Origin of the sequence: Methyloligella halotolerans, assembly GCF_001708935.1 — a bacterium.
Taxonomy (GTDB): domain Bacteria; phylum Pseudomonadota; class Alphaproteobacteria; order Rhizobiales; family Methyloligellaceae; genus Methyloligella; species Methyloligella halotolerans.
Genome location: NZ_MASI01000003.1, coordinates 265,080 through 316,532, shown reverse-complemented (window position 1 = coordinate 316,532; position 51,453 = coordinate 265,080). Strand labels below are relative to the sequence as shown.

General features: G+C 63.6%; 67 protein-coding genes, 1 tRNA gene, 3 pseudogenes and 1 riboswitch (2 of these 72 running past the window's edge). Of the genes and pseudogenes, 35 read left to right on the top strand and 36 right to left on the bottom strand.

Annotated elements, in window-relative coordinates; translation table 11 throughout:
• The 10 genes from A7A08_RS16800 to A7A08_RS07960 all read right to left on the bottom strand — a co-directional run.
• Positions 1 to 326, bottom strand: the 5' portion of a protein-coding gene (locus tag A7A08_RS16800; protein ID WP_069094974.1) for an MT-A70 family methyltransferase. 1,114 nt of this gene lie to the left of the window's left edge; only the first 326 of its 1,440 coding nucleotides appear in the window; the start codon lies at positions 324 to 326; its stop codon lies beyond the left edge, outside the window.
• Positions 326 to 1,042, bottom strand: a complete 717-nt coding sequence (locus A7A08_RS07990) for a beta clamp domain-containing protein (RefSeq protein WP_069094973.1) — start codon at positions 1,040 to 1,042, stop codon at positions 326 to 328. Before A7A08_RS07990 ends, A7A08_RS16800 begins: the two co-directional genes overlap by 1 nt.
• Positions 1,042 to 1,341: a DUF2312 domain-containing protein gene (locus A7A08_RS07985; RefSeq protein WP_069094972.1), complete on the bottom strand. Its 300-nt coding sequence runs from the start codon at positions 1,339 to 1,341 to the stop codon at positions 1,042 to 1,044. Before A7A08_RS07985 ends, A7A08_RS07990 begins: the two co-directional genes overlap by 1 nt.
• Positions 1,342 to 1,343: 2 nt before the next feature.
• The gene (locus tag A7A08_RS07980) at positions 1,344 to 1,577 is read right to left on the bottom strand and encodes a hypothetical protein (protein WP_069094971.1); all 234 of its coding nucleotides are present in this window, start codon (positions 1,575 to 1,577) and stop codon (positions 1,344 to 1,346) included.
• Complete coding sequence (locus tag A7A08_RS16250; protein WP_169822959.1) at positions 1,577 to 1,741, bottom strand: hypothetical protein; 165 nt, start codon at positions 1,739 to 1,741, stop codon at positions 1,577 to 1,579. Before A7A08_RS16250 ends, A7A08_RS07980 begins: the two co-directional genes overlap by 1 nt.
• A complete protein-coding gene (locus A7A08_RS15565; protein ID WP_208430593.1) occupies positions 1,738 to 2,262 on the bottom strand; it encodes a DUF3310 domain-containing protein in 525 nt (174 codons plus the stop codon). The genes A7A08_RS16250 and A7A08_RS15565 overlap by 4 nt, the downstream gene beginning before the upstream one ends.
• Positions 2,262 to 2,609 carry a hypothetical protein gene (locus A7A08_RS07970; RefSeq protein WP_069094970.1) on the bottom strand — a complete coding sequence of 116 codons (348 nt, stop codon included), beginning with the start codon at positions 2,607 to 2,609 and terminating at the stop codon, positions 2,262 to 2,264. The genes A7A08_RS15565 and A7A08_RS07970 overlap by 1 nt, the downstream gene beginning before the upstream one ends.
• Positions 2,606 to 2,782 carry a hypothetical protein gene (locus tag A7A08_RS16245; RefSeq protein ID WP_169822958.1) on the bottom strand — a complete coding sequence of 59 codons (177 nt, stop codon included), beginning with the start codon at positions 2,780 to 2,782 and terminating at the stop codon, positions 2,606 to 2,608. Before A7A08_RS16245 ends, A7A08_RS07970 begins: the two co-directional genes overlap by 4 nt.
• Positions 2,783 to 2,845: 63 nt before the next feature.
• The gene (locus A7A08_RS07965; protein ID WP_069094969.1) at positions 2,846 to 3,244 is read right to left on the bottom strand and encodes a hypothetical protein; all 399 of its coding nucleotides are present in this window, start codon (positions 3,242 to 3,244) and stop codon (positions 2,846 to 2,848) included.
• A 176-nt stretch (positions 3,245 to 3,420) separates the two neighbouring features.
• Positions 3,421 to 3,648 (bottom strand): helix-turn-helix domain-containing protein, encoded by a 228-nt coding sequence (locus A7A08_RS07960; protein ID WP_069094968.1) that lies wholly within the window; start codon positions 3,646 to 3,648, stop codon positions 3,421 to 3,423.
• A gap of 92 nt (positions 3,649 to 3,740) precedes the next feature.
• Here A7A08_RS07960 and A7A08_RS07955 point away from each other — a divergent pair, with 92 nt between their 5' ends.
• From A7A08_RS07955 to A7A08_RS07895, 13 genes are all read left to right on the top strand, one after another.
• Positions 3,741 to 4,319: an XRE family transcriptional regulator gene (locus tag A7A08_RS07955; protein ID WP_069094967.1), complete on the top strand. Its 579-nt coding sequence runs from the start codon at positions 3,741 to 3,743 to the stop codon at positions 4,317 to 4,319.
• Between the two features lie 74 nt (positions 4,320 to 4,393).
• On the top strand, positions 4,394 to 4,714 hold the full coding sequence (gene yecR, locus A7A08_RS16240; protein ID WP_069094966.1) for a YecR family lipoprotein: 321 nt from the start codon (positions 4,394 to 4,396) through the stop codon (positions 4,712 to 4,714).
• 38 nt (positions 4,715 to 4,752) lie between these two features.
• Positions 4,753 to 5,340 carry a hypothetical protein gene (locus A7A08_RS07945; protein WP_069094965.1) on the top strand — a complete coding sequence of 196 codons (588 nt, stop codon included), beginning with the start codon at positions 4,753 to 4,755 and terminating at the stop codon, positions 5,338 to 5,340.
• Positions 5,341 to 5,688: 348 nt separating this feature from the next.
• A complete protein-coding gene (locus A7A08_RS07940; protein ID WP_141693904.1) occupies positions 5,689 to 6,171 on the top strand; it encodes a hypothetical protein in 483 nt (160 codons plus the stop codon).
• A complete protein-coding gene (locus A7A08_RS07935) occupies positions 6,168 to 6,485 on the top strand; it encodes a hypothetical protein (protein WP_169822956.1) in 318 nt (105 codons plus the stop codon). Before A7A08_RS07940 ends, A7A08_RS07935 begins: the two co-directional genes overlap by 4 nt.
• Positions 6,482 to 6,703, top strand: a complete 222-nt coding sequence (locus tag A7A08_RS07930) for a hypothetical protein (protein ID WP_069094962.1) — start codon at positions 6,482 to 6,484, stop codon at positions 6,701 to 6,703. The genes A7A08_RS07935 and A7A08_RS07930 overlap by 4 nt, the downstream gene beginning before the upstream one ends.
• Entirely contained in the window at positions 6,700 to 6,957 is a 258-nt protein-coding gene (locus tag A7A08_RS07925; RefSeq protein ID WP_069094961.1) for a hypothetical protein, read from the top strand. Before A7A08_RS07930 ends, A7A08_RS07925 begins: the two co-directional genes overlap by 4 nt.
• Positions 6,957 to 7,847: a phage Gp37/Gp68 family protein gene (locus tag A7A08_RS07920; protein ID WP_069094960.1), complete on the top strand. Its 891-nt coding sequence runs from the start codon at positions 6,957 to 6,959 to the stop codon at positions 7,845 to 7,847. Before A7A08_RS07925 ends, A7A08_RS07920 begins: the two co-directional genes overlap by 1 nt.
• On the top strand, positions 7,847 to 8,182 hold the full coding sequence (locus A7A08_RS07915) for a hypothetical protein (protein ID WP_069094959.1): 336 nt from the start codon (positions 7,847 to 7,849) through the stop codon (positions 8,180 to 8,182). The genes A7A08_RS07920 and A7A08_RS07915 overlap by 1 nt, the downstream gene beginning before the upstream one ends.
• Entirely contained in the window at positions 8,175 to 8,426 is a 252-nt protein-coding gene (locus tag A7A08_RS07910; protein ID WP_069094958.1) for a helix-turn-helix transcriptional regulator, read from the top strand. The genes A7A08_RS07915 and A7A08_RS07910 overlap by 8 nt, the downstream gene beginning before the upstream one ends.
• On the top strand, positions 8,413 to 8,910 hold the full coding sequence (locus tag A7A08_RS07905) for a hypothetical protein (protein WP_069094957.1): 498 nt from the start codon (positions 8,413 to 8,415) through the stop codon (positions 8,908 to 8,910). The genes A7A08_RS07910 and A7A08_RS07905 overlap by 14 nt, the downstream gene beginning before the upstream one ends.
• Entirely contained in the window at positions 8,847 to 9,500 is a 654-nt protein-coding gene (locus tag A7A08_RS07900) for a tyrosine-type recombinase/integrase (RefSeq protein WP_083226572.1), read from the top strand. The genes A7A08_RS07905 and A7A08_RS07900 overlap by 64 nt, the downstream gene beginning before the upstream one ends.
• A 106-nt stretch (positions 9,501 to 9,606) precedes the next feature.
• Positions 9,607 to 10,011 carry a GIY-YIG nuclease family protein gene (locus tag A7A08_RS07895; protein ID WP_069094955.1) on the top strand — a complete coding sequence of 135 codons (405 nt, stop codon included), beginning with the start codon at positions 9,607 to 9,609 and terminating at the stop codon, positions 10,009 to 10,011.
• Between the two features lie 13 nt (positions 10,012 to 10,024).
• Here the strand turns inward: A7A08_RS07895 and A7A08_RS07890 are convergent.
• From A7A08_RS07890 to A7A08_RS07880, 3 genes are all read right to left on the bottom strand, one after another.
• Positions 10,025 to 10,100 (bottom strand) — tRNA-Glu (locus A7A08_RS07890).
• Positions 10,101 to 10,162: 62 nt separating this feature from the next.
• A complete protein-coding gene (locus tag A7A08_RS07885) occupies positions 10,163 to 11,995 on the bottom strand; it encodes a glycoside hydrolase family 15 protein (RefSeq protein WP_069094954.1) in 1,833 nt (610 codons plus the stop codon).
• 197 nt (positions 11,996 to 12,192) lie between these two features.
• On the bottom strand, positions 12,193 to 12,600 hold the full coding sequence (locus A7A08_RS07880; protein WP_069094953.1) for a DUF6476 family protein: 408 nt from the start codon (positions 12,598 to 12,600) through the stop codon (positions 12,193 to 12,195).
• A 57-nt stretch (positions 12,601 to 12,657) separates the two neighbouring features.
• Here A7A08_RS07880 and A7A08_RS07875 point away from each other — a divergent pair, with 57 nt between their 5' ends.
• The 3 genes and pseudogenes from A7A08_RS07875 (at position 12,658) to A7A08_RS07865 (ending at position 16,222) form a co-directional block, all read left to right on the top strand.
• Positions 12,658 to 13,692, top strand: a complete 1,035-nt coding sequence (locus A7A08_RS07875) for an RluA family pseudouridine synthase (RefSeq protein ID WP_069094952.1) — start codon at positions 12,658 to 12,660, stop codon at positions 13,690 to 13,692.
• Between the two features lie 778 nt (positions 13,693 to 14,470).
• Positions 14,471 to 15,361: pseudogene (gene rpoH, locus A7A08_RS07870) on the top strand (RNA polymerase sigma factor RpoH); the annotation flags it as partial.
• A gap of 51 nt (positions 15,362 to 15,412) precedes the next feature.
• Positions 15,413 to 16,222, top strand: coding sequence for an alpha/beta fold hydrolase (locus A7A08_RS07865; RefSeq protein WP_169822955.1), 810 nt, complete (start codon positions 15,413 to 15,415; stop codon positions 16,220 to 16,222).
• On the opposite strand, the gene A7A08_RS07860 is transcribed toward A7A08_RS07865, so the two are convergent.
• From A7A08_RS07860 to A7A08_RS07835, 6 genes are all read right to left on the bottom strand, one after another.
• Positions 16,164 to 18,014 carry a monovalent cation:proton antiporter-2 (CPA2) family protein gene (locus tag A7A08_RS07860; protein ID WP_069094950.1) on the bottom strand — a complete coding sequence of 617 codons (1,851 nt, stop codon included), beginning with the start codon at positions 18,012 to 18,014 and terminating at the stop codon, positions 16,164 to 16,166. The two genes, A7A08_RS07865 and A7A08_RS07860, sit on opposite strands and share 59 nt — an antisense overlap.
• A gap of 168 nt (positions 18,015 to 18,182) precedes the next feature.
• Positions 18,183 to 18,524: a hypothetical protein gene (locus A7A08_RS07855; RefSeq protein WP_141693902.1), complete on the bottom strand. Its 342-nt coding sequence runs from the start codon at positions 18,522 to 18,524 to the stop codon at positions 18,183 to 18,185.
• A 92-nt stretch (positions 18,525 to 18,616) separates the two neighbouring features.
• Positions 18,617 to 19,588, bottom strand: coding sequence for a magnesium transporter CorA family protein (locus A7A08_RS07850; RefSeq protein WP_069094948.1), 972 nt, complete (start codon positions 19,586 to 19,588; stop codon positions 18,617 to 18,619).
• Between the two features lie 39 nt (positions 19,589 to 19,627).
• On the bottom strand, positions 19,628 to 20,947 hold the full coding sequence (locus A7A08_RS07845) for an SAM-dependent methyltransferase (protein WP_245290846.1): 1,320 nt from the start codon (positions 20,945 to 20,947) through the stop codon (positions 19,628 to 19,630).
• Positions 20,948 to 21,038: 91 nt separating this feature from the next.
• On the bottom strand, positions 21,039 to 21,458 hold the full coding sequence (locus tag A7A08_RS07840; RefSeq protein ID WP_069094946.1) for an SPOR domain-containing protein: 420 nt from the start codon (positions 21,456 to 21,458) through the stop codon (positions 21,039 to 21,041).
• 196 nt (positions 21,459 to 21,654) lie between these two features.
• Positions 21,655 to 21,900 (bottom strand): DUF2188 domain-containing protein, encoded by a 246-nt coding sequence (locus A7A08_RS07835; protein ID WP_069094945.1) that lies wholly within the window; start codon positions 21,898 to 21,900, stop codon positions 21,655 to 21,657.
• 118 nt (positions 21,901 to 22,018) lie between these two features.
• On the opposite strand from A7A08_RS07835, the gene A7A08_RS07830 reads away from it, so the two are divergent.
• Complete coding sequence (locus A7A08_RS07830) at positions 22,019 to 22,519, top strand: hypothetical protein (protein WP_069094944.1); 501 nt, start codon at positions 22,019 to 22,021, stop codon at positions 22,517 to 22,519.
• Here the strand turns inward: A7A08_RS07830 and A7A08_RS07825 are convergent.
• Entirely contained in the window at positions 22,516 to 23,040 is a 525-nt protein-coding gene (locus tag A7A08_RS07825) for a mismatch-specific DNA-glycosylase (protein ID WP_069094943.1), read from the bottom strand. The genes A7A08_RS07830 and A7A08_RS07825 overlap by 4 nt on opposite strands.
• An 84-nt stretch (positions 23,041 to 23,124) precedes the next feature.
• Between A7A08_RS07825 and A7A08_RS07820 the strand changes: the two genes are divergently transcribed.
• On the top strand, positions 23,125 to 23,481 hold the full coding sequence (locus A7A08_RS07820; RefSeq protein ID WP_069094942.1) for a hypothetical protein: 357 nt from the start codon (positions 23,125 to 23,127) through the stop codon (positions 23,479 to 23,481).
• The gene (locus A7A08_RS16235; protein WP_169822954.1) at positions 23,471 to 23,608 is read left to right on the top strand and encodes a hypothetical protein; all 138 of its coding nucleotides are present in this window, start codon (positions 23,471 to 23,473) and stop codon (positions 23,606 to 23,608) included. The genes A7A08_RS07820 and A7A08_RS16235 overlap by 11 nt, the downstream gene beginning before the upstream one ends.
• Before the next feature lies 1 nt (position 23,609).
• On the opposite strand, the gene A7A08_RS07815 is transcribed toward A7A08_RS16235, so the two are convergent.
• From A7A08_RS07815 to A7A08_RS07795, 5 genes are all read right to left on the bottom strand, one after another.
• A complete protein-coding gene (locus A7A08_RS07815) occupies positions 23,610 to 24,686 on the bottom strand; it encodes a fatty acid desaturase family protein (RefSeq protein ID WP_069094941.1) in 1,077 nt (358 codons plus the stop codon).
• Positions 24,687 to 24,810: 124 nt separating this feature from the next.
• Complete coding sequence (locus A7A08_RS07810; protein ID WP_069094940.1) at positions 24,811 to 25,239, bottom strand: EamA family transporter; 429 nt, start codon at positions 25,237 to 25,239, stop codon at positions 24,811 to 24,813.
• A gap of 126 nt (positions 25,240 to 25,365) precedes the next feature.
• Positions 25,366 to 25,722: a hypothetical protein gene (locus A7A08_RS07805; RefSeq protein WP_141693901.1), complete on the bottom strand. Its 357-nt coding sequence runs from the start codon at positions 25,720 to 25,722 to the stop codon at positions 25,366 to 25,368.
• A gap of 253 nt (positions 25,723 to 25,975) precedes the next feature.
• Positions 25,976 to 26,320, bottom strand: a complete 345-nt coding sequence (locus A7A08_RS07800) for a hypothetical protein (protein ID WP_141693900.1) — start codon at positions 26,318 to 26,320, stop codon at positions 25,976 to 25,978.
• Positions 26,321 to 26,459: 139 nt separating this feature from the next.
• The gene (locus A7A08_RS07795) at positions 26,460 to 26,714 is read right to left on the bottom strand and encodes a YrhK family protein (protein ID WP_069094937.1); all 255 of its coding nucleotides are present in this window, start codon (positions 26,712 to 26,714) and stop codon (positions 26,460 to 26,462) included.
• Positions 26,715 to 26,876: 162 nt separating this feature from the next.
• On the opposite strand from A7A08_RS07795, the gene A7A08_RS17340 reads away from it, so the two are divergent.
• From A7A08_RS17340 to A7A08_RS16230, 10 genes are all read left to right on the top strand, one after another.
• Positions 26,877 to 27,632 (top strand): serine hydrolase domain-containing protein, encoded by a 756-nt coding sequence (locus tag A7A08_RS17340; protein WP_069094936.1) that lies wholly within the window; start codon positions 26,877 to 26,879, stop codon positions 27,630 to 27,632.
• Positions 27,521 to 28,570 carry a serine hydrolase gene (locus A7A08_RS17335; protein ID WP_342586641.1) on the top strand — a complete coding sequence of 350 codons (1,050 nt, stop codon included), beginning with the start codon at positions 27,521 to 27,523 and terminating at the stop codon, positions 28,568 to 28,570. Before A7A08_RS17340 ends, A7A08_RS17335 begins: the two co-directional genes overlap by 112 nt.
• Before the next feature lie 147 nt (positions 28,571 to 28,717).
• Complete coding sequence (locus A7A08_RS07780) at positions 28,718 to 29,620, top strand: D-alanyl-D-alanine carboxypeptidase family protein (RefSeq protein ID WP_083226568.1); 903 nt, start codon at positions 28,718 to 28,720, stop codon at positions 29,618 to 29,620.
• A gap of 67 nt (positions 29,621 to 29,687) precedes the next feature.
• Complete coding sequence (locus A7A08_RS07775) at positions 29,688 to 30,428, top strand: vWA domain-containing protein (protein ID WP_069094933.1); 741 nt, start codon at positions 29,688 to 29,690, stop codon at positions 30,426 to 30,428.
• Between the two features lie 42 nt (positions 30,429 to 30,470).
• Positions 30,471 to 30,935 carry a hypothetical protein gene (locus tag A7A08_RS07770; RefSeq protein ID WP_069094932.1) on the top strand — a complete coding sequence of 155 codons (465 nt, stop codon included), beginning with the start codon at positions 30,471 to 30,473 and terminating at the stop codon, positions 30,933 to 30,935.
• A gap of 9 nt (positions 30,936 to 30,944) precedes the next feature.
• Positions 30,945 to 31,187, top strand: coding sequence for a hypothetical protein (locus A7A08_RS07765; RefSeq protein ID WP_069094931.1), 243 nt, complete (start codon positions 30,945 to 30,947; stop codon positions 31,185 to 31,187).
• 52 nt (positions 31,188 to 31,239) lie between these two features.
• Positions 31,240 to 31,617 carry a hypothetical protein gene (locus tag A7A08_RS07760; RefSeq protein ID WP_069094930.1) on the top strand — a complete coding sequence of 126 codons (378 nt, stop codon included), beginning with the start codon at positions 31,240 to 31,242 and terminating at the stop codon, positions 31,615 to 31,617.
• An 11-nt stretch (positions 31,618 to 31,628) separates the two neighbouring features.
• Positions 31,629 to 31,877, top strand: a complete 249-nt coding sequence (locus tag A7A08_RS07755) for a hypothetical protein (protein ID WP_069094929.1) — start codon at positions 31,629 to 31,631, stop codon at positions 31,875 to 31,877.
• A 231-nt stretch (positions 31,878 to 32,108) separates the two neighbouring features.
• Positions 32,109 to 32,555 (top strand): hypothetical protein, encoded by a 447-nt coding sequence (locus tag A7A08_RS07750; protein ID WP_069094928.1) that lies wholly within the window; start codon positions 32,109 to 32,111, stop codon positions 32,553 to 32,555.
• A gap of 362 nt (positions 32,556 to 32,917) precedes the next feature.
• Positions 32,918 to 33,211 carry an EF-hand domain-containing protein gene (locus A7A08_RS16230; protein ID WP_069094927.1) on the top strand — a complete coding sequence of 98 codons (294 nt, stop codon included), beginning with the start codon at positions 32,918 to 32,920 and terminating at the stop codon, positions 33,209 to 33,211.
• A 374-nt stretch (positions 33,212 to 33,585) separates the two neighbouring features.
• On the opposite strand, the gene A7A08_RS07740 is transcribed toward A7A08_RS16230, so the two are convergent.
• Positions 33,586 to 33,969 (bottom strand): hypothetical protein, encoded by a 384-nt coding sequence (locus A7A08_RS07740; RefSeq protein ID WP_069094926.1) that lies wholly within the window; start codon positions 33,967 to 33,969, stop codon positions 33,586 to 33,588.
• Between the two features lie 161 nt (positions 33,970 to 34,130).
• Here A7A08_RS07740 and A7A08_RS07735 point away from each other — a divergent pair, with 161 nt between their 5' ends.
• Together A7A08_RS07735 and A7A08_RS07730 are read left to right on the top strand one after the other, a co-directional pair.
• Complete coding sequence (locus tag A7A08_RS07735; protein ID WP_069094925.1) at positions 34,131 to 34,559, top strand: DUF4345 domain-containing protein; 429 nt, start codon at positions 34,131 to 34,133, stop codon at positions 34,557 to 34,559.
• A 233-nt stretch (positions 34,560 to 34,792) separates the two neighbouring features.
• Positions 34,793 to 36,247, top strand: coding sequence for an ATP-binding protein (locus tag A7A08_RS07730; RefSeq protein WP_069094924.1), 1,455 nt, complete (start codon positions 34,793 to 34,795; stop codon positions 36,245 to 36,247).
• Between the two features lie 38 nt (positions 36,248 to 36,285).
• On the opposite strand, the gene A7A08_RS07725 is transcribed toward A7A08_RS07730, so the two are convergent.
• Together A7A08_RS07725 and thiC are read right to left on the bottom strand one after the other, a co-directional pair.
• The gene (locus A7A08_RS07725; RefSeq protein WP_069094923.1) at positions 36,286 to 36,639 is read right to left on the bottom strand and encodes a UBP-type zinc finger domain-containing protein; all 354 of its coding nucleotides are present in this window, start codon (positions 36,637 to 36,639) and stop codon (positions 36,286 to 36,288) included.
• 21 nt (positions 36,640 to 36,660) lie between these two features.
• Entirely contained in the window at positions 36,661 to 38,568 is a 1,908-nt protein-coding gene (gene thiC / locus A7A08_RS07720; RefSeq protein WP_069094922.1) for a phosphomethylpyrimidine synthase ThiC, read from the bottom strand.
• Positions 38,569 to 38,609: 41 nt separating this feature from the next.
• Positions 38,610 to 38,772: riboswitch (TPP riboswitch) on the bottom strand.
• Between the two features lie 240 nt (positions 38,773 to 39,012).
• On the opposite strand from thiC, the gene A7A08_RS07715 reads away from it, so the two are divergent.
• Entirely contained in the window at positions 39,013 to 40,119 is a 1,107-nt protein-coding gene (locus A7A08_RS07715) for an HlyD family secretion protein (RefSeq protein ID WP_069094921.1), read from the top strand.
• Complete coding sequence (locus A7A08_RS07710; protein WP_083226564.1) at positions 40,116 to 41,678, top strand: DHA2 family efflux MFS transporter permease subunit; 1,563 nt, start codon at positions 40,116 to 40,118, stop codon at positions 41,676 to 41,678. The genes A7A08_RS07715 and A7A08_RS07710 overlap by 4 nt, the downstream gene beginning before the upstream one ends.
• A 109-nt stretch (positions 41,679 to 41,787) precedes the next feature.
• On the opposite strand, the gene A7A08_RS07705 is transcribed toward A7A08_RS07710, so the two are convergent.
• Positions 41,788 to 42,156, bottom strand: a complete 369-nt coding sequence (locus tag A7A08_RS07705) for a hypothetical protein (protein WP_141693899.1) — start codon at positions 42,154 to 42,156, stop codon at positions 41,788 to 41,790.
• Positions 42,157 to 42,317: 161 nt separating this feature from the next.
• Here A7A08_RS07705 and A7A08_RS07700 point away from each other — a divergent pair, with 161 nt between their 5' ends.
• Positions 42,318 to 43,118, top strand: coding sequence for an SDR family NAD(P)-dependent oxidoreductase (locus A7A08_RS07700; protein WP_069094919.1), 801 nt, complete (start codon positions 42,318 to 42,320; stop codon positions 43,116 to 43,118).
• Here the strand turns inward: A7A08_RS07700 and A7A08_RS07695 are convergent.
• A complete protein-coding gene (locus A7A08_RS07695; RefSeq protein WP_069094918.1) occupies positions 43,115 to 44,494 on the bottom strand; it encodes a flavin-containing monooxygenase in 1,380 nt (459 codons plus the stop codon). The genes A7A08_RS07700 and A7A08_RS07695 overlap by 4 nt on opposite strands.
• A gap of 195 nt (positions 44,495 to 44,689) precedes the next feature.
• On the opposite strand from A7A08_RS07695, the gene A7A08_RS07690 reads away from it, so the two are divergent.
• On the top strand, positions 44,690 to 46,048 hold the full coding sequence (locus A7A08_RS07690) for an FAD-binding protein (RefSeq protein WP_069094917.1): 1,359 nt from the start codon (positions 44,690 to 44,692) through the stop codon (positions 46,046 to 46,048).
• 39 nt (positions 46,049 to 46,087) lie between these two features.
• On the opposite strand, the gene A7A08_RS07685 is transcribed toward A7A08_RS07690, so the two are convergent.
• The 6 genes and pseudogenes from A7A08_RS07685 to glmM form a co-directional block, all read right to left on the bottom strand.
• Positions 46,088 to 46,606 (bottom strand): DinB family protein, encoded by a 519-nt coding sequence (locus tag A7A08_RS07685; protein ID WP_069094916.1) that lies wholly within the window; start codon positions 46,604 to 46,606, stop codon positions 46,088 to 46,090.
• Positions 46,607 to 46,608: 2 nt separating this feature from the next.
• Complete coding sequence (locus A7A08_RS07680; protein WP_069094915.1) at positions 46,609 to 47,373, bottom strand: SDR family NAD(P)-dependent oxidoreductase; 765 nt, start codon at positions 47,371 to 47,373, stop codon at positions 46,609 to 46,611.
• A 7-nt stretch (positions 47,374 to 47,380) separates the two neighbouring features.
• Positions 47,381 to 48,672: pseudogene (locus A7A08_RS07675) on the bottom strand (adenylosuccinate synthase).
• A gap of 190 nt (positions 48,673 to 48,862) precedes the next feature.
• Positions 48,863 to 50,032 (bottom strand): phosphoserine transaminase, encoded by a 1,170-nt coding sequence (locus A7A08_RS07670; RefSeq protein WP_069094914.1) that lies wholly within the window; start codon positions 50,030 to 50,032, stop codon positions 48,863 to 48,865.
• 195 nt (positions 50,033 to 50,227) lie between these two features.
• Positions 50,228 to 51,058 (bottom strand): outer membrane protein, encoded by an 831-nt coding sequence (locus tag A7A08_RS07665; RefSeq protein WP_069094913.1) that lies wholly within the window; start codon positions 51,056 to 51,058, stop codon positions 50,228 to 50,230.
• A 230-nt stretch (positions 51,059 to 51,288) separates the two neighbouring features.
• Positions 51,289 to 51,453, bottom strand: a pseudogene (glmM, locus tag A7A08_RS07660) (phosphoglucosamine mutase) (it continues 1,181 nt past the right edge of the window).

Sequence of the window (51,453 nt, the reverse complement as noted above, 5' to 3'; positions counted from 1 at the left end):
CGCTGCGTTTCGTTCAGGTGCCGGCGGTTCAGGTTGCGTGAGATGACATAGCGCAGCGGGTCGCCGTCACGGCTGGCGAAGAAGTTGGTGACAAGCGGGGTCACCCCCGCCTCCCGCGCGCAGCTGTAGCGGTTGCGCCCGTCGAGGATCTGCCCCTCGTAGAGGATGATCTCGCAGCCCTCGCGAAAACCGTTCTCGCGCATGTCCGCGACCAAGGCGGCATGCTCGTCTGCGCTCATCATGGGGAACAGATCGGCCAGCCGGTGCGCCACCAGCGCGCCGAGCTCCACCGGCGCATCGTCTGCGGAAGGGTGGAAGGTGAGCATCAGGCTGCGCCCTCCCCGTCTTCGAACAGCCAATCGGGCCTTGCCGGGAATCCTTTCTCTCCCCGGGCGGGCATCAGCACGCCGAGAAATTCGGGCAGATGCCAGTTTCGAACGATAAACGCGCAGCTCTCCGGCAGCTTGCTTTCGGCTGGGTAGAACTGCCAAAGATTGGCGTGCCCGCAGGCCCCGTCGTTCGGCAATCCCGCCGCCACGCCGACCTTGCGGAAGTCGCCGACGTACCGCGCGTTGAACGCCGCCGGCTTCGAGGTCCGCCTCACATGGGGAATCACACGCCAGAACGCGGGGAAAGTCCCTTCGATCGGCCCGCCTGGGTATGGACCCTCCGGCACGTCGCCTGCGTTCGCGACGAGCGAGCAGCCGCTTTGCGTGAGCACCGCCCCGAGCGGCTTGTTCTCTCTGATTCGCCGCAGCGTCTCGGGCGGAAGGCGGAAGATCACCTCCGCATTGGTTTCGCCGTCAGGATCGTAGATGATGCCGAGCCGGTGCCCGTCCGTCGCCGCCAGATAGATGCCGCCTTGGGGCGCGCGCTGAATGAAGATGCCGTTGAGATAGTAGCGGGTCTCTTCCCAACAGACGAAGGGCGCCAGCATCAGCAGGTGCTTCGCCTTCACCGAGGCGAGAATGTTCTCGGTCTCGCAGTGGAAGCCGCCGCGATCGACCCGCTTGTAGGCGATCTTCTTTTTCCGCTTCGCCATCACGCCGCCTCCGCCGCCGTCTCGCGGGCCACGGCCGCTTCGCCCAAGGGCGTATCGGCCAGCATGCCCAGCGCGTGGAGATAGGTTTCGAGGACGGCCTGCTCTTCCCGCCGCTTCTCCTCGTCCTGCTTGCGGATGGCGATCACCTTCTTGAGAGCCTTGGTGTCGAATCCGTTGGCCTTCGCTTCGGCGTAGACCTCCTTCAGGTCGGCGGCGAGCGCCGCCTTCTCTTCCTCCAGCCGCTCGATACGCGCCACGATGGTGTGCAGCTGGTCCTTGGCAGACGAATGCAGCGTCATGGTCAGTCACCTCCAAACAGCAGGATGAGCAGCAGGGCGTGCCCGGCGAGGCTGAGCCCCGCCGCCACCGCCCAGCCGAGATAGAAGGAGCGCAAACCGCCGGCGGCTGGCGCGAGAGAGGGCCGGCAGGCAGCCGCGCGCCGCGAAGCGAGATCGATGACGGCGCCACGCTCATTGTTGGTCGAAGGCGGCGGCGGACCCGGAGGGCGGTGATCTGGCGCGCGAAGCTGGACCATCAGAAGTGCCTCCAGGTCACGCCGATGGTGATGACGAAGGCGCCGGCCCAATAGAGCGCATCGCCCCACTCTTTCGCGAAGGCCCAGCGCGCGCAGTTCAGTGCGTAGAGGCAGAGCAGCAAGCAGTTGATGGCCTTGGGGTCGGCGGCGAGCTTGGCGATCATTGCGCGATCGCCTCCCGCCGCCGCTTGGCGATCTCGAAATCGAGATACTGGCGCGCCTTCTCCAGGTCTTCGAGATGGTCGCCCTTCAGCCCGGCCCGCCAGACATATTTGAGGACGTTGCCGAGATTGAAATTGAAGTGCTCGGCCACGGTGATGCACTCGACACCGGAAGGATGCGCGGTGTAGTGCGGCGGGTGCGCCACGGTCGAGACCGCACCTTCGCCCTCCCGCGACTCCGCCTCGCCGAACACAGCCACCAGCCGGTCGACCAGCTTCTCGGTATCCTCCACAAGCTCGTCGGGGATCTCGACGCTCTCGTCGTCCGGTTTCACCTGGCAGGCCAGGGGCGCGCCTTCGCAGCAGTCGCCCGGACCCTGGTAAGCCGAAACCGGCACCGGCATCGCCAGCCGGTCCATGTCGTCGCTCCGCGCCGCCGGATCTTCCGGCCAGTGCTCTCCTCCGAGCCGCAGCACCGGCTCCCCCTGCCCCACCCGCTTCGCGGGATCTCTTGATGCCAGCATCACCGATGCGCCTCCTTCGCTTGCCAGGGCTTGGCGTCCATCTCGTCGGCGTGGCGGGCCTCGCCATGCCGCTCCCACCGCACGAGCTCGTAGGCCGCCTCCACACAGCGGAAGGCGTGCTCGTCGTTCGGGCGGTGGGTGCAAAGCAGCTCGACGGCGCGACAGAGATGCGCCTCCGCGGGTGTGTGGTGGCCGTAGAGAACGTTCGCCGCCATGCCCGCCATCCCCTCGCGGGTGGCGGTGTCCAGTGGCGTCTCCACGATGGCCTTGCGCACCAGCGGGGCCAGATAGGCGAGCAGCCGGTCGATCGGCAGCAGCATCTTGGTGTCGGCAGGCGCTTCGCTCATCCGCGCCCCCCGGTGAAATAGGTGATCACCGCGAAGAGCAGGCCGCAGACCAGCACCGCCATACCGACGCTGATGAAGGCGGCGGCCGCGTCGGTCAGCGCGTCCGCCCGCGTGACGGGTGCGAAATCCAGCACCGTCAGCGCGGCGCCATGTTGTGAGAATGGGGCGCTCATGGGCGCCCCCGCGTTTTGGATGCCGGCTTGGAGGGCAGCCGGACCGCAGGGCGTGGCCCGCGGTTAGCCGGCGGCAGCGCCCACCAGGCGCAAAGGCCGATCGCGTTGGCCGTCAGGATCAGCTTGCGCGCAAGCCACAGCCGGCAGTCTGTCTGCCAAGCCTTGAAGCGTGCGCTCCAGTTGATCCAATCGCTCCGCGACATCTTCAGCTCTTGCCTGCCTGTCTTGTTCGATCTTCCAGGCGCGGTAGGCGTCGTAGAGCCGAAGGAAAGCCCGCTGGCCGCAGCGGCCCAGATGGACCCGCCAGCAGAAGTCGAACGGCAGGGCGAATGCGATGGCGGCGCTGGCGACCTGGGCCTCCAGCTTGTCCCCCGGGCGGGCTTCGATCGCCTCCCGGAGCATTCGCTGCCCTTCAAGCACGAAAAATGCTTGAAGCTTCGAGCACGGCTTTTCGCTGCTCATACGCCTACTCCACGCTTACGCTTCACGCGTCGCCGCCGGGGTCCGTCACCCGTACCCGGCAGCGGCAAATACTCAGGGGCCGCGCTGCAACTCCCACCCCGTTCAGGAGCGCGGCCCCTCCCCCGCGAACTCAGCGAAGGAGAAATCCTCCATGGCGAACACGAGGCCGGACCGGCTCATGCGGCATCCTCCGACGCCGGCTCATCCAGGAAGTCGTTTGCCGTCACTGCGCCTTGGGTCGCCTTCGCGATTTCCCGGAGGAGTTGCCAACCGGGCAATCTCTTCGGAGCGGTCCCATCCTCCCCCGGCAACAGCCGGGTGATGGTCGAAGGCGACCGGCCGATCCGCTTTGCGAAATCGGCCGGACGTTCACCGGTGGATTTGAGGTACTGGGCGAGTCGCATGACACGATGATTTGCCTATTTGGCAATCTCGGTCAAGACGCTTTTGCCAGATAGGCTCTGGATAACTTTGCCGAAATGGCAAAAGTGACGGGATGAAAGAGAGAATTCAGGCACTTATGACCGAACAGGATCTCACGCTCGAAGACCTGTCAGAGCGCGTGGACCTCTCCACGTCCTATCTTTCGCGACTGATCACGGGCGAGCGGAATATGGACGTGCGCCACCTCTATGCCATAGCCGCAGCACTCAACGTCTCGGCTGCGGATCTCCTAGCGGAGAATCAGAACGTGGCCGTGGCCGGCTTCGTCGGCGCGGGCGCGCAGGTGATCCCCTTCGACGATTATCCGTTGGGTCACGGCCTGACAGAGGTTCAGGCCCCGGCCGGGATCGGGAAGGTCGTCGCGGCCGTCGTGACGGGCGACTCCATGCTTCCCCGCTACGAGGAAAACGACATCGTGTTCTTCGGCGCGGCCGTCGGCCCGTCAGACGCCATCGGCAGCGAATGCGTCGTCACCCTGGCCGACGGCAGCAAGTATCTGAAGAAGCTCGAGCCCGGCAGCGCCCCCGGGCTCTTCAACCTTGTCTCCCACAACGCCAGCACCATGCGGGATCAGCGCGTGGAAAGCGCCGCGCTCGTGAAGTGGGTCAGCCGGCAGCGGCGAGCGGCTTAGCGCGCCCTAAAGACTCGCCTCCGGTTTCTACCATGGGTATAGTGCCTGCCGGGGAGACAATCGGAGGGGCAGGCATGCGAACCTGGTACGTTCTTATCGCGATCACCTTTGGCTTGGCGGGCTGCGCCACCCATCCCGAGCTCGCCGCCACGGGCGGCAGCCGCGCCGACGGCACCGTGGTTCTCAGCTACAGCTATCCCGCCCTGCTCGTGCCCAAGGTGGAGCCCGGCGAAGGGCTGGATCTCGCCCGCCAGCGCTGCCAGGCCTGGGGTTATCCCGACGCCTCCGCCTTCGGCGGGCAGAAGAAGACCTGCCAGGACGGCAACATGTATGGCTGCCAGGTCTTCAATGTGGACCTCACCTATCAATGCACCGGCGCGGCCCGTCCGGCTTAGGGATGGCTCGCCCGGTTACAGGGAAGCAGCGCGCAGCTATGCGCGCGTATCAGGGCCTACTGGAGGAAATCAAGACCCGCCTCGAAGCCATTGAGGCAGGGCTTAACGACGAGCTCAACCTGCCTCCAGCCCTCCGCCGCGAATTTCTGTACCTGCAGCTCAGATTCCTATGCGAGTGCATCGCGCTCGGCTGCCTGATCGTGCATGGCGACATCGGGACCGCGCCGGTGGACAAGCTCCGGAAAGCCTGGTCTCCGAAGAGGATCATGGATGATCTGGAGAGGCTACATTCCGACTTCTATCCGGTGCCTGTGACAATCGCCCGGATGGGGCCTAATCGCCTGCACATCACGCCGGGAGAGCCACCCTTTGCAAAGGCCGATCTGCTCAGCCTCCACGCCAAATGCGGCGATATCCTTCATCGCGGAACCGTGAAGAAAATGGCGCCGCTCGATCGAGCTGCAAGTGAGACCGACACCCAGAAAATACTCGCATGGGCCTCCAGCATGTCTCTATTGCTAAACGCCCACGGTATTTCGCTGTTTGGCGGGCAGCGGCTCCTCTGCCTCCTCCGCGCCGTCGATAAACAGGGTCACGCGCAGGTGTCGCTCGCCTCGGAGATCTGACACGGTAATCTCGTCGCCGAGCCTCAAGGCCGTATGTCCTGGAATAAGCTTAACCCGGCCCCGTCTGCTAAGCTCTCTTCCGCCCATTCCCAACTCCTGAAACCTGCCGTCGTGCGCCTGCCGCACGCGCATCTTTGCGCCCTGAGTCGTCAATATTTGCCGATTTGGCAAATATATGTTGACGCATGTTTGCCTATTTGGCAATAGTGGTCCCAGCAGTCAACCGTATCGCGTCGCGATTGCTGCCCTCCGTGTTCCGAGCGGAGGGGCGTTTCCTCCCTAGACTCGGCCGCGCGGCATTGTCTCCATCTTGGCCGCGCGGCCCCTTTGCCGAAGGGGATCCTGGCCTTGACCATTCATTTCCGCCCCACCCCGGAAGACCGGGCCCGCACGGCGGCGAAGGCGCAAGCTGCAGTTGCGCGCCCCGTGCCGCTGAATACGCGGGAGATGGCGCTGCTGGCGGCGCTGACCCGCGCGGCGCGGAGCTTCCGCCCCTGCCCCAACAACTTCACCCTGCAGCACGATCTGCACATGCAGAATGCGTGGCTGATCTATACCTTCCGCTCGCTCCAGGAGCGCGGGCTCATTGTGCTGGAGCGGAAGGGCACCCGCCGCCGGGTCATCATCAACGCCACGGGCGAGCGGACGGACTGGTCGGCCCATATGCGCTCCGAGCCCCGCGCCCCGGCGATGCGCAAATGCCTCGGCGGCTGCGGCAAACTCTTCCAATCGTCCCATCCGGGCCACCGCATCTGCGATACCTGCAAGCGCAGCGACGACTACAAGCAGGCCTCCGCCAACTCCTATTCCTGCGGGGTCAGCCTCTCATGAGCGCTCTCCCCGCAGCGAAGCAGTTCTCGGAGCCAAAGAGGGTGACGGGGTCGCCAGTCAAAGGTGCGGCCTACGCCTATGGCGACCCCGTCTGGCTGGCCCTTCCCAACCCGCGCCCCGGCCCGCTCACGGCCACCGCGGCGGAGATCCACGTCCCCGCCCTCTTCGTGAAGGCGATCGGCAAGGAAGGGGAGGAGCGCGAAGCCATCGTCATCGGCTTGCATAGCAACCGCGAGCTGCGCAAACCCCTGGCCAAGCTGACCCCCCGCAAGACCGGCGAAATCGCCCCGGGCCGCAGGAGGTGCGGACTGTGAAGATCACCCTCGAAAGCCAAGAGCAGTTCGCGCTCGTTGACGGCATTGAATGTCGGATCTGGCACGGCGCGACACAGGGTGGGGCCGAAGTCATAGCCCTCATCCCGCTGATCCTGACGCCGAAAGAGTCAGATCAGAGCGAATTCGAGGCGGAACTGCGCGAGGTCCCTGACACCGTAAAGCAGACGGCCCCTATCGACCCGAAGCGGGTGATATGACCGAGCCCACCATCTTCACCCGCGGCCGCATCACCTGGGAAGGCGGCGGCGCGCCCGAAGAAAGCATCTCCCTCGGCCTGGGCGATGGCTGCCTGCTCTATTGCGGCCCCGTCGCAGGCAAGCGCGGCCCCCAGCTGGTCGCCTATGCCGCCGGCGAGCAGGCCGAGCTCGGCCCCATCGAGAACATGGAAGCCATGCGCAAGCTCATCGAGCGCCTGGCCGAGATCATCGCACCGAACAGAGAGGCCGCTTGATGGCTGAGGCATCTGATATCGAGTGGTGCGACAGCACCTTCAACCCATGGGTTGGCTGCACCAGGATCTCAGAGGCTTGCGACTATTGCTACGCGGCGGACTGGGCAAAGCGCACCGGCCAAGAGGACCTATGGCAGGGCAACCGCAGACGCACCAAGACCTGGAATGAGCCTCGCAAATGGGACCGGCAGGCCGATACCTTCGAGGAAGAACACGGCCGCCCGCGCCGCGTGTTCTGCGCCAGCCTCGCCGACATCTTCGACAATCAGATCCCGACGCTCTGGCGCGACGACTTCTGGGGCTTGATCCGTGAATGCGATCGGCTTGTCTTCCTGCTGCTCACCAAGCGGCCAATGAATATCGAGAAGATGCTGCCCGCGTTCTGGGATGAGATCAAAAGCAGGGTCTGGCTCGGCACGACGTGCGAACATCAGGAGGCGGCTGACCGCAACGTCCCGCACCTGCTGAAGCATGACGCGGCGGTCCGCTTCGTGAGCTACGAGCCCGCGCTCGGTCCGGTGAAATTCACACCGTGGCTTCACGACGATGGATGCCGGGACACCCCATCCGCAGGGTCTTGCTATTGCGGCTTTGAAGAGTTTCGCATCGACTGGATCGTCGCCGGCGGCGAGAGCGGGCCAAACGCCCGCCCCGCGCACCCGGACTGGTTCCGCAGCGTGCGCGATCAATGCGCCGCCGCCGGAATCCCCTTCCTCTTCAAGCAATGGGGGGAGTGGATGCCGGTCGCAACAATCGGCCCCGGCCCCCGGCTGAAGATCAAAGACCACCGTTACCTTGATGGCGGTACTGTCGTTAGGTGGGTTGGCAAGAAATACGCCGGCCGCCTTCTCGATGGCGTGTTGCACGATGCGTACCCGGAGCCGCGCTGATGCCCGCCACCCGCTTCCACATCTATGAATGCCGGGACGAGAGCTGCCCCCGCAGCCGGCGCTTCGTCTGCGAGCTGTCCATGACCGTGCCCGTGGCGGTCGGCAAGGGGCGCAAACCCGGCTGGCGCTGGGCGCAGCCCACCTATCACTATGGCCCGACCGCACGCATCGCCGAGAAAAAGGCCGACGTCGCGTTCCATGACCTCCAGGAGAAGCAGGCAAAGTCGAAGGCGGGCGAAGCCGCCCGCGTCGCAGGCCGGAAGCGCCAGGCGCTCACCGCCGCTGTCGCGGCCGATATGGAAGCCGAGCGCCAGGACGAGGCGCGCGATGGCTGAGCCGGTTCGCCTTCCTCAACCCGCGCCCGGCCCCCGCCGGGGACTCCGCCGCCCGGAGGCGGCGCAGTATATCGGCGTCAGCCCGACCAAGTTCGATGAGCTGGTCAGCGACGGCCGCATGCCGAAACCGTTCAAGCTCGATGGCTGCACCATCTGGGATATCCGCGATCTTGACGCCGCCTTCGACGCCCTAAAAGATGACGCCGGCCGCAATGAGTGGGACGAGGACAATGTCGCGGCCTGACGAGGCGGCCGTGCTTCTCAAGCTCAAGTATCTGCGTTTGGAGCGGGATGGGCGGGTCTATGTCCGCCGCAATGGCCGATCGATCCGGCTGCGCGAAGCCCCCGGCTCCGAGGCCTTCCACATCGAATATGCCCGCGCGCTGGAGGCGACCCATGCGCCGAAGCCGGAGCCGCTGAAGGTGCAGCCCGAAAGCCTGGCATGGCTGGTCAACCGCTACACCGCCTCGCCGCACTTCCTGCATGCCCTTAAGCCGAGCACGCAAGCCGCCCGCCGGAGGATCCTCGCGAAGATCTCTGAGCAGCACGGGCACAAGCGCTTCCGAATGATGCAGGAGCGCCACGTGCGGCAGCTTCGCGACGAGCGCGCCGACAGCCCGGAGGTCGCCAACGCGCGGCTGAAGGCGCTGCGCGCGATGTTCCGCTGGGCGTCGCCGAAGAGAAGGCGACCCACAATCCGGCGGCCAATGTTCCGAAGCTCGCCGTAAAGAGCGACGGCTTCCACACATGGACCGAAGGCGAGGTCCGGCAATACGAGGCTCATTGGCCGCCCGGCACGAAGCAGCGCCTCGCCCTCGCGCTGCTGCTCTATGCCGGCGTCCGGCGCTCCGATGTCGTTCGGCTCGGCCGGCAGATGATCCATGACGGATGGCTGACCTTCAAGGCCGTGAAGAATGAAGAGGTCGTCACGATCCCGATCCTGCCGCCGCTCGCCGAGGAGCTGGCCCATGCGCCAAAGGGGCAGATGACGTTCCTCGTGACCGAATACGGCAAGCCGTTCAGCGCGGCTGGCTTCGGCAACCGGTTCCGCGACTGGTGCGACAAGGCCGGGTTGCCCCATTGCACGGCCCACGGTCTCCGCAAGGCGGCATCGAGCCGCTTGGCCGAACTCGGCGCCAGCGAGAAGCAGCTCAACGCATGGTTCGGCTGGGCCGACAATTCGAACGAGGCCCGCCGCTACACGAAAGCCGCCCAGCGAAAGCGCCTGGCCGAAGGGGTGGCCCGCCAGTTTTCTGTCCCAAGAGGTGACGATGAGACCAAAATATCTACGCTGCGACCGCGACGCAAAAGGGGCTGAGCGGTGGTACTATAGGCGCCCCGGATCGCCGCAGATCCGGCTTCCTGGTGGGCCAAAGCATCCGGACTTCGACCGAGCCTATGCCGCCGCGCGAAACGGAATCCGCTTGTTTTCGAAGGGGCAGGAAAAGCCGGTTCGGGTTGAGAAGCGACCCGCGCCGAAGGCACCAAGGCATACCCGACTGCGCGCCGGCTACGTCTATTTCCTGCGCATCGGCGACACGATCAAGATCGGCTATTCGGCGGACCCGTTCAATCGCATATCGAACCTGCGCACCGCGATCCCTGGGAAAGTGGATAGCTTCCTAGCCGTCCCGGGCACACGCCACGATGAGCGGCACTGTCACGATCAGTTGGCGAAGTACAGGATCGAACGGGAGTGGTTTCACGCCCATCCGGCAGTCACCCGAGCCATGGCAAGGGCGACCGTTTATGGTGTCGGGGACGCTTTTGATGTCCCACCATCCGACCCCCACTGTCCCAAGACCACTTTTGCGCAATGCAATCAATGACTTAGAAAAGACATGGCGCCCCGTAGGGGAATCGAACCCCTGTTTCCGGCGTGAGAGGCCGGCGTCCTAGGCCTCTAGACGAACGGGGCGTCGAAGGCCTGCGATGCAGGAAGCGACACCTATAGTGGCTTAGGCCACTCTCGATCAAGCGCTATTCGCGCCCATCCTTCGGCGGGCCGTCCTTGCCCGCCCGCTGCTGCGCGGGGCCGCCGCGTTCGCAGAGATTGTAGGCGGAGTTGATCAGCCCGAGATGGGAGAAGGCTTGCGGGAAGTTGCCCACGAGCCGCTTGGCCACCGTGTCGTACTCCTCCGCCAGCAGCCCGAGTTCGTTCCGGATGCCCAGCAACCGCTCGAACATCGCCTCGGCGTCCTTCCTGCGGCCGGCCAGCGTGTAGGCATCGGCCAGCCAGTAGCTGCAGGCAAGGAACGCGCCCTCGCGACCCCCGACGCCGTCATCGACATGGTCGGTCGAATAGCGCAGCAGGAAACCGTCCTTCAGAAGCGTCTTCTCGATGGCTTCGATCGTGCCGATCACCCTCGGATCGTCCGGCGGCAGGAAGCCGAGCTGCGGCATTAGAAGCAGCGCCGCATCCAGGGTCTTGCCGCCGTAATACTGCACGAAGCTGTTCAGCTCCTTGTCGAACCCCTTCTCGCAGATCTCCGCGTGGATCTTATCCCGGACCTTACGCCAACGATCGATCGGTCCCTTCAGGTTGAACCGTTCCGCGCTCTCGATGGCCCGGTCGAACGCCGCCCAGCACATCATGCGCGAATGGGTGAAGGCATGCGGATCGCCGCGAACCTCCCAGATGCCGCGCCCCAGGGACTGCCAGTTCTTCTCAAGATGCTCCAGGAGGACGGTCTCGACCTCCCAGGCTTCCGCCTCCGTCTGCAGTTCCGCACAGCGCGCCGCGTGGAGCATGTCCAGAAGTTCGCCGAACACGTCGAGCTGGGTCTGCTTCGCGGCGGCGTTGCCCACCCGGACCGGCGCGCTCTTCTCGTATCCGGAGAGCCAGTCGAGCTCGTATTCCGGCAGCGAACGCTCGCCCGCTATGCCGTACATGATCTGGAGCTGGCTCGGATCGCCAGCCACGGCGCGCATGAGCCACGTGCGCCACGCCTCGGCCTCTTCACGGTAGCCGCCATTGAGCAGCGCGTAGAGGGTGAGAGACGAATCCCTGAGCCAGCAAAACCGATAGTCCCAGTTCCGCGCCCCGCCCAAAGTTTCCGGCAGCGACGTGGTGGGCGCCGCGACCAGGCCACCCGTGGGCGTGAATGTGCAGAGCTTGAGAGTGATCATCGAGCGGATCACCGCATCCCGCCACGCCTCCGGGATCGGATCGAAATGTCCGCGCTTCACCCAGTTCTTCCAGAAGTTGACGGTCTGGAGCATGCATTCATGCCGGTCCGGCACGAATTGGGGCTTTTGATACGTCCGGTGGTAGGACAGCGTCATCGGAACGCTCTCGCCCTTCTTCACCTTGAAATGCCCGTAGGTACGCATGTTCCGCCCCTCGAGGGGCAGCGTCGTATGAAGTTCGACCGTATCGGGCCCGGCCACGGCGTGAAGACCGAAGTCGCGGTGGTGCACCCACGGCACCGACTCGCCGTAGCCGAAGCGGAGCGCCAGCTCCATGGTCATATCGACCTCGCCGGAGACGCCCTCGACCATGCGAACCAAATCGACCTTCTCCGGATCGTCCGATAGCGGCATGAAGTCGGTCACGGTCGCGCATCCCGTCGCGGTCTCGAAGCGTGTCTCGAGCACCGCAGTGTCGGGCACATAGCGGCGGGTGATCTTGCTCGTCTTGCCCTTCGGCGAGATCTTCCAGAAACCGTTCTCGTCGGTGCCGAGCAGGCTCGCGAACACCGCCGGAGAATCGAAGCGCGGCATGCAAAGCCAATCGATGGACCCCTCGCGGCTCACCAGGGCGGCGGAGATCATGTTTCCGATCAGGCCGTAATCTTCGATGCGCTCGCTCATCGTGAACCGTCCAGTATGCGTCCAAGCCAATCGTGATCGCCGGCGAATGGGCGCGTCATGGCGACGGCGCGATGCCGTTCAGGCGCGCCGATGCACCCCTCTATCACGGCTGCGTAGCACGGCGAGGCTTCCAAAAAGTGAACTTTTGGGCCGTTTTCCAGGAGCCGGGGGCGCCGGCGAGGGCTTCCGAAGCGGATCTACTCGGGCCGGAGAGCGATGCGCGAGACGATCCGGCCGGTCTTGAGGTCGACGATCAGAACCTCACTCCCCTTCGCGGTCCTGAGATGAAGGGCCAGCCGGTCTCCATCGACATCCATCCCGGCGACATCGGCACCCTCGGGTATCGCGACGTCGAAGGCCTCTCGCGGCATCGGCGACGGAGTCTCCTTGGATGGCCGCTCGGCCACCTGGGCCGGTGCATCCTCGACGCCCATCTGGGTTGCTTGGAAGGCAATCGTGGCGATGATCAGCAGAAAGCCCGCCACGAGCAGGACGCCCATGACGGTCACGGCAATCTTCAGCATGCGCACCTGGCGCGGCGTGAAGGGCGAACCCTCGATGGGCGTGTTATCTAGATCGGGAGGCGTGTCGCCGCGATTCGTCATCCGTCTTATTTCCTTCTGCCGGCCCGCGCCCTTTTCGAGACAAGCCGATCGCCTGATATGACCGAACCGCCAAAAATTCTGGAGGCCGAGGCCGAAGCCGCAGACGAGAACGACCGGCTCGACCGGTTTCTCGCATCCCGTCTCGCAGATCTCAGCCGGACCCGGGTCCAAGACCTTATCCGCCAAGGACACCTGATCCGGCAGGATCAGCTCAGCCGCGGCGGCGAGACGATAAGAGACCCGAAATACCGGGTCAAACAAGGCGAACGCTTCGCGCTCACCCTGCCCCCACCGGAGCCGTCGGGGCTGAGAGCGCAAGAGATCGAGCTCGATATCGTCTACGAGGACGACCAGCTCCTCGTCATCGACAAACCCGCCGGCCTCGTGGTCCATCCCGGTGCGGGCAACCAGGACGGCACCCTGGTGAATGCGCTGCTGGCCCATTGCGGATCTGAGCTCTCCGGCATCGGCGGCGTGGCCCGGCCCGGCATCGTCCATCGTCTCGACAAGGAGACCAGCGGGCTATTGGTCGTCGCCAAGACCGACATCGCTCATCAATCCCTCGCCGCTCAGTTCGCCGACCACGGCAAGACCGGCGACATGGAGCGCCGCTACCTTGCAGTCGTCTGGGGCGCGCCGCCCAAGCCCGCAGGAACCGTGGAGGCGCCCATCGGCCGCCACCCGACCCATCGCACCAAGATGGCGGTGGTGAAGCCCGACCGCCCAGACGCCCGCGAAGCTGTGACCCATTACCGCGTGCTGGAGCGCTTTGTCCTGGAAGACGACGAGAAGGCGCCCTTCGCGAGCCTGGTCGAATGCACCCTGGCGACGGGGCGCACCCATCAGGTCCGCCTCCACATGGCCCATCTCGGCGCGCCGCTGATCGGCGACCCTCTCTACGGAAAGGGCTTTAAATCCAAGATCCGCACCCTACCTAATCATCTCGCGGACGTCGCGGAGGGACTCCATCGCCAGGCCCTTCATGCCGCCCACCTCGCTTTCATTCATCCCACCACAGACGAATATCTCGCCTTCGACAGTGAGCTCCCCGCCGACCTGGACAAATTGATTACGGCTTTCAAGGAACCGTGAAGAGGTCCTAGTCTTTAACACTAGACCGAAACCTCTTATAGCTAGTGCCGCCGGGGGGCGTGCGTGGCGGGATTGCGGCAGGGTAGGCCGCAAGGAGTGTGCTCTCATGGCTGCAGACAACCCAGAGAAGAAGACGGCGGCCAGCGCAAGCAAGGCTGCGTCCGGCGCCAAGCCGACTTCCCAAACGAAGGCCAGTTCTCAAACGAAGACCATGCGCGCAGGTTCCAAGAAGACGGAGTCGGCGGCCGAAGGCACGCGCGTCAAATCGGCTGACAAGACGGCTGCGAAGAAGCAGACCGGCACCAAGTCGGCTGGCACCTCCAAGAAGCCGGCGGCCGCAAAGAAGGCGCCTGTGACAAAGACCGCCGCCAAATCCGCGCCGTCCAAATCCGGCGCTTCCAAATCGGCCAGTTCCACGACCGCGAAATCGTCCGCTCCCAAGTCTTCGACAGCGAAGGAGCCGGCCGGCACATCCACGACGGCGAAGAAGACCACCGCCCGGAAGTCGACCGCCAGGACTTCGGCGAAGAAAACCTCCTCGAACACGGCCGCTGCAAAGAAACGGACGACAAAGGCCGCCGCTGCCGAGTCCGAGGAGACCAAGACGAAGGCCAGCGCCGAGGCTGAGGATCAGGAGGCCGAGGAGGAGGAGACCTCGTCCGAGCTCGAAGAGGAATTCGACGAAGAATTCGACGACGACAACGACGATGCCTCCGACGACGACGACGAGGATGATGACGGTGCCGCGGAGAAGACCCCGGCCCCCCGACGCAGCGTCACCACGCGCGCGCTTCCGAGCGTCTCGGCTCACGGCGGCCTGACCCGATACCTGGAAGAGATCCGCCAGTTCCCCATGCTGGAGCCCCAGCAGGAATACATGCTGGCCAAGAGCTGGCAGGAGCATGGCGACCGCGACGCCGCCCACATGCTGGTGACCTCTCACCTGCGTCTGGTGGCCCGTATCGCCATGGGCTATCGCGGCTACGGCCTGCCCACGGGCGAGGTGATCTCCGAAGGGAATGTCGGGCTGATGCAGGCGGTGAAGCGCTTCGATCCCGACAAGGGGTTCCGTCTCGCAACCTATGCCATGTGGTGGATTCGGGCAGCGATTCAGGAATACATCCTGCGCTCCTGGAGCCTGGTGAAGATGGGCACGACCGCCGCGCAGAAGAAGCTGTTCTTCAATCTGCGCAAGATGAAGGGACAGCTCCGTGCCCTCGACGAAGGCGATCTTCGTCCCGATCAGGTGAAGAAGATCGCCACCAGCCTCGGCGTCACCGAGGACGACGTCGTCTCCATGAACCGGCGCCTCGGCGGCGACTCCTCCCTCAACGCGCCCATCCGCAACGATGCGGAAGGCGGCGGCGAATGGATGGATTGGCTGGTCGACGAGAACACCGACCAGGAGACCCTGCTCGCCGAGTCCGAGGAGAAGAGCAATCGTCACGAGCTGCTTGTCCAGGCTCTGGAAGGACTCAACGACCGCGAGCGTCGGGTCTTCGAGGCGCGTCGTCTGTCGGAGGACCCCCTCACCCTGGAGGAGCTGTCCGGCGAGTTCGGCGTCAGCCGCGAGCGTATCCGTCAGATCGAGGTGCGTGCCTTCGAGAAGGTGCAGAAGGCTGTTCAGAAGGCGGCCGCCGAGCAGTACGAACCGGCCTCGGTCGACTAGCCGGCCGCGCCCGTGGCGGAGTCGGAGTCCAAAGACGCGGTCGCGCCGCACTTGGAAAGCTTTCAGCTCGACGATCTGAAGATCGCCTATCTGGAGGAAGGCGCCGGGCCGACCGTGCTCATCGGCCATTGCTCCAGCGCATCCCACAAGGAATGGCTGCCGCTGATCCATCGGCTGCATGAAGACTGGCACTTTCTGGCGCCGGACTTCATCGGCTATGGCCGCTCGGACGCGTGGCCCGTCCATCGCCCCTTCTCCATCGACGGCGATGTTCGCGTGTTGACCGAGCTCGCCGAGAAGGCCGAGGGGCCCATCCACATCGTCGGCCATTCCTATGGCGGCGCCCTGGCCCTTGAGGCGGCCATGCGCCTTGGCGAGCGCGTCAAGAGCCTCTGCCTGATCGAGCCCGTCTCGTTTCATCTGCTGCGTCAGGAGCGGTGTCCGGAATGGAAGGAGATCGACCGCCTCGGCGTGCGCGTCCTGTCCGCCGTGGCCGATGGCGACGACCGCCGCGCCGCCGCGGCCTTCATGAGCTACTGGCTCGGCCGCTTGCGCTGGTTTCTTGCGCCCGATCGCTTCAAGCGTGCGATCGCGGCGACCATTCCGAAGGTGGCGCTGGAATTCACCGTCGCCATAGAGGCGGAGACCACCTTGCAGGACTACGCGAAGGTGCAGGCGCCCACCCTGCTGATCGCCGGGGGCAAGACACGGGCACCGGCCCGGCGCGTCGTGGAGATGCTGAACGAGGCCCTACCGAACACCGAGCTTTCGGTCATCCCCCGCGCCGGCCATATGAGCCCGTTCACGCATCCATCCGAGATCGCCCGGCTGGTTCTTTCCCATCTCTCTGATCATCAGTGAACTCGCCCTGGTCGGCGAGATCCTGGATGTCCTGGGCGAAAAGCTCCTCCAGCTCCTTCGCCGAGGACATGACGTTGGCGCGCATCTTCTCCACGTCGCTCCAGTATTGCCGGTCGTCATACAGCCGACGTTCGTCATGGGCCTTGAACGTGTCGGTCAGACGTTTCACCTCGCGCGGGCTCAGGCCGAGACCGCCCAGCACGCCGCGGGTAAGCTCGAGCGCCGATAGGAACGTCTCGCGCTGGATATCGGTGATGCCGAGCTCCATGAGTTGATGTACATGGGTCCGGTTTCGGGCACGCGCATAGATCGGCAGATCCGGGAAGTTCTGGCGCACCGTCTCCGCCACCCGGACCGAGGCCTCCACGTCGTCGATGGCGAGCACGAAAGCCCGCGCCTTGTCCGCCTGAGCCGCCCGCAGGATGTCGAGCCGCGCCGCATCGCCGTAATAGATGTTGCTGCCGAAGCGGCGCACGAAATCCACCTGGGTCACGCTGATATCGAGGGCCGTGAACGGGATATGCCTGGCGCGCAGCACGCGGGCGACGATCTGACCGAAACGTCCGAACCCGGCCACGATGACATGGCCGTCCGCCTCTGGCGGTGTTTCGTAGTCAGGGGCCTCTTCCTTGAAATATCCGCGGATCATGTCGTCGAGGCGCAGGAGAAGCGGCGTTGCCGCCATGGACAGCGTAACGGCGAGCGTCAGGAGATTGCCAAGCGGTGTATCGATGACCCTCTCCGCGACCCCGGCCTGAAACAGAACGAAGCCGAACTCGCCGCCCTGGCTCAACACCAGGCCGAGCCGCACGGCCGGTCCGTTCGAAAGTCCCCACCAGCGGCCGAGGAGATAGAGCACCGCGGCCTTGATCGCGATCAGTCCGCCGGCCAGCCCCAGGATCAGAATCGGCTGATCGAGCAGGATGCTGAAATTGACCGTCATGCCGATGGCCAGGAAGAAGAGCCCCATCAGCAGCCCCTCGAACGGGGCGATATCCGCCTCGATTTGATGGCGGTATTCGGAGTCGGCGAGCAGAGCGCCGGCGATGAACGCCCCCAGGGCGGCCGAGAGACCGGCCTCCTCCATGACGAGTGCCACGCCGACGACGGTCAGCAACGCCGTGGCGGTCATGGCCTCCGGCACATCCGTGATCGCGACCAGCCTGAATACCCGGGCGAGCACGAACCGGCCCACCACCACCACGCCGACGATGGTGCCGATGGCAAGGGCCGCGGCCTGCAAATCCATCTTGGAGCCTTCGCCCATGCCGACGGCGAAGACCGGGACGAGAGCGATCAGCGGGATCGCGGCGAGGTCCTGAAAAAGCAGCACCGTGAAGCCGAGGCGCCCGTGGCGGGACGTCATCTCCCCCTTCTCGTTCAGGATCTGAATGGCGAAGGCGGTGGACGACAGCGAGAGCGCAAGGCCGATGAATATCGCCTGGTTGATGTCGAGCTGGAACAGGACCGCGCCCACGCCGAGCAGGATGGCGGTCGCCAGAAGCTGCATGCCGCCAAGCCCGAAGATGGCCGAGCGCATGGACCAGAGCCGGATGGGGCGAAGCTCCAACCCGATCAGGAACAGCAGCATCACCACACCGAGCTCGGCGAAGCTCAGAATGTTCTCGACGTCGTAGAGCGAATAGATGAGGCCGAGCCCGAACGGGCCGATCAGCACGCCCGCGATCAAGTAGCCGAGCACCGAGCTGATCTGCAGCCACCGGCCGAGCGGCGCAGCAAACGCGGCCGCCGCCAGGAAGACCGCCAGCTTGAGCAGCTCCTCACCGTGCATCGTCTAGACTACCCTCGTTTGGCAAATTTACCCTCGACTCTCTGGCTATCACGTCCTGCCGGAAATCGGGACCGGGATTAATCGAAGCACCTCGTCTCGCGCAACAATGAAAAAGGGGCCCTCATCAGAGAGCCCCTTTCTGAAAACAGTGGAACTGTCCGCTCCGGACTAGTCGGCCCAGTTCTTCGGACGGATGATGTTCACGAACGGCGCACGCACGCGAACGTCGTTGCCCTGGGTGTCCACATCCACGAACGGCGCGCGAACCCGGCTGCCGCTGGCATTGGTATCCACATCGGCGCCCGGCGCACGAACATGCTCGCCCGAACCGTCGACGTAATAGGTGTCGTCGCGGCGGTTCCTGAACCACCCGACCTGCTGGACATTGGCCGTGTGGGCGCGCTCGGCGGGGAGCGAAACGCCCGCGCCCGGCGCAGCCGCGGCCGGCAATGCCCACGCGGCCGTAAGAGCGGCGGCGGAAGCCATGAGTGTGAGGCGACGAATCGTCATGCTGAAAACTCCTTCATGCTTGCGCTCGCTCTCGCGCCGAGAACGGAACGCATTCTCTTAAAATACAGAAATCAAAGGCGCTCGCGTCAGTGCTAAAGCCACCCCTTCCGCTTCCAGTAGATATAGGAGCCCAGGGCGCAAAGCACCATGAGACACAGGGCGAAGGGGTAACCGAAAAACCAATCGAGCTCCGGCATATGTTCGAAATTCATCCCATAAATTGACGCAATCGTGGTGGGCGGAAGAAAAATCACCGCAGCAACCGAAAAGATCTTGGTGATGTTGTTCTGCTCGATGGTGATCATCCCGAGCACGGCATCCAGTAGGAAGACGATCTTGTCGGTCAGGAAGTTCACGTGATCCGACAGGGAGCTGACATCGCGCGACGCGGTCCGGATCCGCGTCTTCAAGAGCTTGTCCACCTTCCGCTCATTGGCCGTATAGGCAAAGAAAGTCATCAAGCGACCCAGAGAATGCACGCTGTCCCCGGCCCGCCAGGCGAGATCGCCCTGCTGGCCGACGGACCGCAGCACCTCGTCCAGCCGGCGCTGCTTGGTGACTGCCCGCCCCCTTATCTCGAAGATGGTATGGGACAGGGCGTCCACATCGCCCTGGATCCGCTCGATGGCATCCGCCGTCCGGTCGATGATCGCTTCCAGCAGCAGAAGGAGCACGACGATCCCGCTGCTCGGCGGCGCGTTCTCGTAGCGCGCCCGGTCCACGCACATTTCGAAGGCGCGCGGATTGGCGTATCGCAGGGTTATCAGCCTGTCCTCGGCGAGCATGAAGGTCACCGTGGTCACAGCAGGCTGCGGCTGGAACACCTGATACATGATCGTCGCGGTCATCACGTCCGTGCCGTTCTGCTTGTAGAGCCGGCTCGACACTTCGATCTCCGCCTGCTCCGCCCGGGTCGGCACATCGACATTCAACGTCTCTTCGACCCAACGCGTCTCCTCGGCCGTCGGATCGTTGAGGTCGAGCCAGACGACCTTGTCGGTGAGCGCCGGCGAACCCTCCTGGGTCGCGAGCCCCTTCTCGGCCGTCTCGAAGATGGTGAGCATGGCAGGCTCCTCGGATGCCTGGGCAAGTCCCGCTTGCCGCTATCGATAAAGATCCGCGCGGGTCGGCGGAAGTTCCGGCACCGCCCGCGCCCGCTTGCTGGCCAGGGTCTGATAGATACGCAAGGAGCCACGCGAGAAAGACAGCGAGACGCCGGCGAGATAGGCCAGCCAGATGCGCGTCAGCTCCGGCCCCACCATCTCGATCGCCTCGTCCCGGCGAGCCGTGAGCCGCTCGCACCAGATCTTCGTCGTGCGGGCATAGTGGCGCCGCCAGGCCTCCACATCCTGCACCTCGAACCCGGTCTGCTCCATGGCCTGGACCGAATGGCCGATATCGTCCAACTCGCCGCCGGGGAAGATGTAGCGGGTGATCGCCTTGTGCTCCGGCCGCTTGCCGAACCGTCCGCCCCGCTTCTTCGCGCGCCGCGAGATGGCGTGGTTCAGGAACAGCCCGTCATCCGACAGAAGGCTCCGCATCTTGTTGAAATACCCGGGGATATTGGCCAGGCCGATATGCTCGTACATGCCGATCGAGGCGATCTTGTCGTACTCGCCCGTCAGATCCGCATAGTCCTTCAGCTCCACCGTCACCTTGTCGCCGAGCCCCTTCTCCGCGATGAGCTGCTTGGCATGGTCGAGCTGGCGTTCGGAAACCGTGATGCCGTGGGCGGTGACCCCGAACTTCTCCACCGCATAGGTGACAAGCCCGCCCCATCCGCAGCCGATATCGAGAAACCTGTCGCCGGGCTTCAGCCGCAGCTTCCGGCAGATCATCTCCATTTTGTCGGCCTGCGCCTGATCGACTCCGCCCTCCCAGCTCGTGAAATACGCGCAGGAGTACTGCATCCGCGGATCGAGAAAGAGCCGGTAGAAATCGTTCGAGACGTCGTAGTGGAACTGGATGAAATCCTTGTTCTCTTCCTTTTGTCGCCCGTGGCCTGAATCATCGCCCTCGTAGCCGCGCGTCGCCTCAGGCTTGTCGCCGGGCGCAAAAAGGAACGGCAACAGCATGCGTGCCACGCCAAGCTTGCCGAGATGCTTCAGCCGCGCCCGCGTGCTCTGGTCCTGGAGTTGCTCGCCGAAATCCACCAGCGTGCCGCCTTCGATCCCGATGCGCCCCTTGGCGTAGAGTCGGATCAGACGATCCAAAGTCGGCCGGCGCAGCAGCGATGCGATCACCCCCGGCCCCGCGATGGTCAACCGCAGGGGGCTCGTGACCGATCGCCCGAGCGGCACGGTCGAGCCGTCCCACAGCTCGACGGACGCATCGATCTCCAGCGCATCGCCGATCGTCTCGATCAGGCGGCGGATGGCCTTGAGCTGCTTGTCGGATTTTTTGGAGCCGGTCTCTTGCTGCACCACTTCGTCCCCCTGGCAAAGTTGGCCGTAACGAAGCATGGGCGGGGGAGTCGGGCAAGCGGCACTATGGCCTCACCGACAGAGACGCGAGCTAATTCTTCCGCACGATGCAGGGGACGCCGCCATCCTGCAGCTTGGCGCAGAGCTTGTCCGCATCGTCCCGGCTGTCGGCCGGCAGGCGGATCGAATAGAACAAATCGGTGCCCATGCTGAGATCGCAGGTGGCCACCGCCGTGGGCGTCATATCGCCCAGCAGCTTCTCATGGCTCTTCTGCAGATCCTTGAAATCGTCCATGGCCTTGTCGCGGTTGAAACCGCTGGCCACCTCCGCCCCCCAATCCGAAAGCCCGGAATCGGGGCCGTTGACGAAATCCTTCGCCTTCTCGGCACTCACACAGGGCGTGAGCTGACCCGCGGCGTAGTTGGGCTCGGCCTGCGCGCTCGAAACCGCGAAGCCGATGGCCAGCGCGAGCGCGGTCGCGACACCGAAATTGAACCTTGTGCATCTCATGGGATCACAATGCCATGGCTTCCGCACCGAGGCGAGGGAATCGCAAAATGCCCGTAAACAATCCGCTACGCGTCGCGTCATCCATGCCCAAGATTGTCGTATTCCGGTCGCGCCTTCCCGCTTAATATCCGAGCCGAAACATCGCACCGGAGCGCGCCCATGGCCTTCCACGTCAGCGGCTGGGCCTTCGACTTCGCTAACTGTCGTCCTCGACCTCCGTCTGAGGCCGGTCGTCGCCGCGCGACAGCTCCTCGTGCCACTTGCCTTTCGCATCTTCCCACTGGATCGCCGTGGTGGAGCCGCCGAGCTGCTGCTCCGCCGCCGCACGTTTCGCCGCGCCCAGCGCCGCATCGTGGGACGGGAACGTCTCCGAATAGACATCGCCGAGCTTGTAGGCCCAGCCGCCGTCGTGCTCGACCACGTGATAGGTGATTTTCGTCATGGGTTTCGATGCCTCCTCCCGAACAATCACACGCAAGGATAAGGCGGCGAAACGCTGACGCAAAGCGCGGGGTTCCGGCCGCCGGCCGGTGCGGCCGCATCCATCAAGGAGAATTGGGATGGTCCTCGGTGTTTCGCTTCAGACGTTTACGCTCATTCACGTCGTCATCAGCCTCATCGGAATTGCCGCCGGCCTACTGACCCTGTTCGCGATGATCACGTCGGAACAGCCGAGCCGGTGGACCGGTCTGTTCCTCTGGTCGACTCTCCTGACCAGCATCACCGGCTTCCTCTTCCCCGTGACCACCCTCACACCCGCGATCATCGTCGGGATCATCACGACGACCGTCGTGGCGATCGCGCTGGCGAGCTACTACCTCTTCCATCTTCGAGGGCATTGGCGCTGGATCTATGTCGCATCGGCCCTGTTCGCCCTCTACCTGAACTGCTTCGTCGGCGTAGTGCAGAGCTTCCAGAAGATCGGACCGCTGAACATGCTGGCCCCGAACGGCAATGAGCCGCCCTTCATGGCGGCCCAAGGCGCATTGCTGCTCGCGTTCTTGATGCTGGGATACCTGGCGCTCCGGCGCTTCCACCCGGAGCGGGCGCTGGGCGCCTAGCCCTTCACCCACGCCGCCAGCTCCCGCCAGGGCGCAAGGTCCCAGCTCTTGCGGGCCGCGCCCGAGGGTGATGGCAGGATGAAGAGCGCCGCGCCGCCGGGTCCTGTCTCGGCCTGGAGGCCGTAATCGATCTTGGCGGCCGGCAGCTTCAGCCAAAAGGCCCCGGCGCCCTTCGACGTGAAAGCGATAGCGCGCGGGGCGGCCTTCTCCATCTTCGCCTCGAACGCGGCGAGATCGTCGGCCGTGGGCTTCACGTTCCGCTCTTTCTCGCCGGCGACTTTCACGAGATCCGTGAACCCGAAGCCGAGATCGAGCGCTTCTCGATAATCCTCCGGCTGAAACAGCCGCGGCGTCAGGCCGATCTCATAGAGCGTCGGCCAAAACTGGTTGCCCCGTCCGGCGAAATAGGCCCCGGCCTTCGCCGAGCACCCGCCGGCTTGCGCGCCTGCGAAGACGATATCCAGCCCCGGCGCCAGCAAATCGGGAAGCTGCTCCTGTCTCGCATCCAGCGCCACACTCATCGCCACATCCCTCCAGAGATTGCCTTCTTCGCCCGCTTCTCATTGAATGAGTCGCGTCTCGTTGAAAACCGCAAGGCCCGTTCCATGCTTCGCATACCCATAGCCACCGCCCCTGCTCTGCTTCTCCTCGCCGTCGGCCTGAGCGTCCCGCCGGCCCTCGCAGATGAGGCGCCGAAGATCGAGGAGATCTTCACCACAATGGCGGAGCCTGAGAATGCGGATACCGCCAACCTCCTAGATCGATTGGACGGCAAGACCGTCTATATCGACACCGTGAATGCCGACATCGCCATCGACGAGCATTACCGCATCGCGGAAGAATGCTTCCCCACCAAGAGCGCCGAGGATCCGCTTCGGCGGCGAGATCAAAGGCGAGGTGATCCCGATCCCAATCGAGGGCAAACCGGATTGCAGCGTGAATTTTCAGATCATGGCCGATGACGGAAAGGCCTATCCGCTGAAGGGCCGTGGCACGGGCATAGTCAGGATCCAGGTGAAGGACACTTTCGAAGTCAGCAAGGAGGTGGCCGACGGCCGCACCGTCTTCCACCTAAAGCCTGTGCGATAGGCTAACGCCCGCCCTGGGTCACCGGCCGGCCGGCCCCCTGTGCGGCCCGGTCCACGCATTCGCTCAAGGACGCGAAGACCGATTTGGTGACCACAGCATTGTCACGGAAGCCGTCCCGCTCCATCAGCGCCGCGTGCAATGCCGGCAGATTGTAGAACGGCACGCTGGGATACCAGTGATGCTCGATGTGGTAGCCGACATTGCAGGGCAGGATGAAGATCCGTTCGATCAGCGTCGGAATGGTGCTCCGCGTGATCGCGTATTCCTCTTCGTCCGCTTCCACCCCGCTATGCTCGCAGATCAGCCGCACATACTGGACGACGATATGCCAGGTGCAGAACGGCACGATCCAGTAGAGCAGAAATGCGGTCCAGCCGCCGAACACGGTGAGCGCGATTGCGACCCCGCCATAGAAGGCGAGGCGCGCCGCGCGCATCCAGCCCGGCGACGGAACGAGCGTCGAGCCGATCAAGCCACGCACGATCCAGAACAGACCTGTGAGGAAAAGCCCCCGGCGCAGCAGCACCAGGAAGAGGCCGAACCGCGTCTTCGGGAACTGCCAGTCAGGCGCCAGCTCGCCCGCCGCATCATGGGTGTACCAGATATGCCGATTCCCATCGTCGGGCAGGTTTGTGTACTGGTGATGGGTCGCGTGGAATTTCCGGAACGCCTCCACCGAGGCGAAGGTCGGCCACATCATGAAGAGGTTGGCGAAGAGATCGTTCTGCCAGCGCGACTTCAAGGTGCGGTAATGGGAGGCGTCGTGGCCCAGGATCAGCAGGGCATGCTGCCGCGCGCCGATGAACATCACCGCGACCAGATAGAGCGCCCAGTTCCAGTAGAGGGTGCAGAGCACGATCGCCAGCGCCATTCCGGCCCACTGGGCCAGCGTCGCGCTCACCGCCTTCCAGGGCTCCAGCTGCGACAGGGCCTTCACGGCCTGCGGCGGCAGACGCTCCGGGACAACCCGCGCGGTATTGTGCGGATGCTCCACCGAGGCGTTCTTGGAGATGTCCTCAGCCGGGATCTCCTCCCGCAAGTAGGCGAGCGCGCGTTTGACCTTGGTGAGATCGGGCATTGGGGCCTCTTCCGTCTTATCGATTTTGTCCGCCGCGTGAGTTGCAGAGCCTGGACCCTACGCCTCGCCTGTGTCTAGACCTTGACGGATAAAGAGAATTTCCGGCTCCTGAGCCGGCGCGCCTTCAGATGGCGATCAGCACCACCCCGATCACCGCAGCCAGCAACCCAAGCCCACGGTACCAAGGCATGGGTTCGCCCAGCACGAGCACGCCCAGCAGCGCCCCTCCGACGATGAACATCCCGTAGATCGGGATGACGATATTGGACGGTCCGAGGGAGAGCGCATGGAAGAGCGAAAAGACGGCGACCGTCAGCGCGAGCCCGCCTGCGATGGCCCAGAGCAGCGGCGGTCGTTCCAGCTCGAAAACGAGGCTCTTCAGCTCGCCCCGTCCGGCGACTACCATGATGGCGGCGACCGACACGATCGTCGTCGAGACCGCCAAGACCATGTAGGTCGACGCGCTGCCGCTCCGCTCGGCCAGCTTCACGAACAGGGTCATGAAGGAATAGCCGAGCATGCCGAGCAGCGCCCATAAAACGTATGTCTGCATCGCGTCCCCCCGAGGCTCATCTCAAGCTCGGAGGAAGGATAACCCGATCCTGCCGGAGGCCCGTAAAAAAGGGCCGCCGGAAAGACCGGCGACCCTTGATCGCGTCAGATCTGAAATTCAGACCTGTTATGGGCAGTACCAAACCGGCCCGAACGCAAGGCAGCCGCGGCGGCTCCACCCATAGGGGCGATAGCTGTAGCGGTTCCAGCCCGGGGGCGGGCGCCGATAATAGTTATGGCGGTAGTAGCGATCCCGGTCGTAGCGATAATGGCGATCGCGATAGTACCGGTCGTGCTTGTAATGCTTGTACCGCTTGTAGTTGCGGTGCTTCCACTTCTTGTTCCCCACCTCGACCAGCATGCCGGCGGAATCGCCGTGGGCGACGGCCGGGGTTACGGTGAGGGAGGTCGCCTGGGGCGCGGCTTGCGCGCCTGTGAAGGCGAGAAGCGCCACGGTCATGGCGGCGAGTACATATTTCAACACGTGAAATCCTCTCGAGGGTTGGGTCCTCGGCATTCGGCGATGCTCGGCACGCGGAACACCTATCGCGCAATTATGGCGAGAGCCGCTCTCCCATTCGCTTAAGCCGGGATGGATCGCCCTGCCAAACTGGCGAACTGATGAAGAGGGCGTTTAGGCGCTTCCCATGGCGGGACGCGTCGGCAGCTGAAATGCTGAGAGAAAGGCTGCGGGAGCGAACTCCGGCAGCCCTTTCTCCCAACGCGAAACGTTCGATCTACGGGCAATACCAGACGGGACCGATGGCGAGACAGCCGCGGTCGCGCCAGCCATAGGGCTGATAACGATAGCTCCGCCAGCCGGGAGGCGGCCGGCGATAATGATGATCGTAATAGGCATGGCGACGCCGGTCGTGATCCCACCGGTCGTGGTGACGGTGGTGGCGGCTGTAGCGCCAATCGTCATCGTGGCGCCAGTGCTTGACCGGCGTCACCTCGGCGCTCACAGGCCCGCTCTGCACGGCGGGCGTCACGCGGATGGTCGTTGAATCGGCCGTTGCAGCGGTGGTCGCCATGGCGCCCGCGACAGTCAGGCCGATCGCAGCAAGTATAGGCTTAAGCACGTCAATCTCCTCCCTGAACGTGGGATTCCGGGAAGAGCGCTAACGGCCAATCGGACCGTGGACACTTCCCGTCCTCGACGGCCAATAAACCTGCCCGCGTTGAAGCTGGTTCCGGCAAAGAATGGGGTTTTTCAGAGGCTTATCCGCCCCGATCTTGCCCAAGTTTCGGCGCCGCGGGCACATCGTCGAGCGTATACACCAGAAACTGGCCGATCGCGCCGATCAGCATGAAGAACGCGCCGCCGATGAAAAGCCAGACGGCGAAGGTCTTCCAGCTTTCGAAACTGGGCAGGAACATGATGCTGCCGATGAAGAAGGCTGTGTTCCCCAGCAGGCCGAGCGACAGATGCACCCAGCTGTATTTGCAGACCAGAAGCCTGATCAGTTCGGTCATATCCTCCTCCCTCCTTGCCGAACGTAGCGTTCTATGGCGCACTCACCCGTGCACCGGGCCTTTACCTGAACCATGGGAAGCTGCGGGGCAAGCCAAGCGCCGTCGAAACGTCAAGCGCCGTCGAAACGCGATCGCATTCAGGCGCGCGCCCGGAGGAATCACATGTCCAGCTTCGCAGCCCGCACCCTCTCCTCGTCTCGCAGTCCGGCGCTGTCTCGCATCGGCTTCGCCGTTGTGATCCTGGGTCTCCTGGGCCTGGCCCTGCCCGCCGCCTGGGCACCGGATTCTGCCGCGGCCGAGTCTCGCGCAGATGTTCAGAACGCGGCCGCGAAACCGAGCCAGAAGGGCGATGGAGAGCTTCTCGAAACGCCCGTGGTTCCCATGCCGCCCCTGTTCACGCAAGCCGACATCGACCGCGCCAAAGAGGCTCTTCCGGGTTTCGTGACGGAGACCATGGAGCGCACCGGCGTTCCGGGCATCGCCGTCGGCGTGGTCTATAAGGACAAGGTGATCTTCGCCGAGGGCTATGGTGTTCGCGAGGTGGGTAAGGACGGCAAGATCGACGCCGACACGGTCTTTCAGCTCGCCTCCGTGTCGAAGCCCATCGCCTCGACCATCGTCGCCAAGCTGGTCGGCGACGGCATCGTGAGCTGGCAGGACACCGCGAAACGTCACAACCCGGCCTTCGCCCTGAACGATCCTTACGTCACAGCGAACGCCACGATCGCCGATCTGCTCTCCCACCGGAGCGGCCTGCAGACCGGCGCCGGCGACCTTCTGGAGGATCTCGCTTCGACCGCGCCTATATCCTTTCCCATCTCGACCAGCAGCCGCTGGATCCCTTCCGCGCCACCTATCACTACAGCAATTTCGGCTATACGGCGGGAGCCGTCGCGGCCGCTGCGGCGACCAAGATGATCTGGGAAGACCTCGCCGAGAAAATGCTGTTTGAGCCCGCGGGCATGACGACCGCCAGCTATCGGCACGCGGACTTCCTGAGCCACGAGGACCGCGCCCATATCCACCATCGCTTCGCCGGAAACCGCTGGGAAGCCGTCTACGATCGCGATCCGGACGCCGAGGCGCCCGCCGGCGGCGCTTCCGCCTCCCTCAATGACATGCTGCGCTTCACCAGGCTCCAGCTCGGTCAGGGCAAGCTCGACGGTAAGCAGATCGTCGATGCGGACGCCCTCGCCGCCACCCACGTGCCGCAGGTCATCCCTGGCCCACCATCGTCGCCCGCGGCCAGGGCGGGCTTCTACGGCTATGGCTGGAACGTCTCCTACGATGATCAGGGCCGGGCGCGGATCGGTCATTCCGGCGCCTTCGAACTCGGTACCGCAACGAACATCACCTTCATGCCCGGCGAGGATCTCGGCATCGTCGTCCTTACGAACGGCATGCCCATCGGCGTGGCCGAAGCGATTGGAGCCGCTTTCCTGGATGTCGCCGAGAATGGCCGCGTCACCGTCGACTGGACCGGCTTCATGGGCCGCATCTTCGATCAGATGCGCGCCGCCGAATCGCCGAAGGTCGACTATGCGAAGCGGCCCGAGATTCCGGCGCCGGCGCAGAAGCTGACCCGCTATGCCGGGCGCTACGCCAACGGCTATTACGGCCCTCTGACCGTTTCGGAGGCCGGCGAGAAGCTTTCCATGACCTTGGGCCCGGCGGACGCTCCCACGGTCTTCGCGCTCACCCATTTCGACGGCGATACCTTCACCTTCGATACTATCGGCGAGAATGCCAACGGCCTGGCAGGCGCGATCTTCACGTTCGGGAAGGACGGCAAGGCAGCCAGCGTGGTCTTGGACTTCTACGACCGCACCGGGCTCGGCACCTTCGTGCGGAACTGACGGTGAACATGGCCGTCCACAAGTAACCCGAGAGTCATGCGATTGCCGTATAGTCCCGTCAGGACCGAGTTCCTCAACACCATCGCTTAGAGCGCCCGTGCTTCCCTCTTCGATGACATTGCCGCGTTTGAGAGCCTTCGCCAGCCTATGCCTGGTCGCAAGCCTCCTCGCCTTCGCCGTCCCCGGCGTCGCCACCGCCGCAAGCCCGCCGCCCGGCGTCCAGCCAAGGCCGTCTACGCCATGAACGCCGACACCGGACAGGTCTATTACGAGAAGAAACCGAACGAGCGCTATCGCATGCTGTCCATCACCAAGCTCCTCACAGCCGAGGTGCTGATGGACGCCCTGAACGGCGATCTTTCGGATCGGATTTCCATCCAGCAGAGCGACCTTGCCCCCGGCTCCACCGCCGAGCTCAAGCCCGGCGACGTCTGGAGCGTTCAGGATCTCCTCTACGGCATGCTCCTGGTCTCCGGAAACGATGCCTCCAACGCCATCGCCCGTTACGGCGGCAGCGTGATCCTGGCCATGGAGGGCCGCGGCGGCAACGGCACGGAGCGCTTTCTCCAGGCCATGCGCGACAAGGCCAGGACCCTTGGCGCAAACCAGACCGAAGTCGCCGATCCCCACGGTATGTCCCGCTACAACGTTTCCACCGCCCGGGACCTCGCCCTGCTCGGTGCGAACGCGTTCCGCGATCCGCGGCTCCTGCCCTACTGGCAATGCACCCAGCGCACCGTCCAGATCGGCGGACCGAACCCGCGCGCCAAGCAGATGAAGGACATCATCGAGATCGTCGGCGAGCCCGGCATCGTCGGCGCCAAGACCGGCTCCTATTTCTCAAAGGGCCTCTACAATCTCATCGTCGGCTGGCGCGCCCCCAACGGCCAGACCATCGTCATCGTGGTGCTGGGCGCTCCGACCCATCCGGCCCGCTATGACGACGTGCGCCTGATGATCGATCGGCTGCCGAGCGATTATCCCGAGATGAACCGTCCGACATCCATATCGGACCCCGCGCCCCCTCCGTTCAGCGCCGAGTGCCGCTAGGCTGCCTCACCGCGAGTTGATCGAATCGTCTCTGCCAAACCGCGCGGGAAAGGGATAAAATGCTCCGATGCAGTCGCTTTTCCGCATTCTGGGCGCCACCCTGCTCGCAAGTTTTGTCCTATTCGGGGGCCTCGCGCTTCAGCCTGGCTCCGCGCCCGCGCAGGACGACGGCATGGAGATCTGCACTCAGGACGCGATGATCGTCTTCGACGCCTCCGGCTCCATGGCGGGCGCAACCACTCAGGATATCTTCTCCCCGATGACGCGCATCCAGGAGGTGCGCGCAGCACTCGCCGAGGTGCTCCCCAACGTCACCCAGTTCCGGAAGGTCGGCCTCATCACCTACGGGCCCGGCCCCCATCTCCAATGCAACGTCGACCTGAAGCTGCCGCCGATCGCTCACGCGGCGAAGCCCATCATGGCCGCAGTGAACGGTCTCGATGCGGCCGGCAAGACGCCGCTCTCGACAGCGGTGGAGAAGGCGGCGGAAACCCTGAACTACCGCTCCAAGCCGGGCGTCGTCGTGCTCCTGACCGACGGAGAGGAGACCTGCGGCGGCGCGCCCTGTGAGCTCGGCAAGAGGCTGCGGGCCACAGGCGCCGTCACCGTCCACGTCATCGCCTATCAAATGAAGGCCGTGCAGTGGATGGGCCCGCAGAGCGTCCTCGACGTGCAATGCCTGGCGAAGCAGACCGGCGGCCGCTACGTCACCGCCCAGACCCATGAAGATCTGGTCCGCGCCTTCGAACGCGCCCTGGGCTGCCCCCTGGTCGGAAGCGCGCAGACGTCACACCGCGCCGTTCATTAGCCGCTTATCCCCGGCGCGCCGTCAGAGCGTATCCTCTGACCCATGGACAGCGTCGCGCTCACATTCCGGCTCTACCGGCTCAGTTGGCAGATCAAAGCTCAAGCGGTTGAGGCCAGCTTCCGGCGCTTCGTCCGTGCCTGCAAATACAACCCCAACCAGCCGCGCGTCCTCGCCGGCAACGCGGACGGCGGTCAATGGACCGATGGCGATGGAGGTGGGGCGGCCGCAGAGCGAACAACCGAGGAGGCAACGCCTTCAAACGCTGAAAGAGTTACAGACGACTTTGCTGGCGGTGAGGATCGCATTGCGGGCGGCTTCGATGATGAAGATATGGGAACGACCGTCGAAAGCTTCGTTGCCATGCGATGCAAGGCCTTCATCCATGAAGTGTTGCCTGGCCAATTCTACGATAAGACAATCGGTGAAGTTGGGGCGTTGGCAAAGGCTGGAGACCCGATGGCAAGACGTTGCATGAAACTTTTGAGCCGGGGCAAATATCGCAAGTAGAGGACCCCAATGACCCTAAACGGCATCCAGGATCTCATCCCCTTCCTGAACTATCTGAAAGACCGCAAGCTCTATTTCCAGTTGGAGCATTCGAGCCATGAGACTTTCACCGTGTCGATCCATCTGATCGGACATCGGGTGGAGGTCGACTTCTATGACGACCATGTCGACTACAGCATCTTCTCAGGTGACGAGAGCGTCCTCGACGATCAAAAGACGCTCTTTGCCATGCTGGAAGAGCAGAGCGCGTAGCACTCAACTCTTCTCGACTTGCCGATTCCAGACCAACAACCGATAGTGAGTCATGGGCGCTGCCAACGATAATGACGAACAGCTGGAGTATTACCGCCTGCCGGGGGAGGTCAGCCTCTCCGAAGCGGCGCTGGAATACGCCCGCGAATTCGCCGAAGCCCTGAGCGCCACCGGCCCTAGAAGCAATTGGCTCGTCTCCATCGACTGGGGAACGACCCGCTCGACGCAATACCCCGATGGCACTGTAGAGGATCATGGCCCGGGGCTGAATCTCGGTGGCGACCGGCGCGAGAGGTATCCCGCCGCTGCGCTGCATGACGGGAGCGGCTTCCAGTTCGCTATCGCCATCCCGAACGAGGTCTTGGACGCGAGCGAGAAACGCCTGATCGACTACGATCCACCCGTCTTCGGAAATCTGATCGTGCGCTGAAAGACCGTCGCATGTCCCTTGCGCTCAACGACATCGGAGACCTCCTGCACTTCCTCAACTACCTGAAGGACAAACGCTTCTGGTACACCCTGGAGCACCAGCGCGACGATGGCATTTTGGTCCTGATCCCGCTGATCGGCATTCGGCTTGAAGTCGAGTTTCTGGTGGACCGGGTCGAGTACAGCGTTTTCACCGGCGACGAGAGCGTGCTCGACGATTACCCCGCACTCTTCGAACTGCTGGAAGAGCACAGCGCCTAGCCCACCGTCATCCCGGCGGAAGCCCAGATCCAGCAGCCCTGGATTGCCGGGGCATGCCCGGCAATGACGAAGGAAGACTTGCGGCACAGTATCCCCGCCCGCTTTTCGCCCCTTCCGTGCCATACCCTTCTTCGTTGAGGCCTTGCGAATGATTCGCGGGTCCCGAGCGGCAACATCCATGGGGCTGATGCGTTGAACAGCGCGAAAGTCCAACAGAGGGGGGAACGCGCCATGCGCATCGCCAGCATTTTCCGGAATATCTTCGTCGCCACCTTCGTGCTCGCCACGGCGCTCGGCGTCGGTCTGCCGTCGGCAAAAGCCGACACCGGCACCGTCCAGCTCACCATCCTGAAGGGCGGCTGGATCATCGGCGGCTCCGGCGGCCGGGGAACGCTCACCTTCAAGGGCAAGACCTATCGCCTCGGCGTCGGCGGTCTCGATTACGGCCTGATCTTCGGCGGCTCCAGAACCGTTCTCAACGGCACCGTGGAGAACATCCAGAGCCCGTCCGACGTGGCCGGTGTCTACGCCGCGGCCGGTGCCGGCCTGGCGGTCGGCGCGGGCGTTCGCGCCATCGTGCTGACGAATCCGAAGGGCGCCGTGCTGAAGCTGGAAGGCCGCCAGGTCGGCCTCATGGCCAATGCCGATCTCAGCGGCCTCGCCATCACGCTGAAATAAGCGACCGGGCTCGACAAAACGCGGAGGCGTGACATGGTTCGCGCCTCCGCCCGGCTCCTCCGCTTGCACGGCGCTTCTCCGGCGCTTGCCGGAATGGAGCCGATCCCCTAAGCGAGACCACCGCTTGGCGGCCGCCTCCCATGATCAAGGGGAGAGCCCGCCCCCTCCCGACACCGGCTTGGCGCATCTCCCAAAGGTTTTTGGGACATATTGTCGCGCGGGATCGGGCAGGTCTGCCATTGGCAAAATTTCCCCGAAAAGCGCCCAATTGTCAGGTTGCCGCACGCCGGCAGCAAACGCGTCGGCTGCAAAGACACCGGCGCGTCCAAGACAATGGAACAACGTGTTCGGGAGGAACGAAAATGACCAAGACATGGGTCGCCGTCGCCGCAATTCTCATGCTTTCGAGCTCCGCCATGGCCGCCGAGTGGGGCGAAAGCTTCACCGAGCTCGACGCCGACGGCAGCGGCTCCATCAGCCGCGCCGAGTTCAACAAGCTGTCCGACGTGATCGGCGACGCGACCTTCGCGCCGACCTTCAACGCCCTGGACGAGAACAACAGCAACTCGATCAGCAAGGCCGAGTGGGAAAACGGCGCTTCCATGAAAGAGGAGTACGGCACCCGCTTCCGGGAATGCGACAAATCCTGGTGCTAAGCCGGCCATAGGACCAAGCGCAACCGGCGTCGGGCGAGACGCTGGAGGCATAGCGAAAGCAAGAGGCGAACGACAAGACGCGAACGGCAAGACTCGAACGGCAAGACTCGAAAAGCGAGTGTCTGGATCCGCTGACCCGACTGAGGTGAGCGAGTCCGGGCGACGGGCGTCCGGTTCCGTGGGAGCGGCCGGGCCCCTCGCCCACCAGCCTGCCACGCGGCCTGCCTCCACGCCGTTGCCCGCTTCGCCGAACGGACTGAAGACGACCCCGAGACCCGGCAGCCACCCCTGCCCGGTTTCGGGGCGTTTTCGTTCTTGGCGCACGAGCCCGGCTCTCCCCTGGCTCTCTCCCGGCCCTGCCCCAGGCACCTGCCTCAGCGAAGACGCTTCGCGATCTGCAACGCGAGCCACGACCCCATGATCGTGAGGAGCATCACGCCGGCATAGGCGATCGACCGCGCCGGGTGATGGGCGGTGGCCAGAGGCCCATTCAGGTGCAGCCGGGGAAGGATCGCCTCCAGGATCACCGTGCCGAAGGTCAGCCCGAGGAAGCCGCCGATCAGCGCGCAAAGCAGGCTCAGGATCCAGCCGATGGTCCCTCGCTCGTTCGTCCAGGCCTCGTGGGCGCCCACCGCCAGCATGGCGAGAAGAAACAGGAAGAATAGCGTCATGGGACCGCCGACGCTCGCGGCGGGTATGCCCCCGACAAGGTCGAGCGCTACGATTCCGACGACGCTGACAAGCGCGATGATCCACATCGCTCCGCTCCTCTCACGCCTCCTCGCCGGGCGGCGATCTGTCCCCCGAAGGCCGGGACATGTGGAAAGAGCAGCCGTTGCCGTTAGCAGCTGAAATCGTTTGGCCCGATACTGGGGCAAGTCAACAGGAAACAAGTCAACAGGAAAGAAGCGGGGGAGCCGTGTACAAATCCTACGACCTGAAGCGGGCCTTCCTGATCTTCATCGCCGCCTGCGTCTGCGTGATCGCGCTTCTCTACGGCGTGAATCCGGACTGGTTCGCCAGGACCTTCCTTGGGCAAGGCACCGCCGGGCCTGCAGGCGGCACCGCAGCCGGGGCAGAGAGCTTGAGCGTCAGCACCGCCCATATCCTCAGGGCGGTCATGGGGCTCTACCTGGCGCTCGTCGCCTTTTGGCTCGCCTGCGCCATCACGGACAAGCACAAGAACGCGGCCATCCTCACTGTCATGGTCTTCGCCGGCGGCCTCCTCGCTGGCCGCCTCCTCAGCTTCGCAATCGAAGGAATGCCCGACCCACTGCTGATCGTCTACGCAGGGCTGGAGGCCTCGGTGCTGCCGCTGGCGTGGTGGGTTTGGCGCCTGCCGGAGTGAGGGGGGCAGAGCGGAGGCTTCGACGAAGCGAGTGGCATCCGTCGGAGAAACCAACGCTGCACAGTTCACTGCGGACAGTCATTTAAGATGCGCAGGCCGCAGACAAATCGAGCACCAGACGGAAACGTTGATGAGAACACTCAGACGGTCTTGACCACCGCACCGACGAGTTGAATGATCCTTCGGCCTTCAATCTAAGGAGGCACGCGCAATGACCGCCAGTGGAATGTCTCATGCCAAATTTTGATGACGTCACGATCGAACAGTTGTTCGGAGCAGAAGACGCCGAAAATGAAACTCCCGAAAGATTCAAAGCCTACTTCTTCTACAATAAGGCGTACGAAAGTGTCATCGCACCGTTGCCCATCCGCATTCTGGTAGGTCACAAGGGCGTCGGAAAAAGTGCATTACTGCGTCACGCTTATCTTGCTGACCAGGAACAGGGAAGGTTAGCGGTCTGGATACAACCTAACGATCTGGTTCCCCGAATATCGGGAGTACAATCCAAAGAATTCAACGAACTTATTGAGGAGTGGAAATTAGGGCTCGTTGAAGCTGTAGCCGATACAATATTGAAGGACCACCTCGACTCCCACCTGACTACAGAAGACTCTGGCGTACTAAAAAAGGGCGCTCGTGTTATCGTGGACGTCATCCAGAGCCATTTAGGAAAAATTGCTAAAGAGCAGCTTAGCACGGCCAAGACGAATATTGTCGAGCGATTTATTCAGAACGGAAACGTACACGTATATGTTGATGATATCGATAGAGGATGGGCAGCCTCGAAAGATAACATCCAAAGTATTTCCGCACTACTCAATGCCATCAGAGATCTAGCTGGTTCTCAGAGCAGGATGTCGTTCAGAATCGGTCTTAGGACAGATGTATATTTTCTGGTTAGAACTTCAGACGAGTCCACTGACAAAATCGAACGACACGTAATATGGCTAGACTGGACGAATCACGAGATACTTGCCGTAATGGCGAAGAGAATCGTCACATATTTTGGCGAAAATACGTCTCAGAAAGACATCCTTGCTATGACGCAGAAGGATATATCTCAAGAAATACTATCAAGGGTTATCGTTCCTAGGTTTGAGGGAGAAGGCCACTGGAGCAGACGATCCATCCATAATGTCCTTCTTTCGCTCATTCGTAAGCGTCCCCGGGACCTTGTGAAGTTGATGCATGCCGCCGCGCGGAACGCCTACAAATCCGGAAACAAAATTATATCATCGTCTAATTTAGAACAGGCTTTTGTTGGTTATTCCAACGATAGACTTCAAGATATTGTCAACGAATTCAGAAGCGAACTCCCAAATATAGAAGCTTTACTTTTAAATATGCGTGCAACGAAGAAGCAGCGGCGAACGGCAGAAAGTTTTCTATTTACGACAGATCAGCTGACAACAAAACTAAAGGAAGTAATTGGACATACGACATTGATATTCTCGGGAGGACGGCGAGTTTCAGCCCAATCGCTGATACAATTTATGTATAAAATAGACTTTATAACTGCCAGGCGCGAATCGCCAGATGGTAGAATTGATCGACAGTATTTTGACCAGAGTAGATTCCTTGCTAATGAATTCGTAGATTTTGGTTATGACTGGGAAATCCACCCGGCGTACAGATGGGCACTGAGTCCCCAAAATATTCAGGAGGTAATAGACTCTTTGGGAAAGTAGAAGATAATTCCCTCACATAGCCCCCCACACACACCCCCCTACCCCTTCAGCAAACTCTCCCAATCCGGAGGCACACGGCCGGCCGGGCCGGGGACGGGCTGGTCTTCGGGATGGGATTGCGGGTCCGCCAGCGCCGGGCCTCGGAAGACCTTCTCCGTGCGGTAGTCGTAGAACCACCGCTCGCCGGGCTCGAAGCTCGTGATCACCGGGTGGCCGGTCTCGTGATGATGCTTCGTGGCGTGCTGGTTCGGCGAACTGTCGCAGCAGCCGATATGGCCGCACTGGGCGCAGCGCCTCAGATGAAACCACCAGGCCCCTTCCGCCATGCACTCCTTGCAGCCGGTGCCGCTCGGCTCCGTTGTTGGATCGATACCGTCTCGCTGCTCCACCATGGTCACCTCACCTGTCCGGGGTCACTCCTCCACCGGCACGTAGACCTTCTCGCCCATCTCGCGGAATTTCTCGCTCATCTCGTCCATACCCTCGCGCCGCGCCTGCTCGACCGTCTCGGGGCTTTCCGCCGCCTGATCGCCCTTCAGCTTCGCCGCGTAATCGCGCACCTGCTGGGTGATCTCCATGGAGCAGAATTTCGGCCCGCACATGGAGCAGAAATGGGCGACCTTGTGGGCCTCCTTCGGCAGCGTCTCGTCGTGGAACTGCCGCGCCGTTTCCGGGTCGAGCGAGAGGTTGAACTGGTCCTCCCAGCGGAAGTCGAACCGCGCCTTTGAGATGGCGTCGTCGCGAGCCTGGGCCAGCGGATGGCCCTTGGCGAGATCGGCGGCGTGGGCGGCGATCTTGTAGGCCATCACGCCGGTCTTCACGTCTTCCCGGTTGGGCAGGCCCAGATGCTCCTTCGGCGTCACGTAGCAGAGCATCGCCGTGCCGAACCAGCCGATCATCCCCGCCCCGATGGCGGACGTGATGTGGTCGTAGGCCGGCGCGATATCCGTGGTCAGCGGCCCAAGCGTATAGAACGGCGCCTCGCCGCATTCCTCGAGCTGCTTCTCCACATTGACCTTGATCTTGTGCATGGGGACGTGACCCGGCCCCTCGATCATCACCTGGCAGCCCTTGTCCCAGGCGACCTTAGTGAGCTCGCCCAGGGTCTCCAGCTCGGCGAACTGCGCCCGGTCGTTGGCGTCCGCGATGGAGCCCGGCCGCAACCCGTCGCCGAGCGAGAACGAGACATCGTATTTCCGCATGATATCGCAGATGTCGCCGAACCGCTCGTAGAGGAAGCTCTCCTGATGCCGGGCGAGGCACCACTTCGCCATGATGGAGCCGCCGCGGGAGACGATCCCGGTGACCCGGTCCGCCGTCAGGTGGATGTAGCCCAGCCGCACGCCCGCATGGATGGTGAAGTAGTCCACCCCCTGCTCGCACTGCTCGATCAGCGTGTCCTTGTAGACCTCCCAGTCAAGCTTCACGGGGTCGCCGTCCACCTTCTCCAGCGCCTGGTAGATCGGCACCGTGCCGATGGGCACCGGCGAGTTGCGTAGGATCCATTCCCGCGTGTTGTGGATGTTCCGCCCCGTGGAGAGGTCCATCACCGTGTCGGCGCCCCAGCGGATCGCCCAGACCATCTTCTCCACCTCTTCCTCGACCGAAGACGTCACGGCGGAGTTGCCGATATTGGCGTTGATCTTGGTGAGGAAGTTGCGGCCGATGATCATCGGCTCGGACTCGGGGTGATTGATGTTGGCCGGGATGATCGCCCGGCCCCTCGCCACCTCGTCGCGCACGAATTCCGGCGTGATAAACTCGGGGATGGAAGCGCCGAAGCTCTCGCCGTCGGCGAGCCGCGCGCTTGCTTCCTCGGCGGCCTGCGTTCGCCCGGCATTCTCCCGGTGGGCGATATAGATCATCTCTTTCGTGACGATCCCTGCCCGGGCGAATTCGAGCTGGGTCACCGGCGCGTCGCCCGCGCCGCGGATCGGTTGCCGGAGGTTCGGGAAGTTGCGGGCGAGATGCTTGCCCGAGACGTTGCCGTTATCGACCGGCTTCATGCTCCGGCCGTCATAGGCCTCGACCGCGCCGCGGCTCTCGATCCAGGGGCGGCGCAAGGGCGGCAGCCCCTGCTCCACGTCGATCGTGGCGCTCTCGTCCGTATAGGGCCCGGACGTGTCGTAGAGCCGGAAGGCCGGCATGTCGGGATCGGCGAGGTTGATCTCCCGCAAAGGCACCCGAAGGTCCGCATCGCTTTCAGGCGCGGAATAGACCTTGCGGCTGCCGGTCAGCGGACCGGTGGTGACTTTCGGAGAAACGTCGGGACCTGCGCCTTGCGAGGTCTCGATATCGGTCGGTGAAAATGGCTTGTTCATCGGCAAGCTCCTGTGTGTGAGAGGAGTCTGCCGGGAAAGCGGCTTGAAACGGTTCCCGTCCCTTCGCCGGCGTGACCCGGATCAGGTTCAAAGGGTCACCGCTAGGCGCATCGCTCCGGTCCATCGAACGTCTAGAGATGGACCGTCCGGAGGATGCGATCGCGGCGTCTCAGTCCCTTGCCTGGGACACCCCTCGGAACACAAAGAGAGTAGGCCTCGCCGAGGTGACATTCAACCGGAGCGGAAGGATTGCGGACGCGTTATTTGCGCTCCGGCCGCCCCGCTCACGAAGAGGTAAGACTTCGCCGTTAACCATCCAGCCCTTGCAGCGCAGCATCAGTCAGTTTAAGCCACGCCATAATTCTGCCGATCCTTGGGATGATCGGCATGTCATGCGCAGATGAGCGCAATACTTTACCTGTTCATTTGAGGTTAGGACGAGAAGTGACCGAGACCGCTTCCAGCGAATCCGAAGAGCCGAAACGCCTGCTGTCCGTGAGGACCCGCTGGATAGCGCTTGGCGTCCTGCTCGTCCTCATGGTGGCCGGCATGTTCGGCTACTGGCAGTACCGCACCTACTATCCCAGCACCGAGAACGCCTATATCGGCTCCGACATCGTTCGGGTCGCCCCCGAGGTGAACGGCGTCGTCAAATCGGTCTACGTCGATACCGACGAGAAGGTGAAAGAGGGCGATCCGCTCTTCGATCTCGACCCCACTCTCTACGATGCCGCCGTGCGCGGGGCGAAGGCGCAGTTCGATGCAGCCGCCGCGGCCTCCGGCACCGCCGCCGACGAGCTGAAGAACGCGGCCGACGCCCTCGACAAGCAGCGCCGCGCCCTCGACGAGTCCCTCGCCAGCTACCAGAAGGCCAAGGACGACCTCAAGCAGGGCGCGACCACCTCCGACCAGCTGACCCAGGCGGAGAAGAGCTGGCGCGACGCCCTGAAGGCGTATGACGATGCCGCGAAGGCGTTCGCCAAGGCCCAGGATGCCGATCTCACCATCTCAACGCCGACGGTGAAGCTCCGGGCCGCGGCCGCCCAGCTCCAGAAGGCGATCTACGACCGCATGAAGACCCACGTGCTGGCGCCGGGCGGCGGCACGGTCTCCACGGTCAACGTCCGCCCCGGCACCACCGTCGGCCAGGGCCGTCCGCTCTTCGCCATCATCGAGGGCGATCACTGGTGGGTCGACGCCAACTTCAAGGAAACCGACATCGCCCGCCTTCATGCGGGCCAGGACGCCGATATCCACCTCGATATGTATCCGGGTGTGAGGTTCAACGGCGTCGTGGAAAGCATCAGCCCCGGCACCGGCGCGACCTTCTCCGTGCTGCCGCCGGAGAACGCGTCGGGCAACTGGGTGAAGGTGACCCAGCGTTTCCCGGTCCGCGTGCGCATTCCCAAGCCGGATCAGCACAAGGGCATGCCCTTGCGCGTCGGCGCCACTGCCACCGTTACCGTCGACACGACCGAGGGTGACAAGGGTGAGGGCGACGGTGCCGCCGCTGCTGCCGCCGAGAATGGGGACGCGCAGGCCGCTCAATGACGGAAGCCACCGCCGAAGTTCCAGTACCGCTCGTCCCCCAGCCGGAGGTTCATCCCAAGCCCTCTCTCGCGCTGGTGGTCGCCGTGGTGCTGGCCGCGGTGCTCGAAGTCCTCGACATCACCATCGTCAGCGTGGCGACCCCTCATATGCTGGGCGCCTTCGGTGCCACCCAGGATCAGATCACCTGGGTGCTGACCTCCTACCTGGTCGCCTCCGCCGTGGTCATGCCCCTGACCGGCTATCTCTCCAAGCGCTTCGGCAGGCGCCGTCTGCTCACCGGCTCCATCCTTGGCTTCGTCGTCGCCTCAGCCCTGTGTGGTACGGCTTGGAACCTGGAAAGCATGGTCGTGTTCCGGCTGCTCCAGGGCGTGTTCGGCGCGCCGCTGGTGCCCCTGAGCCAGGCCATCCTGCTCGACGCCTTCCCCAAGGAAAAGCACGGCCAGGCCCTCGCCATCTTTGGCCTCGGCATCATGGTGGCGCCCATCCTGGGGCCGACCTTCGGCGGCTGGCTAACCGAGACCTTCGTCTGGCGCGCAGTCTTCTACATCAACGTGCCGCTCGGCATGTTCGCCCTGCTCCTCGCCATGGGCCAGCTTCCCAAGTCGCGCACCCAGGACCTCAACACCGACTGGACTGGGCTCTTGTTATTGGTGGCCTGCGTAGGCTCCCTGCAATTCGTCCTCGATCAGGGGCAGTCCAAGGGCTGGTTCGATTCAAAGCTCATTGTCGTGCTGACCGCGGTCACGGTCTTTTCCGGGATCGCCTTCTTCATGCGCGGCTGGAACTACTCGAAGAACATCGTCGACCTGTCCCTGGTGAAGAACCGGAACTTCACGGCCGGGCTGATCGCCATCATGGCATATGGCGTCACCCTCTTCGGCTCCATCGCCATCCTGCCGCTCCTGACCCAGCGGCTGATGGGCTACCCGCCCATGAGCGCCGGCATGCTGTTCATGCCCCGAGCCGTGGCCAGCGCCATCGCCCTGGCCATCACCGGCCGCATCCTGCTGAACTTCATGGACGCCCGCATCCTCGTCGCCAGCGGCATCATCGTCTCCGCCATCGGCACCATGATGCTGGCCGGCCTGACCCTTCAGGCGGACGCCTGGGCCATCGCCTGGCCGGGCGTGATCGCCGGTATCGGCATGGGCATGTTCTTCGTGCCGCTCACCACCGTCGCCTTCAGCGATATCCCGCGCGACAAGCTGGATGAGGCCTCGGGCTTCTTCGCCCTCACCCGCGGCATCGGCTCGTCCATCGGCATCGCCGTGGTCAGCTGGCTGCTGGCGCGCCAGGGCCAGGTGCATTGGAGCCAGCTGACGGTTCACGTGAGCCCGTTCAACCCCGAGCTGCGAACCTATCTGAACCAGGCAGGCCTCGATCCCGACGTGCCTTCCTCCATGGCGCCCCTCGTGATCGAGATCGCCAAGCAGGCCCAGCTCCTCGCCTTTGTCGACCTGTTCTGGTTCATCGGCATCGTGACCTTCGCGATCCTGCCGGTGGTCTTCATCATGAAGCGCACCCAGACCGACGGGCCCATGGTCATGGCGGCCGGCTAAGCGCCTTCCCGGCCTCGCCGCACCCAGCCCCAAAAGAAAAAGCCCCCGGACGGATCCGAGGGCCTTTCATCCAAGAAGCGAAGCGTTTCGCCTAGCTCTCCATCGAGAACTAGAAGCAGGCCCGTGCGCCCGACGTGCAGACATAGGGCGAAACCACGCCGTGCCAGCAAACCGTATGGGTCTGGCTCGTCACGATATCGGGCTTCACGTAGAGGTCCGGCGTGACCTCATCCCGCCAATAAGGCTGCGGCTGCATTTTGCGCGGGCTCAGGCTGACCGAGCGCACACGATACTGGGACTTGATCCCCGCCACGGATTGCGCGACCGAGTCTTGAGCGCGCGAAATCGCAGTCTGTTGATCGAAGCCGTCAGCCGTTCCAGAAATACCGACGCAGCGCGCCTGCGCCGACGCGTGAAAGGTCATGCCGATAACGGCCACCAAAAGCGCCATCCCAAAGACGCGAGTAAACGAGCCCATCCAACCGGTCCCCTCTGTTAGCGTTAAGAAGAAGTCTCAGAATATATCGCTGCCGCTCCCTCCGCAGTATCGTAGACAGGCCGAGAGAGAATTCCTCTGCGACTGTAGCCGTCACGCCACACAGTTCGGAAATCGCGCCGAGACCGCACAAGAGGCTTGAGATGAGCGAAAAACTGGCCCTCATCACCGGCGCATCCAGCGGCATCGGCGCTGAAACCGCCAGACAGCTCGCCGCCAAAGGTCATCGCTGCCTCCTGCTCGCCCGCGACCGCCAGCGCCTCGAAACCGTCGCGGAAGAGATCCGCAAAACGGGTGGCCGCGCCGATGTCTACCCCGTTGACCTCGCCGACGACCGCGCCGTCCAGCGGGCGGCCGATGCGCTTCTCGAAGAGGCCGGCGTTCCCGACCTCGTCATCAACAATGCGGGCGCGGGCCGCTGGCGGCCCTTTCTGGAGACGAGCACCGAAGAGGCCGTGAAGATGATAGCCGTGCCTTATTTCGCGAGCGTCTATCTTACCCGCGCCCTGCTCCCGGCCATGGTGGATCGCGGCTCCGGGCGCCTGGCTTTCGTCGCCTCTCCCGGCGCCTATTTCGCCTGGCCCAACGCCAGCACCTACATCGCCGCCCGCCACGCCGTGAAGGGTTTCGCGGAAGCGCTGCGCACGGAGTTGAAGCCTCAAGGCATCGGCGTAAGTCTGATCGTCCTCGGCACCGTAGAAAGCGCCTACTGGGAGCACAATCCCGGCAGCCGCGAGAACCTGCCCGAGACCGACGAACGCCTGTTGCCGACCCTGAGCCTAGCGGAGGCTGCCGAGGCCATCGTCGAGGGGGTGGAGGCCGGCAAGCCTGTGATCGTAAAGCCGGCCCTCTACAAGGCGCTCTTCCTCCTCAATGCCATCGCACCCGGCCTCGTCGCGAGCCAAATCCGCAAGGCATCCAAGAAGGCGTGGAAGAGGGCCTAGGCCGCTTTATTGAGCTCCTGCTGAACCATCTCCGTATCGAGCTTGCGCCCGTCCAGCGCCTCGTCGGCCACCGGGCCGAAGCGCTTCAGAAGCCGCTTCATGTATGTCCGGAAGCGGTAATGCTGGATCTCGAATTTGTGCCACATGGTGCCCTTGTAGGGGATACCGTGGCCGATATCGGGATGCGCCTCCCTCTTCAGCTTGGCGAACCACCTGGCTTTCTCCGGCGCTCGAACCATCGAGACCAGATAGCTCCCGATCAGCTTCGCCTGGTAGTCGGCGAGCTGCCAGACGCCCCCCTCCGCCGGTTCGAATAGCCCGACCACGAAGAAGTCGTCCGCCGTCCGGTCGAAGCAATGCAGGAACAGCTTTGAACGTCCCGCCTCGTCGAGCACGTGGGATTCGTCCATGAAGGGGAAGGTGAGATCGTAGCCGGTCGCGAAGATCAGCATGTCGATCTCTTCGCTCGTATCGTCCGTGAAATGCACCGTCTTGCCGTCGAGGCGCGCGATGCCCGGCTTCGCCGCGATGCGTCCATGCACGATATGGTCGAGATAGGTGGTGCAGGCGGTCGGATGGGCCTCGAACAGATCGTGATCCGGCTCCGGCAGACCATAGCGATGGTGGCGGCCGACAAGCACACCCATCCCCATCCGGTAGAGCCAGCGCATCGCGCTGCGCGGCAAGGGCCAGCGGCTCGTCAGATCGACGAACTGATCCGTCGGCTTGCCGAGCACCATCTTCGGGAAGAAGTAGTAGCTGCGGCGCATGCTGTGGACGGCGCGTCCGTTCTCCGCCGCGGCATCCGAGAGGATATCGACCGCGGAGTTGCCCGCGCCCACCACAAGCACCCGCTTGCCCCGGAGCTGCTCCTTCGACTTCACATCGTGGGAGTGGATCGTCTCGCCGGAAAAGTCGCCGTCGTATTCGGGCAGGCGCGGAGACCAATGGTGCCCGTTCGCAACGATCAGCCCATCATAGTGCTTTCGCGGGGCCTGGCCCTTCACGGTGACGTTCCAGCCGTCCCGGACGCGCTCCGCACGCACCACCTCGGCGTTGAAGGTGATCTTGTCGTAGAGACCGAAATGCTTCGCGTAGGCGCGCAGATAGTCCTCGGCCTGGGCCGCGCTCAGATAGTACGGCAGATCTTCTGCGGCCTTGAAATCCCGGTACCGCGTCAGCTTCATCGACGAGTTGAGATGGGTGGAGTGGTAGACCCGGTGCGGGCTTTCCTGGTTCCAGATACCGCCCACATCGCCGAGCCGCTCGAAGCAGTCGAAGGCGATGCCGCGCTCGGCAAGGGCCTTCACCACGGGCAGACCGCAAGCCCCGGCGCCGATGATGCAATATCGCTTCTGCTGCGTAGTCTCGGACACTGCAAACCCCTCGCCCGAACTCCTGGACACCACAACCGTCCTTTAACATGAGCGCTGGACCGAAACAGCCCCAACCGGGCCGCCGCCGCGCGAAGCGGCAAAAAGCCCCGGCCACCTGCAGGGATTGCCTGTTCTACGGGGTGGCAGCCCGCGCCGTTTCAGTTAATGTCCCAACCGCTTTGTTTGGGGGATGGCATGGAAATTCGCCACAACGTCAAGATCAAGAGCTGGGACGGAACCTGGGACTATAGCCCCAAGGTGCTGGTGAAGCCGGAGAGCGCGCAGGATCTGGTTGAGATCCTGACCAACAAGGATCGTTTCCCCTCGCCCGTGCGGCCGAAAGGCTCGATGCATTCCACCGCCCGCATGAACGGCGACGAAGGCACCATGGTCGACATGCTGGGGATGAACCGAGTCCTCGAGATCGGCGATGGTACGGTGACCGTCGAGGCCGGCATCACCTTCCTGCCTTTGGCCCGCGAGCTCCGCAAGCACGGTCTCCAATTCCACGTCATGACCGAGATCGGCAACGTGACCCTGGGCGCCATGGCGACGGCAGCCACCAAGGATTCCTCCTTCCCCGACGAGTTCGGCCAGATCTCATCCTACGTCACCGCCATGCGCTACGTGACGCCGGCCGGCGAGATCCGCGAGATCAACGAGACGGACAACCCGGAGGAGATGTATCTCATGCGCTCCTCCTACGGGCTGCTGGGCATCGTCTTCGAGATCACCATCCGCACCCGCCCGACCGAAGCGCTGTGGCTTCGCCACCGCAATCTCAGCCTGAAGGAGTTCCGCGAGCGCTTCCCCCAATACAAGGCCGACGGCTGCGCGGTGATGTATTACATCTTCCCCTACGAGAAGCGCGTGGTCGTCGAGCTCAAGAAGGACAATCCCTCCGAGACGCCGAAGCAGCGCCACCGCTGGCAATACCGCAACCGGTTCTGGCGCAAATACGACCCGCTGATCACCCGTAAGATCGAGGAATGGGCGCCCAACAAGGCGATCCGCCACGGTCTGGACCGCATCCATTTCAGTCTGCTGCGCCTCGGTCTCTCCCGTCTCATCGGCGGTGACAAGACCTGGCCTCACGAGCAGATCATCAGCTATCCCCGCGACCCCGGCCTGAACAGATACATCTTCAGCATGTGGTCGTTCCCGGAAGAGGGCTTCTTCGACATCCTGGAGCGCTATTGCGACTTCCTGATCCAATACGAGGATCGTACGGGGTATCGGACCAATCTGCCGAGCGTCGGCTACTCCGTCGCCCAGGATCGCAACAACCTGTTCTCCTACACCTGGAACAGCGCAGGCCTGAGCATCGATCCCGCCTCTACCGGCGGCAAGGAGTGGGAGACCTTCCTGAAGGCCTACAATGCGTTCTGCAGCGAGAATGGTGGTACGCCGCTATTCAACCAGACGCCGTTCCTGACCCGCGACCAGGTTCAGAACGCATTTGGCGAGGAGCGTCTGACGAAGTTCAACGAGGCGCGCCAGATGGCCGATCCCGAAGAGCGCCTTCTCGACCGCTATTTCCGCGAGCTGCTGTAGCCCGTTATCAGTCGGTACCCTGAGAGCCGATGACTCCCCCTAAAGCGGACGGAACTCGCTGATCCCCGCCTCGCGCTGGAAAAGGATCATGTCGAGCGACGGCGCATCGCCCGTCAGCCGCGTGAGCATCGCGTGCACCTGACCGCGGTGGTGGGTGTGGTGATTGAAGAAATTGACGAGCAGCCCGCCGAGCGGCTGACGCACCTCCGCCGGGTTGGACATGGTCCGATAGACCAGATCGCCCGCGATATCGTTCTCGCCGAGCCCCGCCACATAGTCGGCGATCCGCTGGTCCGCCGCATTCCGCGCAGCGCGAAGATCGCCAAACGCCTCATGCTGAATGGCGTCCAGCCGGTCCGGATTCGGACCCTCGCCCGTGAAGCGACGCATCCAGATATAATCGGCCGTCAGGAGATGGTTCAGGGTGCCATGGATGGATCCGAAGAACGCGCCGAGATCGGCGCGATAGTCCTCATCCGGAAGCGCTTCGACGGCGTCATACACCCGGCCGTTCGCCCAGACATTATAGCCCGCCAGCATTTCGATCGTCGGCTTCATGCTCACCCCATCGCCTTGATGAACGCGCGGATCATCGCCCGTCCCACGCCGTTCGGCATGGCCCGCACCAGTTTCAGGAACAGCGCCACCTGCACCGGGAAGGCGATCTCATAGGGCCGCCCGGGGAGCCTCTTCAAGATGCGCTTGGCGCAGCGCTCCGGGCTCATCACGAAATGCTTTTTGCCCTCGTAGGAGGCATTGAGCTGCGTGTCCACGAAGCCCGGGCTGACCAGGGTGATGTCCACCCCCGTCTTGCGCAGCTCCAGGGCAAGGCTCTCGGCGAGGTTGATGATCGCCGCCTTGGAGGCTCCGTAGCCGCCATTGCCCGGCCAGCCCGTATAGCCAAAAAGCGACCCCATCAGCGCGATGTGACCGCTCCGCCGCGCCAGCATGGCCGGCAGCGCCGATGCCACCGTGTTCATGACGCCGGAGACATTGAGATCCATCGTCTTCGCGAAACCGGCGACGTCCACATCGTCGATGTCGAAAGGCTCGTACATACCCGCGCCCGCGATCAGGAGATCGATTGCGCCGAGTTCGCCGGCGATCTTGGCCGCGCAGTCCTTGAGGGCGTCGGCATCCAGCACATCGGCCGGATACGCCGTGATATTTTCATGCTCGGAGCCAATCCGGTCGAGCGCCTCGGACGGCCGCGCCGTTGCGGCGACCTTCACGCCGCCATCGGCCAGGCGCCGGGCGACATCGCCGCAGATCGCCCCCGACGCGCCGGTGATCCAAGCAACTTTCCAGGGATATTTGTCGGCCATTGCGCCCCTAATCCTCGAAGGGATCGTGCACCAGGATCGTGTCGTCCCGGTCCGGACTGGTCGAGACGAGCGCCACGGGCACCTCGATCAGCTCCTCTAAGCGCTTGACGTATTTGATGGATTGGGCCGGAAGATCAGCCCAGGACCGCGCGCCCGCGGTCGATTCCGACCAGCCGTCCATGGTCTCGTAGATGGGCTTGATCCGCGCCTGTGCCCCTTGGGCGGCCGGAAGATGGTCGAGGCGTTCCCCGTCCAGCTCGTAGCCGATACAGACTTTCAATTCGGACAGCCCGTCGAGCACGTCGAGCTTGGTCAGCGCGATACCGGTGATGCCGCCGACCTTGGCGGCCTGGCGTACCAGGCAGGCGTCGAACCAGCCGCAACGCCGCGCGCGACCCGTCACCGTGCCGAATTCGTGGCCGCGCTCGCCGAGCCGCTGTCCCGTCTCGTCGAACAGCTCCGTCGGGAACGGCCCCTCGCCGACCCGCGTCGTGTAGGCTTTGGCGATGCCGAGCACGTATTGGATCGCACCCGGGCCGACCCCGGATCCTGTGGCGGCCTGGGCGGCGATCGTATTGGACGAGGTCACGAACGGATAAGTGCCGTGGTCGATATCCAGCAGCGTGCCTTGCGCGCCTTCGAACAGGATGCGCTTTCCGGTCCGCCGCTTCTCGTCGAGCAGCGCCCAGACCGTGTCGGCATAGGGAAGCACCTTCGGCGCGATCTCGGCGAGCTGGTCGTAAAGCTCGTCGCCGTCGATCTCTTCTTCGCCCAGCCCGCGGCGAAGGGCGTTGTGATGGGTCAGGATGCGCGCGAGCTTGGGCTTGAGACTGGCCAGATCGGCGAGATCCATCACCCGGATCGCGCGCCGGCCGACCTTGTCCTCGTAAGCCGGGCCGATGCCCCGCTTAGTCGTGCCGATCTTGCCGTCGCCCGCCGCCGCCTCGCGCAGCGCATCCAGCTCGCGATGAAGCGGCAGGATCAGCGTGGCGTTCTCCGCCAGCCGCAAGTTGGTTCGGTCGATGGTAACGCCCTGGCCCTGCAGCCGTGCGATCTCGTCGGCCAGCGCCCACGGATCGACGACCACGCCGTTGCCGATCACCGACAGCTTGGTGGACCGCACCACGCCCGAGGGCAACAGCGAAAGCTATAGGTGGTGCCGGCGATCACGAGCGTGTGGCCGGCATTGTGGCCGCCCTGGAAGCGCACCACGACATCGGCGCGCTCCGACAGCCAATCGACGATTTTTCCTTTGCCTTCGTCGCCCCACTGGGCGCCGACGACCGCAACATTGGCCATGGGGCCGCTGCTCCTGTCCTGACATCAAAAACGGCCCCGCGGTTCTCGGGGGCCGTGTCGTCTTATAGCGTGAGGCGTTCCTCGATGCGAGTGGTGAAGCGCCGCGTTCGCCGTCCCCTCAGGGGATCGATCCGCTCGCTGAACGCTCCGTGCGGAGACAGCTCGCAGATCGAGATGTCTTCGAGAGCAATCAGGCCGCCCGCGCGATCGCCTGCTTGGCTTGGGCGAATCCCCAATCCAGCCACGGCATCAGCAGCTCCAGATCGCTGCTCTCCACCGTGCCTCCCGCCCAGAGGCGCAGGCCCGGCGGCGCGGTTCTGTACGAAGCGATATCCTTCGCCACGTCCTCCGCATCGAGGAGACTCGCGATCGCCCGCGGGAAGGCCGCCCGGGCCTCCGCCGGCAGAGACAGAACGTCCGGATCGACCGCCTTCAGGCAAACGCTGGTATTGGAGCGCGTGGCCGGATCGACGGCGAGATGCTCCACCCAGTCCGTGCGCTCGACCCAGGCATCGACCACGGCGGCATTCGCATTCGCGCGCGCCATCATCGCATCCAGCCCGCCGATGCTCTCCACCCAGGAGAGCGCATCGAGATAGTCCTCCAGACACAGCATCGACGGCGTATTGATCGGCGAGCCCTCGAAGATCTCCTTCAGGAACACGCCGTCATGGGTGAGCCGGAAGATCTTCGGCACCGGCCAAGGCGGGGTATAGCTCTTCAGCCGCTGCACCGCTCTGGGGCTGAGGATCAGCATGCCGTGCGCCGCCTCGCCTCCAAGCACCTTCTGCCAGGAATAGGTGATGACATCGAGCTTCGACCAGTCCAGTTCCTGGGCGAAGATGGCAGACGTGGCGTCGCAGATCGTCAGGCCCGCCCGGTCAGCGGCGATCCAATCCGCGTTGGGGACGCGCACGCCGGACGTCGTCCCGTTCCAGGCAAACACCACGTCGCGCTTGAAATCGACCTGGTTCAGATCGGGCAGCTCGCCATACGGCGCCACCATGGCACGCACATCCGTCAGCTTCAGCTGCTCGACGATATCCGTGACCCAGTCGGCGCTGAACGCCTCCCAGGCGAGCACGTCGACGCCGCGGGCGCCGAGCATGGTCCACATGGCCATCTCCATGGCGCCCGTATCCGACGCCGGCACGAGCCCGATCAGATAGTCGTCCGGCAGCCGCAGGATCTCGCGGCTCTTCTCCAACGCCAGCTGAAACTTCGCGTGGGCCACCTGGGAACGGTGATTGCGGCCGAGAGCCGCCCCTTGCAGATACTCAACCGACCAGCCGGGATGCTTCGAGCACGGACCGCAAGAAAACCTTGGATTTTCAGGGCGTTTGGAGGGTTTGGGGGACATGAAGAAACCTCGCTCAGGCGGTGATTCGCCGAACTGAAAAGGCACAGTATCTATGGCCATAAAGGCAGCTTCACGCCGAGGTCAAGCAATGCCGCCGCAACCCTGGCAGAAGCGGCAAAAAAAGAGGCTGCCCGCCGGGACCGGCGGGCAGCCTTCTGTTCGTTCCCTGCTCGGAACGGGATGTATGTAGCCGGGCTACTTGAAGGCGACCGGCATCGGGGCAGCCTGGCCGCAGCAATGATCGAACTTCCAGCGCACGCCCAGCATGACGTCGTGGGAGTCGATATCCTCGAACTCCAGACCGTCGGCCGTGCCGCTGCCGTCATAGGCGATCACGGTGTCGCTCATGGCGTCGCCGAGATTGATGTAGCGATAGGCCAGGTCCAGGGTCACACGGTCGTTCACCTCGAAGGCGAAACCGGCATGGATCGCCCAGGCGAATTCCGTCGTGGCGTTCGTGTTCGCATAGGCGACGCCCAGGTTCGGAACGTTGATATCGGTGAAGTTGCCGATGTAGTTGCGCGAGAAGCCGATACCGGCGCCCACATAAGGCGTCAGGCCGTTCCAGCACACGATGTCCCAATAGATGTTGCCCAGCATGGCCCACGACTTCAGGGTCGCCTCGTAGTCGTTGGTGCCCGAGAAGCCCGGACCCTCGTAGGAGTCGAGACCGTGGAAGGTCGCGCGGTTGCGGTATTCAGCCGTGGCATCCCAGCGGAAATGCGGGCTCAGCTTGGAGCCGAAGCCCAGACCGCCGAAGCCCGATGCCTCAAAGCCGAGATTGTGGAAGGTGAAATCCGCGGTATCGAAGGCGGCATTGTCGATGCTCGAAACGTCGTAGCTGGTCGAGCCAAGGAAGCCCTTGAAGTACCAGCCCTGATCCGTGCAGCAATCGCTCGCGATCGGCGGCGGCGCAGCGTCGATCATCGGCGGCGGAGGCGGCAGTCCCAGATCTGCCGCGTGTGCGCCGGCCACCTGGCAAAGCACCAGGGCGAAAGCGCTCAATGCAACTCGTGTCTTTCCCATTTCTGTCCCCTTTTTTAGCAGCCAGGCCCGCACCGAGCGGGAGCATCACGGGCTGTCTCAAAACGGGACTATGAACAGGAATGGTTAATCGAGTTCTAATGCAGGTTCCGCAATAGAACGATTGCGCAGGAATCCGCCAAAGCTCGGCCGCAGCCGAGCAGCCTGAAGTAACCGTCCATTAATACTTCGGAAAGGATTTGTTAACGTCTCGCCGCGCTTGGCAATGCAGCTCAAGCGGCCGTCCGGAGAACCTCGACCAGCTCGTTTACGACCGTCTGCACCAGGCTGGCATCGGCACCCTCGCCCATCACGCGGATCACCGGCTCCGTGCCAGAGGCCCGCACCAAGAGCCGGCCGCTATCGCCAAGCCGCGCATTGGCGTCCTTGATGGCACG

Coding starts and splice junctions, on each gene's coding strand:
- A7A08_RS07770 (WP_069094932.1), top strand. CDS start 30,471: ATGGACAGCGTCGCGCTCACATTCCGGCTCTACCGGCTCAGTTGGCAG.
- A7A08_RS07835 (WP_069094945.1), bottom strand. CDS start 21,900: ATGACGAAAATCACCTATCACGTGGTCGAGCACGACGGCGGCTGGGCC.
- A7A08_RS07855 (WP_141693902.1), bottom strand. CDS start 18,524: ATGACGATTCGTCGCCTCACACTCATGGCTTCCGCCGCCGCTCTTACG.
- A7A08_RS07750 (WP_069094928.1), top strand. CDS start 32,109: ATGCGCATCGCCAGCATTTTCCGGAATATCTTCGTCGCCACCTTCGTG.
- A7A08_RS07730 (WP_069094924.1), top strand. CDS start 34,793: ATGCCAAATTTTGATGACGTCACGATCGAACAGTTGTTCGGAGCAGAA.
- A7A08_RS07905 (WP_069094957.1), top strand. CDS start 8,413: ATGTCGCGGCCTGACGAGGCGGCCGTGCTTCTCAAGCTCAAGTATCTG.
- A7A08_RS07685 (WP_069094916.1), bottom strand. CDS start 46,606: ATGAAGCCGACGATCGAAATGCTGGCGGGCTATAATGTCTGGGCGAAC.
- A7A08_RS07935 (WP_169822956.1), top strand. CDS start 6,168: ATGAGCGCTCTCCCCGCAGCGAAGCAGTTCTCGGAGCCAAAGAGGGTG.
- A7A08_RS16250 (WP_169822959.1), bottom strand. CDS start 1,741: ATGATCGCCAAGCTCGCCGCCGACCCCAAGGCCATCAACTGCTTGCTG.
- A7A08_RS07945 (WP_069094965.1), top strand. CDS start 4,753: ATGCGCGCGTATCAGGGCCTACTGGAGGAAATCAAGACCCGCCTCGAA.
- A7A08_RS07775 (WP_069094933.1), top strand. CDS start 29,688: ATGCAGTCGCTTTTCCGCATTCTGGGCGCCACCCTGCTCGCAAGTTTT.
- A7A08_RS07980 (WP_069094971.1), bottom strand. CDS start 1,577: ATGGTCCAGCTTCGCGCGCCAGATCACCGCCCTCCGGGTCCGCCGCCG.
- A7A08_RS07970 (WP_069094970.1), bottom strand. CDS start 2,609: ATGAGCGAAGCGCCTGCCGACACCAAGATGCTGCTGCCGATCGACCGG.
- A7A08_RS07670 (WP_069094914.1), bottom strand. CDS start 50,032: ATGTCCCCCAAACCCTCCAAACGCCCTGAAAATCCAAGGTTTTCTTGC.
- A7A08_RS07840 (WP_069094946.1), bottom strand. CDS start 21,458: ATGAGATGCACAAGGTTCAATTTCGGTGTCGCGACCGCGCTCGCGCTG.
- A7A08_RS07860 (WP_069094950.1), bottom strand. CDS start 18,014: ATGCACGGTGAGGAGCTGCTCAAGCTGGCGGTCTTCCTGGCGGCGGCC.
- A7A08_RS07795 (WP_069094937.1), bottom strand. CDS start 26,714: ATGACCGAACTGATCAGGCTTCTGGTCTGCAAATACAGCTGGGTGCAT.
- A7A08_RS07690 (WP_069094917.1), top strand. CDS start 44,690: ATGGAAATTCGCCACAACGTCAAGATCAAGAGCTGGGACGGAACCTGG.
- A7A08_RS07965 (WP_069094969.1), bottom strand. CDS start 3,244: ATGAGCAGCGAAAAGCCGTGCTCGAAGCTTCAAGCATTTTTCGTGCTT.
- A7A08_RS16235 (WP_169822954.1), top strand. CDS start 23,471: ATGGCCGATGACGGAAAGGCCTATCCGCTGAAGGGCCGTGGCACGGGC.
- A7A08_RS07955 (WP_069094967.1), top strand. CDS start 3,741: ATGAAAGAGAGAATTCAGGCACTTATGACCGAACAGGATCTCACGCTC.
- A7A08_RS07990 (WP_069094973.1), bottom strand. CDS start 1,042: ATGGCGAAGCGGAAAAAGAAGATCGCCTACAAGCGGGTCGATCGCGGC.
- A7A08_RS07910 (WP_069094958.1), top strand. CDS start 8,175: ATGGCTGAGCCGGTTCGCCTTCCTCAACCCGCGCCCGGCCCCCGCCGG.
- A7A08_RS07755 (WP_069094929.1), top strand. CDS start 31,629: ATGTCCCTTGCGCTCAACGACATCGGAGACCTCCTGCACTTCCTCAAC.
- A7A08_RS07810 (WP_069094940.1), bottom strand. CDS start 25,239: ATGCAGACATACGTTTTATGGGCGCTGCTCGGCATGCTCGGCTATTCC.
- A7A08_RS07960 (WP_069094968.1), bottom strand. CDS start 3,648: ATGCGACTCGCCCAGTACCTCAAATCCACCGGTGAACGTCCGGCCGAT.
- A7A08_RS17340 (WP_069094936.1), top strand. CDS start 26,877: ATGTCCAGCTTCGCAGCCCGCACCCTCTCCTCGTCTCGCAGTCCGGCG.
- A7A08_RS07705 (WP_141693899.1), bottom strand. CDS start 42,156: ATGGGCTCGTTTACTCGCGTCTTTGGGATGGCGCTTTTGGTGGCCGTT.
- A7A08_RS07880 (WP_069094953.1), bottom strand. CDS start 12,600: ATGACGAATCGCGGCGACACGCCTCCCGATCTAGATAACACGCCCATC.
- A7A08_RS07700 (WP_069094919.1), top strand. CDS start 42,318: ATGAGCGAAAAACTGGCCCTCATCACCGGCGCATCCAGCGGCATCGGC.
- A7A08_RS16245 (WP_169822958.1), bottom strand. CDS start 2,782: ATGAGCGCCCCATTCTCACAACATGGCGCCGCGCTGACGGTGCTGGAT.
- A7A08_RS16230 (WP_069094927.1), top strand. CDS start 32,918: ATGACCAAGACATGGGTCGCCGTCGCCGCAATTCTCATGCTTTCGAGC.
- A7A08_RS07885 (WP_069094954.1), bottom strand. CDS start 11,995: ATGAGCGAGCGCATCGAAGATTACGGCCTGATCGGAAACATGATCTCC.
- A7A08_RS07765 (WP_069094931.1), top strand. CDS start 30,945: ATGACCCTAAACGGCATCCAGGATCTCATCCCCTTCCTGAACTATCTG.
- A7A08_RS07820 (WP_069094942.1), top strand. CDS start 23,125: ATGCTTCGCATACCCATAGCCACCGCCCCTGCTCTGCTTCTCCTCGCC.
- thiC (WP_069094922.1), bottom strand. CDS start 38,568: ATGAACAAGCCATTTTCACCGACCGATATCGAGACCTCGCAAGGCGCA.
- A7A08_RS15565 (WP_208430593.1), bottom strand. CDS start 2,262: ATGCTGGCATCAAGAGATCCCGCGAAGCGGGTGGGGCAGGGGGAGCCG.
- A7A08_RS07815 (WP_069094941.1), bottom strand. CDS start 24,686: ATGCCCGATCTCACCAAGGTCAAACGCGCGCTCGCCTACTTGCGGGAG.
- A7A08_RS07740 (WP_069094926.1), bottom strand. CDS start 33,969: ATGTGGATCATCGCGCTTGTCAGCGTCGTCGGAATCGTAGCGCTCGAC.
- A7A08_RS07710 (WP_083226564.1), top strand. CDS start 40,116: ATGACGGAAGCCACCGCCGAAGTTCCAGTACCGCTCGTCCCCCAGCCG.
- A7A08_RS07915 (WP_069094959.1), top strand. CDS start 7,847: ATGCCCGCCACCCGCTTCCACATCTATGAATGCCGGGACGAGAGCTGC.
- A7A08_RS07725 (WP_069094923.1), bottom strand. CDS start 36,639: ATGGTGGAGCAGCGAGACGGTATCGATCCAACAACGGAGCCGAGCGGC.
- A7A08_RS07830 (WP_069094944.1), top strand. CDS start 22,019: ATGGTCCTCGGTGTTTCGCTTCAGACGTTTACGCTCATTCACGTCGTC.
- A7A08_RS07850 (WP_069094948.1), bottom strand. CDS start 19,588: ATGCTCACCATCTTCGAGACGGCCGAGAAGGGGCTCGCGACCCAGGAG.
- A7A08_RS07665 (WP_069094913.1), bottom strand. CDS start 51,058: ATGGGAAAGACACGAGTTGCATTGAGCGCTTTCGCCCTGGTGCTTTGC.
- A7A08_RS07825 (WP_069094943.1), bottom strand. CDS start 23,040: ATGAGTGTGGCGCTGGATGCGAGACAGGAGCAGCTTCCCGATTTGCTG.
- A7A08_RS07925 (WP_069094961.1), top strand. CDS start 6,700: ATGACCGAGCCCACCATCTTCACCCGCGGCCGCATCACCTGGGAAGGC.
- A7A08_RS07920 (WP_069094960.1), top strand. CDS start 6,957: ATGGCTGAGGCATCTGATATCGAGTGGTGCGACAGCACCTTCAACCCA.
- A7A08_RS07875 (WP_069094952.1), top strand. CDS start 12,658: ATGACCGAACCGCCAAAAATTCTGGAGGCCGAGGCCGAAGCCGCAGAC.
- A7A08_RS07760 (WP_069094930.1), top strand. CDS start 31,240: ATGGGCGCTGCCAACGATAATGACGAACAGCTGGAGTATTACCGCCTG.
- A7A08_RS07985 (WP_069094972.1), bottom strand. CDS start 1,341: ATGACGCTGCATTCGTCTGCCAAGGACCAGCTGCACACCATCGTGGCG.
- yecR (WP_069094966.1), top strand. CDS start 4,394: ATGCGAACCTGGTACGTTCTTATCGCGATCACCTTTGGCTTGGCGGGC.
- A7A08_RS07680 (WP_069094915.1), bottom strand. CDS start 47,373: ATGGCCGACAAATATCCCTGGAAAGTTGCTTGGATCACCGGCGCGTCG.
- A7A08_RS07780 (WP_083226568.1), top strand. CDS start 28,718: ATGCCTGGTCGCAAGCCTCCTCGCCTTCGCCGTCCCCGGCGTCGCCAC.